This is a genomic window from Heyndrickxia coagulans DSM 1 = ATCC 7050, from assembly GCF_000290615.1.
GTDB lineage: Bacteria > Bacillota > Bacilli > Bacillales > Bacillaceae_C > Weizmannia > Weizmannia coagulans.
In genome coordinates this window covers 1-56,172 of sequence record NZ_ALAS01000258.1, presented here as the reverse complement: position 1 = coordinate 56,172, position 56,172 = coordinate 1, and the positions used below count along the sequence as shown (strand labels likewise).

The window sequence follows — 56,172 nt, the reverse complement described above, 5'->3', positions numbered from 1 at the left end:
GTGAAGCACGGTAGCCGAAAGTGTACAAAAAGAGTGTCTTGGAATACCCGATATTTAAACCTTGTCGAGAAAAACTTGACACATACAAAAGATTAAAAAATATGTACAAGCAAGTGAAATGTTAGTATAATTAAATTCGAAAAGTCACTCGCTTTTCAGAAAAATAAAAAAGGGTGGTTAGCTGATGAAGAAGTCAAAATTTTATGTGTTTATGATGCTGGCTTTTGCTCTGTCGCTCGTCCTCGGCGCATGCGGCGGCGGAAGCAAAAACAGCAGTTCAGGCTCAAGCGGCGGCTCATCCAAAACCAAGCAAGTGCTGAATATGGATGAATCGGCTGAACTTCCGACAGGGGATCCGACACTTGCAACGGATGTGGCAAGCTTTACCGTTTTCGGTAATACAATGGAAGGCCTTTATGTCGTTGGGAAAAACGATGAGCTGAAGCTCGGGATTGCGAAAGCAGAACCGACAGTCAGCAAAGACGGCAAAACGTATACGTTTAAGCTCCGCGAAGACGCGAAATGGTCCAACGGCGATCCGGTTACGGCAAAAGACTTTGTTTACTCCTGGCAAAGGGCCGTGAATCCGAAGACAGGCTCACAATATGCCTATATTTTCGGAGGTGTCATTAAAAACGCCTCAGATATCATTGCCGGCAAAAAAGATCCAAGCACTTTAGGGGTAAAAGCGGTTGATGACCACACATTGCAAGTCCAGCTTGAAAAACCGGTCCCTTACTTAAAATCATTGCTGGCTTTCGGCACGTATCTGCCGCTCAACCAAAAATTTGTTGAGTCAAAAGGCAGCAAGTTCGGGACAAATAGCGACAATATGTTGTTCAACGGCCCGTTCGTGTTGAAAGACTGGAACGGCACAGGCCTGACATGGAAATACGTGAAAAACCCGAATTACTATGACAAGAAACATGTGAAACTGAAACAGATCAATGTCCAGGTTGTGAAATCGCCAAGTACCGGGGTCAACTTGTACAATACGGGCAAAATCGACCGGACTGTTTTGAATGCTGAATACGCGAAACAATATAAAAACAACAAAGAAGCTGTGACAGTTCCGGAATCAACTGTTTTCTACTTCAAATACAATGAAGTCAGAAACGGAAAGAAAACCGCTCTGGCAAACAAAAATATCCGGATGGCGCTTTCAATGGCTTATGATAGAAAAGCATTTGTTAATACAGTGCTATCTAACGGGTCTTTCCCTGCAAACGGCTTAGTACCAAAAGACTTTGCAAAAGATCCGAAAAATGGCAAAGATTTCCGTACGGAATCCGGTTCTTACCTCCAGTATAATCCTGCAGAGGCAAAGAAATATTGGGAAAAGGGCTTGAAAGAATTAGGTACAAAATCATTGTCATTTGAAATTTTATCTGATGATACCGATACGGCTAAATCAACACTGGAATTCATGCAGAACCAGCTTGAAAAGAACTTGCCTGGTTTAAAAGTGACATTGAAAAATGTACCATTCAAAAACCGCCTGCAGTTGGATACTAACCAGGACTACGATATTCAAGTTTCAGCATGGGGACCGGACTATAAAGACCCGATGACATTCCTCGACTTGTTTGTCACAAACGGGGATAACAACAATTCCGGCTACTCGAATAAAGAATACGATAAGCTGATTGATGAAGCGAAGAACAAATACGGCAATGATCCGGAAAAACGTTGGCAAATCATGCTGCAAGCTGAAAAAATCCTGATGGACGATGCGGCAATCGGGCCGATTTATCAACGTGCTACATTACGCCTTGTTAAACCGTATGTAAAAGGAATCGAATACCATATATTCGGGCCGGATTACACATTTAAAGATGCATATGTGCAAAAGTAAGAAAACTGCATGACTTCAATTAAAAAGGTAAAAGAGAGTATTTTCTTTCCGAAATACTCTCTTTTCACCGTTAAGCGGATTTTTATGTGAAAAATTTAAACATTCCTTTTCTTTGGGAGGTGTCACGTGTGACGAAGTATATTGTGCAAAGGATTATTTATTTGTGCATTACCTTATTTATTATTGCTTCTTTTACGTTTTTCCTGATGAAATTTTTGCCGGGGACCCCGTTCCGGAACCAGCAAAAATTATCACCGGAACAGGTCCATATCCTGAACCAGAAATATGGGCTGAATGAATCTTTGCCTGTCCAGTATAAAAACTATATGGTGAATTTGCTGAAAGGGGATCTCGGTGTTTCTTTCCAGTTTGACAACCAGCCGGTTACGCAGCTGATTGTGGAAAGGATGGGACCGTCCTTGCAGTTAGGGATTCAGGCCATGATTGTCGGCACGTTAATTGGCATATTACTAGGCGTACTGGCGGCAATGTTTCAAAACACATGGATTGACTACGGAAGCACATTTCTTTCGGTCCTCGGTATATCCATTCCCTCGTTTGTATTTGCCGCAGTCCTGCAATATGTGATAGGCGCGAAACTGCAATGGCTGCCGGTTGCAGCTTGGGATGGGTTCGCCTCTTCCATATTGCCCACCATTGCGCTCGCTATTTTTCCGGTTGCAACAGCTGCACGGTTTATGAGAACGGAGCTGATTGAAGTGTTCGGTTCCGATTACATTACGCTGGCGAGAGCAAAAGGGAATTCTTACGGGCAAATCGCCTTTAAGCACGCGATCCGGAACGCGCTGATTCCGCTTATTACGGTGCTTGGGCCGCTTGCCGTTAACTTGATGACCGGATCGATGGTTGTGGAACAAATTTTTGCTGTTCCCGGGATTGGCGAACAATTTGTTAAATCCATTCAAATGAATGATTACCCGATTATTATGGGGACAACCCTCTTTTTTTCATTCCTGTTAGTCCTGATTACATTAGTTGTCGACATTTTATACGGTATCATTGATCCGAGAATTCGATTGGCCGGGGGGAATAAATCATGAACAACAACATAGAGGCATTGCCGAAAGAATTATTTGAACCCGCAGCGCCGGATCGCGACCAAAGTGAATTGATTGCCAAACCGCAACTGTCCTTTATGCAGGATGCATGGATGCGCATCCGCAAAAACAAAGGCGCAGTTGTCAGTTTGTTTATTATCATTATTTTAATTCTGATGGCGATCATCGGGCCGCATCTTTCCAAATCGGGCCCGTATGAACAAAATTCATCAAGGGCAAATTTGCCACCAAGAATTCCTGTGATTGAGAAGCTCGGCATTTTTGACGGGTCCCAGACGGTTGGCGGGCAAAAAGTGAACATGTACGAACAAAACCATATTAAAACGTATTACTGGTTCGGCACGGATGCTCTCGGCCGCGACTTGTTTGCAAGGGCATGGCAGGGGACGAGAATTTCCTTATATATCGCCTTCCTTGCGGCGTTGATCGATATGATCATCGGCGTTTCTTACGGCCTCATATCCGGATATAAAGGCGGGCAGGTCGATAACGTGATGCAGCGGATTATTGAAGTTTTGTCCGGCATCCCGAACTTGATTGTCGTTATCTTAATGCTGCTGATTTTCAAACCGGGGATCCTTTCCATCACGATTGCCATGGTGATCACCGGCTGGCTGAATATGGCGCGGGTCGTCCGCGGCCAGGTGTTAAAGCTGAAAAATATGGAGTACGTATTGGCAGCAAAGACACTTGGCGCTTCGAACATGCGGATTTTATTTAAACATCTGCTCCCGAATTTAACCGGGGTGATTATTATCAATACAATGTTCACCATTCCAAGTGCGATTTTCTTCGAAGCCTTTTTAAGTTTCATCGGGATCGGGCTCCAGTCCCCGGCTGCATCGCTTGGGACATTGATTGAAGACGGTTATAAGACATTCCAGTTCCTGCCGTATTTGATGGCAGTGCCGGGCACGATTATTTGTCTGCTGCTCGTCGCCTTCAACCTGCTGGCAGACGGTTTGCGTGATGCATTTGACCCGAAAATGCGCGATTAAGAAATGAGGTGAAGCCGAATGGAAAAGATTTTGCAAGTGAAAGACCTGAATATATCCTTTCACACTTTTGCCGGTGAAGTAAAAGCGATCCGCGGTGTGAGTTTTGATTTATATAAAGGGGAAACATTGGCCATCGTAGGGGAATCCGGTTCAGGAAAATCGGTGACGACGAAATCGATTATGCGGCTGTTGCCTCCGAACAATTCGGAAATCAAGTCGGGGCAAATCCTGTTCGGCGACGTCGACATTGCCAAAGCGTCAGAAAGAAAGATGCAGTCGATCCGCGGGAAAGAGATTTCGATGATTTTCCAGGATCCGATGACTTCTTTAAATCCGACCATGACAATCGGGAAGCAGATTATGGAGCCGCTTTTGAAACACCAGAAAATGCATAAAAATGAAGCGAAAAAACGCGCAATCGAACTGTTAAAACTGGTCGGCATCCCGAATGCGGAGATCCGTATCAAACAGTATCCCCACCAGTTTTCCGGCGGGATGCGGCAAAGGGTCGTCATTGCCATTGCCTTGGCGTGCAACCCGAAAATTTTAATTGCGGATGAACCGACAACGGCGCTTGATGTTACGATTCAGGCGCAAATTCTGGAACTGATGAAAAAACTGCAGTCCAAAATTGATACCTCCATTATTTTTATTACGCACGATTTGGGCGTGGTTGCCAATGTGGCAGACCGTGTTGCCGTCATGTACGGCGGGAAAATTGTCGAAATCGGAACAGTGGATGAAATTTTTTATAATCCAAAACATCCGTATACATGGGGGCTGATTAGTTCGATGCCGAGCCTCGATGTCAAGGATGAAGAACTGTACGCGATACCGGGCACCCCTCCGGATTTATTGAACCCGCCAAAAGGGGATGCCTTTGCGCCGCGCAATCCGTACGCACTTAAAATCGATTTGGAGCAGGAGCCGCCGATGTTTAAAGTGTCGGATACGCATTATGCCGCAACATGGCTTCTGCATCCGGACGCCCCAAAAGTGGAGCCGCCGGAAGCCGTGAAAAAGCGGATGTACAAGTTTAAAGGGAACGTGCGCCCGGTACCGGCTGAGGAGGGGAAGTAAAATGGCAGTGAAAGAAAAACTGATCGAAGTCAAACATTTAAAACAATATTTCAATGTTGGAAGGGCAAATGAAGTCCGTGCTGTCGATGATCTCACATTTGATATTTACAAAGGCGAAACCCTCGGGCTTGTCGGCGAATCCGGCTGCGGCAAATCGACAACCGGGCGGACGATTATCCGCCTTTACAATGCAACGGCAGGGGAAGTTTTGTATGGCGGCAAAAATGTCCATGACAAAATGTCCCATAAAGAGCTGAAACAGTTCCGCCGGAAAATGCAAATGATTTTCCAGGATCCGTATGCTTCGCTCAATCCGCGCTTGAAAGTGGCCGATGTCATTGCGGAAGGAATTGATATCCACGGGCTTGCAAAATCAAATGAAGAACGGATGCACCGGGTTTATGAACTGCTGGAAACGGTCGGCTTAAGCAAAGAACACGCCAACCGTTATCCGCACGAATTCTCGGGCGGGCAGCGGCAGCGGATCGGGATCGCCAGGGCACTTGCGGTCGATCCTGAATTTATTATTGCTGACGAACCGATTTCAGCGCTGGACGTCTCAATTCAGGCGCAAGTTGTGAACCTGTTGAAAAAACTGCAGAAAGAACATCATTTAACGTATCTGTTCATTGCCCACGATTTGTCGATGGTGAAATATATCAGCGACCGGATCGGCGTCATGTATTTCGGCAAGCTTGTGGAACTGGCCGATGCCGATGATTTGTATAACCATCCGCTTCATCCGTACACGCAGTCCTTGCTATCCGCCATCCCGCTTCCGGACCCTGACTATGAACGGACACGGCAACGGAAAATTTACGACCCGTCCGTCCATCAATATAAGGAAGGCGAAGAAGTAAAAATGCGCGAAGTGGCGCCGCACCATTTTGTCTACTGTTCGGAAAGGGAACTCGAGCAGTACAAAAAAGCTTATAATGGCTGACCATTCTCAAGTGGGAAGAAGAACGCATGCCGGTTGAAGTGCGTTCTTCTTTTCGCTTTTTTATAAAAAAATGAAGAATAAGGGTTTAAATAGAGAGAATTGGGGAAAAAGAAGACTATTAAACCGGGGAAAAATACAACAAACTATTTTTCAAAAAAATATATTCAATAACGCGGATATAGTGTATAATACATAATAGAGATTGTTTGATTAAACTTATTTTAATGTGAGAATCAAATGGGAATCCAAATATAAAAATTTAGGAGTGTGAATGCTAGATGGTCACATTATACACTTCACCAAGTTGCACATCATGCAGAAAAGCACGGAACTGGCTTGAAGAAAACCATATTGAGTATAAAGAACGCAACATTTTTTCTGAACCGCTTTCACTGGATGAAATTAAAGGGATATTGCGGATGACGGAAGACGGGACGGACGAAATTATTTCCACCCGTTCGAAAACATTCCAAAAATTAAACGTTGATCTGGATGCCCTGCCGCTGCAGGAATTATACACTTTGATCCAGCAAAACCCCGGTTTATTAAGACGGCCGATTATCGTGGACGAAAAACGGCTGCAGGTCGGCTATAATGAAGATGAAATCCGCCGCTTCCTGCCGCGGAAAGTGCGGACATTCCAGCTCAGGGAAGCACAAAGGCTTGTGAATTGACAACTTTTATCATTTCTTTTGCCGGATGCCTTTCATACGAATCCTAAACCGGCAAATCACCTCCCAGGTTCCGGCCCGGGAGGTTTTCTTCACCTTTTTGTCATAAAATTGTCAAATAATGAATATGTATTTAGAAAATTTTGTCTTGAATTTCTGCAGCAAATCGGATACAATACAAAAAAGATGCAAATGATCTTTTTTTGCCGGATGTTTAAGAAATGGGCCGGCGTGGAATTTTAAAAAGGAAAGTTTTTTTATTTCCATTTGCCAGTATTTTATCATAAAATAAAAGTACAAGGTTACCTATACCTGAATGGGGGAACATGTCCCTTCACTACACCTGCAAGAAGGGAGAGCTGATGTATGGAAATCGAAAGAATCAATGAGAACACGGTGAAGTTTTATATTTCGTACGTTGATATAGAGAAACGCGGGTTTAATCGTGAAGAAATCTGGTATGATCGGGAAAGAAGCGAAGAATTGTTCTGGGAAATGATGGATGAGATTCACACGGATGACGATGTATTTGACCCGGAAGGCCCGCTTTGGATACAGGTGCAGGCGCTCGAAAAAGGGCTAGAAGTGCTTGTCACAAAAGCGCAGTTGTCGAAAGACGGACAGCGTTTTGAGCTGCCGATTCCGGACGAAAAGCTGAAAGAACTGCCAATCGGCGACCAGCTTGAAGAATTCTTCAGTGAGAACTTCCAAACGCCGATGCAGCAGGTTTTCACGGACGGCGATCCGCTCGAACAGGTCTTGTATTTCAAGGACTTTGAAGATTTGCTGGCGCTGGCCAAAAACGTTCGGATGGAAGACGTCAGCACGAAGCTGTACGCCTTTGAAGGCAAATATTATCTGTATGTCCGCTTCCCGGAAGAGGAAACGGAAGAAGCCAATGACTTTAAGTTAAGCCAGCTGCTGGAGTATTCCGACCTTTCCTCTGTCACAAGCCACCGTCTCCTGGAATACGGAAAGCTGATCATTAACAGCAATGTATTTGCGAAATTAAACTCGTACTTTTAATCGATAAAAAATCGGTGCCGCAAACGCATCGATTTTTTTGTTTATCCGGAAAAATGCCGTCCGGGCAAACAGGATTTTTCGCCCCGAGCGGTGAATGTATTCAATACGGCTGTGCATTGCGTTTATACAGCGGTTGCCATAAGGGCCCGGAGATGCAGGCCGGCCAATATGGGGCTTGCAGAGAGGCCGGCAACTGCATACGGCCGAATGCCGCCGGCCCAACAAAAGCGGGGATGGTGTTTAAAACGGGCCCCGATACGTTAAAAAAGGAGAGGATGCTGTTGCTTTCTGCGCTGAACGAGCGGGGGGAGCTGATCATGCTGACGGAACGCTTTACAAGATTGAATCTCCAGCAGTTAAAAAACTCCCATACGTTTTACTGCCGGGATTGCCGTGAACCCCTCATTTTAAAAATTGGCAGCCATGTCACCCCCCATTTTTCCCATTACCGCCATTCCACTTGTGCCACATTTTCCGAACCGGAAAGCCCGATGCATTTGCAAGGCAAGAAAGACCTGTTTTTATGGTTGAGGGGGCAGGGCCTCGATGTTTCCCTCGAACAATATTTTCCTTCTATCCGGCAAAGGGCGGATCTTGTGGTGCGCAAATACCGGCAGCTTTTTGCCATTGAATACCAGTGTTCCCCGATCCCGTTCGGGCGGCTGATGGAGAGGACGGCAGGGTACAGGCGCCTCGGCATTTTGCCTGTTTGGATACTGGGCGGCATGCCTTTCCGGTCCCCAGGGAAAGAGGCGGAAAGAGTGTACCGTTGCAGTGATTTTCAATTGTCTTTTTTGCGCCATACCCGGCACCACTTTTATTTATTCAGCTACGCTCCCGGCAAAAGAAAGGTCTGCCTCTTGTCCCACATGATGCCCGTATCTGCCAAAACATTCCGCGCATGTTACGCGGAAAAGCCGTTGTCTGCCTTTTCTTTTCCGTTTACAGATGATCAGTTTTCACTTGTTTCCGCCCCTGTTCCGCTCCCTGAATGGTTTGCGGAAAGGCGGCGCTGGATCGGCCTGAAGATCCAGTTTGGAAAAGCCTTTCAAGACCCGTTTTTGCGGCACGTTTATGAAGCGGGAATGCACCCTGTGTCCCTGCCGCCGTTTATCGGCCTGCCGCTTTTGCACATGGCCGCCTGTAAACAGCACCCGGTCGAGTGGCAATTTTATGTATGGCTGGATGCCCTTTTCGCATTGCGGACAAATGCGGCGGTTTCACTGGATGAACTGCTGCGGCTGTTTACGGTGAGGATGGAAAAAAAGGAAATTGAATTCAGAAAATCACCGTATGTGCGCGAAAGGAACGCGGCAAAGGCGATGATTTATGAGTATGCGCAGCTGCTCGTACAATTGGGGCTCTGGTCAAAAGGAAAAGCAGGTTACCATATGAATAAAAATGTTTTTGCGCCAAAAAATACAGAAGAACTTGAACATATGGAGCGCCATCTGTCGTCAGCATTGCGGGCGGATGTTTCAAATGGGAAAGCGGAACAGTAGCGGGATTGGGGGAGTTACGCTAAAATGAAAAAAGAAGGAATTTTTTGAGAAGAATGGAGGAAAATTGATGGAAAACGGGAAAAAAGTACACGCGTTGCCAAGCCGGAACGAGGTCCCTGACGAATTAACTTGGAGGCTTGAGGATATTTTTCCGAGTGACGATGACTGGAATAAAGAATATGAAGCAGTAAAAGAAAAGCTGTCCGGTGCCGCTTCTTATCAGGGGAAACTTGGCGAAAGCGCGGAACAGCTTTATCATGCGCTAAAGTTCCAGGATGAAGTGACGGAAAGGTTCGGCAAGCTGTATACATACGCGCATATGCGTTATGACCAGGACACAACGAATGCCTTTTACCAGGGGATGGACAGCAAAGCGAAAAGCCTTGCCGCCCAGGTTGGGAGCGCGTTTGCGTTTGTGGTGCCGGAAATTCTGTCGATTGAGGAAGCGAAACTGAACCAATTCCTGGAAGCTTATGTGCCGCTTCAGCTGTACCGGCATGCATTGGAAGAAATTAATGAAATGCGCCCGCATATTTTATCTAAGGAAGAAGAAGCATTGCTCGCACAGGTTTCGGAAGTGCTGAATACTTCCAGCACCACTTTCGGCATGCTCAACAATGCAGACCTTGAGTTCCCGACAGTAATCGATGAAAACGGCAATGAAGTGCAGATCACGCACGGCCGCTTTACACGCCTGCTGGAAAGCAAAGACCGCCGCGTGCGCAAAGAGGCATTCCAAAAATTGTACGCGACCTACAAAAAATTCACCAACACGTTTGCGAGCACGCTCAGCGGCCAGGTGAAAAAGAACAATGTTGTAGCGCAAATCCGCCATTACCATTCGGCGCGTGAAGCTGCCCTTGCGGCAAACCACATTCCGGAAAAAGTGTACGACCAGCTCGTGGAGACGGTGAACCGAAATCTCGGTTTGCTGCAGCGGTATGTTGCTTTGCGCAAAAAAGTGCTGCAGCTTGATGAAGTGCATATGTACGATCTGTATACGCCGCTTGTCCAGGACGCCGATATGGAAGTGACATATGAAAAGGCGAAAGAGATCGTGCTTGACGGACTCCATCCGCTCGGCGGGGAATACCAGGGCATTTTACAGCAGGCGTTTGAAAACCGCTGGATTGACGTGGTGGAAAACAAAGGCAAGCGGAGCGGGGCCTATTCTTCGGGCGCTTACGGGACCAATCCGTACATTTTGCTGAACTGGCAGGACAATATTGACAATGTGTTCACCCTCGCGCATGAGCTCGGCCACAGCGTCCACAGCTATTACACGCGGAAGAACCAGCCGTATCCGTACGGGGATTATTCCATTTTTGTGGCGGAAGTGGCTTCCACGTGCAATGAGGCGCTGTTGAACGATTATTTGTTAAAAACGATCAAAGACGAGAAACAGCGGATTTACTTATTGAATCATTATCTGGAAGGTTTCCGCGGGACGGTCTTCCGCCAGACGATGTTTGCCGAATTTGAGCATCTGATCCATCAAAAAGCGCAACATGGCGAAGCGCTGACAGCGGAACTTTTGACAGATGAGTATTATAAGCTGAACCAAAAATACTTTGGCACGGATATCGCCATCGATCAGGAAATCGGGCTTGAGTGGGCACGCATTCCGCATTTTTATTACGATTATTATGTATATCAGTATGCGACCGGCTTCAGCGCCGCGACCGCGTTAAGCAAACAAATCCTCGAAGAAGGGGAACCGGCTGTCAAACGCTACATCGGCTATTTAAGCGCCGGCAGCTCGGAATATCCGATTGAAGTATTGAAAAAAGCAGGCGTCGATATGGCGTCGCCCCAGCCGGTCGAAGATGCGTTAAAAGTATTTGAAGAAAAATTAACGGAAATGGAAAACTTGCTCGGATAAAGAAACAGCGGCGGAATTTTTCCGCCGCTGTTTGACGTATGGGGCCTTTTTTCGAAAGAAGCCAGCGGAAATTTTGCACTGTTTCCGCCGTATGTTTTGAAAAAAGTTGGCGAGTATGGAAAATTTATTTGCCGGCATTCTAAGAACGGGGCTGCCTTTCATATGATAGGCGGGTGGCGGTACAGTTTCTGCGCCGGATGGTGTGCTTTGAAAAAGTGAGGATATGGAAAATTTGCTTGCTGGATAAAAGAATGGCGGCGCCATTACGATTATGGGTCGATTAAATGGCGGCAGCACTGTTTCCGCCGCCGCATGGCTGTAGGGGACCGGAAATAAATGAAAATGGGACACTTTTTATAGATGTAGGCCCGCAGCGCTGTTTTTTAAGCCACTACAAGTGGCGCCTGTTGTTAAATCCTTTAAAACGGTTGCGGCGGTTAACATGCAAAAGCAGCGCGAAGATGGCCGCGAACAAAAGCGGGGACGTGAGAAAAAGGGGGAGAAGCTTCATCAGCCCGAGCAGATTCAGGCAGAACAAAGCGAAGAAACCGGCGGCAAGGGCCGTAAGTTTGCATTTTTTCATATCCAGTCTCCTTTCATCAAGTTTATACAGGTTCAGTGCTATTTTATGAACAGGCTGCCGCGGTATGCAAAATTTAAATTTGACAGATATGTGAACACTTTAACAAGTACTTGCATTCCGTATAGGGGGGTGCTATTATATAGATGTGAAGTTGATCACAAGCAAACATACCCCTTTGTTTGACCGTGAAAAATTTCTCCCATCCCCTTTGTTCGTGTTGAAAGAGGCCTTGCAAACGCAAGGCCTCTTTCCTATTTTTACATATAAAAATCCCCTGCCAGAGACAAGGGTCAGTTGATATATTTCCAGAATGAGCCGTGCTTTCCTTCGATTTTCCGAACCTTTTGCTGAAGAACGAGCTTTTTCAATTCTTTTTCGGCTTCATGGACCGGCATATCGTACACCACCGCAATTTCCTTTGATGCCACAAACCCGAAATACTTCAGAAATTCCTCCAATGGGGGAAGCGGCAATGGGGAAGGATCTTTGCCCAGCATCTCCTGAAGGACTTGTACGTAAATATCATAGGAATAAAGTCCGGAAATTTTTAATCCTTCATCTTCAATATGTTCATTAAAGAAAACAAGCGACGGGCTTTCAGTTACTTCCATTTCCGAAGTAATTTTCAAATCGCACTGAAAAGCCTTCGCTGCGCTTTCGGAATGGATGTCTTGCAAAAATTCGTCCACATCGAGGGAAGCGCCTTTTGCACAATCCACTAAAATTTGGATATCCGATATGTTTCGTTTTTCAAGAAAGACGAGTTCCTGCACTTTCCGCAAAAAGCGCAACCCCTGTTTTTTTCCTTGCAGTTCGGCCGCTTTTATTGCAATCGACACGATATAAGGCGACGTAATCGGGTTTTCGATCCATAAACTGCCGTCGCAGGACATGCCAGTGCGGCTCGCCGTTTTTTCCCAGTAATCCGCAACGGCTTCCCGTTTTTTCGGAATGTCGTTCAGATTGGATAATTTTCCGATCAGTACATGGCGGAGGCGGAAATAGACGCCGTACTCGAGGCGCAACTTTTTTAAAACCGGTTCCAGCGCCCAGCATTCCGGGCAAAGCGGATCGATAAAAACATAGATTTCCAGCGGCTTTTTTGAAAAACAGCTGGAATGTTTCATCAAATCAATCATATTTTTCAATTTGCGTCACCTGGCACATCATCCGAAGTATTGACCATATGCTGTGCGGTCAGGACAAGCCTTTGAAAAAAGAAGTCGCGGAATTCGCCGTCAATCCCTGTTTCGTCCATTGCGGCGCTCATGCAGGACAGCCATGCCTTTGCACGTTTAGGCGTGATTTCATGAGGAAGGTGCCGTGCCCGCAGCATCGGATGCCCGTGCTCTTCCGTGTACAACGGGGGGCCGCCCAAAAACTGCGTTAAAAACTGCTTCTGCTTCCTGGCAACTTCCGTTAAATCATCAGGAAAAATCGGGATTAAATCCGGATGTTTAGCGACCCGCTTGTAAAATGCATCAACAAGCTGGCCAAGTTTTTCTCCCCCAATGATCTCATATGGCACAGTTTTCTTTTCCACCATAGAATAACTGCTCCTTTATCTCGTTTTTATCTTGCGTATATTTGAAATCGACGGAAAGGTTTGCTCATTAAAATTTTTGTCGACATATCTGCCATTTGTTTTTTATTTTATCAAGGGGGCCGCAATAACTCAAACAATCCGCTTTATTGGCAAACTTTCATAACTTCCTAAGACTTGTGGAAACAGGCGTTAGTTATAATATTCATTTGGAAAACCTGCGCGATCGGCTTGATGAAAGACAAATCATAAGGCTGTATACGTGGTAATGTCCTTCACCGGGTCGATGAAGGACAAAACATGCGCCGCCAAACATTGAAATGTCCTTCATAAGGCAGGTGAAAGACAAAAAAGTGGAGCCTTGACCGGGCAATGCCCCTCATCAGCTTCAGAAATTTCCCCGTAAAAAAATGCCGCACAGGGCGGCGGGTTTCAATCGTTATGCCAAATGATTCATAATCGATGAGACGTATTGCTGTGTTTCTTTGAATGGCGGAATACCGCCGTACCGGTCGACATTGCCGGGGCCTGCATTATAGGCGGCCAATGCAAGCCGGGCATTGTTATCGTATTTTCCCAGCAAAGATTTTAAATACTTTGTGCCGGCGTCCACGTTTTGTTCCGGGTCAAGTACATTGCTTACACCGAGCGAGGCCGCTGTTTCCGGCATCAGCTGCATCAAGCCTGCTGCGCCAGCCGGACTGACTGCATCCGGACGATAACCGGATTCCTGTTTGATGACAGCTTGAATGAGCTTTTCCGGGACACCGTATTTTGCGGATGCTTGCTGGATCGCCTGGCTGATTTTCGCCGGGATTCCGCCACTGACGGAAGCGGCTGTTGTCTGCGTGCTTTCTGAAGCTGAGCTTTGGGCAGAAGCCGAAAGGGCCGCGGTCCCTGTCTGCGCCGCAGCTGGCGTTTCCTTACCCGACAGCGTGCCGAATCCCGTTGAGGCGGGCAATGCGTCAAGCGCCGGATTTTCCCCCGTTAAAGAAGAAAATGGATTGAACGCCAGGTTGAAAGCTGCTGCCAGGGCCGATAACGATCCGGACGCGTCTTTACCGCTTCCGCCAGAAGCCGTTGCATTTTCCATAAAGCTTGACAGCATCTCCTGAAAAAGAGAGGTGCTGTTGCCCGTTTGAGCAGCATTGCTGCCGGGAGAAAGCGACTGCAGCGCCTCCAGTTCCATCAAAAACGCGATTTGGCTGATTGTACTCATCTCTCATTGCTCCTTTTTGCCTCATAGAAGCGGAGAACCTTGTTTTTTGCCGGATGGTGCGGGATGCCGTATGTTTCCAGCAATTTTAAAAATTGTTTTGTGCCTGTTTCCAGTTCACTTACTTCATATTCTATCTCAAAATCTTCCTTGTTTAAATAAAAATTATGGTCAAACACGAGCAGCCCGCCTTCATATGCAATTTCAGCCCGCTTCGTTACAAGCTTTCCAAAATACACCAATTTACTTGGTGCCACCTGCAGTTCCATTAATTTTTCCATGACTTCGCCTTCCGGAAACCAGCCCTCGTTTTTGAGCTTTTGAAAAACTTTTTCGCCGATCATCTGGCTTGTTTCCAGCAGCCCGGTTTTTTCCGGCGTTTTCAGGGTGAGCTGGAAGCGTCCTGTCTTTTTCCGGACACGCAGGGCCGATTTTCTACGCTTTAAAGCAAAATCAGGCGTATCAAAATAAAAGTTTTTCTGCTGTTTAAAATCATGTTCCGCGATGCCAAAAGCCCGGGCAAGGCGGCAGAAATCACAGCGGGTGACCATATTTTTACATTCAATTTCAATTTCTTTGCTCATGATAAGCCCTCACTTCCATCATCATTATACTAAAGCGAATCCTTTCCTTAAAGTGTCTATTCTCTGTGGAGATATGGTAAAATAAAATGGGATTGAAACTTGTTCTCCGATGGGAAGGAGAGGGAGGGAAAACGGATTGCGAAAGATTATTGAACTGGGGCAGCCTGAATGGAAAGACGGGATTCTCGAACTGTATGCTGAGCGCCCGGATGTTTCCATCTGGAGCCTGAAGCCGGCAGGGCAAATGATCGTCGATTCGGATGCCTGTGCCTTTATCTATCTGGCTGAAGACGACGGCTGTGAGGATTATACATATTTATATTTGCCTGTTCCGGTTTGGAAAGAGATTCGGACTGCGGCATTTGAACATAAAAAAGTGGTTGCTGTTTCAAAAGATGGAAAATTGGAGCTTACAGGGCTTGATGAGGAACTTCATTTTTTGCTCGATAATATCCGGGGCAACAGCAATTACGGAAAAAAGATGCTGGATAAGGTAGAGGCCGTTTTTGCATTGGAATGAGATCCGAAGAGGTGATCAGGCAGTGGATTGGGAGGAATTTTTAACCCCGTATAAACAGGCTGTTGATGAATTAAAAGTGAAGTTAAAGGGGATGCGCACCCAATTTGAAAAAGAGCATACCCATTGCCCGATTGAGTTTGTAACAGGGCGTGTAAAGCCGGTAGCAAGCATTATAGAAAAAGCAAACATAAAAGGCATCCCGCTTAGCCGGCTGGAGGCGGAAATGCAGGATATCGCCGGGCTCAGAATGATGTGCCAGTTTGTGGATGATATTAAACTGGTTGTCGGGCTTCTCAGGCGCCGAAACGATTTCCGGATTGTCGAAGAAAAAGACTATATTTCGAATAAAAAACCGAGCGGCTACCGGTCTTATCATGTCATTATTGAATATCCGGTGCAGACGATCCGCGGGGAAAAGAAAATTCTTGCGGAGATCCAGATCCGGACGCTGGCGATGAATTTTTGGGCAACGATTGAACATTCTTTAAACTATAAGTATAAAGGCAGATTTCCCGAAGAAATTAATATACGGCTGAAGCGGGCTGCCGAAGCCGCTTTCCGCCTTGATGAAGAAATGTCCGAGATCCGTGAAGAAATTCAGGAAGCCCAAATGTATTTTTCAAAAAACAAAGAGCGCGCGGAACAAAAAAAGCCATGAAACCGGTGGCAAAAAAGAAGGGGAGGGGAAGCAGCTTGAAATTTGCCATCACTTCTAAAGGGGATACGGAATCCAATATATGGATGCATAAAATCCGTTCTTATTTGCAGGATTTCGGGCTTGTTTACGATGAAGCACAACCGGATATCGTCATCTCGGTCGGCGGGGACGGCACGCTTTTGTATGCTTTTCACCGCTACAGTTCCCGGCTTGACCGGACGGCTTTTGTCGGGGTGCATACCGGCCATCTCGGTTTTTATGCCGACTGGGTGCCGGATGAAATTGAGGAGCTGGTCGATGCGATCGCCCATAAAACTTACACTACGGTGGACTACCCGCTTCTTGAAGCGATGATTGCGTATGAGCACGGCGGCCACGAAACGCGTTACCTTGCGTTAAATGAGTCAACGGTCAAATGCGTGGACGGCACCTTTGTCATCGATGTTGAGATCAATGGCCGGCATTTTGAGCGTTTCCGCGGCGACGGATTATGCCTTGCCACACCAAGTGGCAGTACGGCTTATAATAAGGCGCTCGGCGGGGCTATTGTCCACCCTTCCCTGCAATCGATCCAGCTCACCGAGATGGCATCCATTAACAATAAAGTGTTCCGGACAATCGGCTCGCCGCTTATTTTGCCGGGGCACCATACTTGTGTGTTGCGCCCGGTCCGGCAGAAAGATTTTTTGGTAACAGTTGACCATTTAACGCTGCTCCATAAGGAAGTCCGGTCCATCCAGTACCGTGTGGCAAAAGAAAAGATCCGATTTGCCCGTTTCAGGCCTTTTCCTTTCTGGAAGAGGGTGCATGATTCTTTTATTTCGGATTAGGTGAAAACATGTTGACATTATCGTGGACAATTACAGAAGCTGAGGCACATCAGGAACTGAAAGAATTTTTAAAAGCGCGCCATATCTCGAAACGGGCGCTTGCGGATATTAAATTCCGCGGCGGGCTGATCCTTGTGAACGGCCGCGAAGTAACGGTCCGTTATCGATTGCAGCCGAATGATACGGCCGCAATTGTTTTTCCAAAAGAAACCCCGAGCCCCAATCTTACGCCCGAAAATATTCCGTTTGGCCTTATTTATGAAGATGAAAGCGTGCTTGTTGCGGATAAGCCGGCGTTTATGAATACGATCCCTTCCCGCGAGCACCCGTCCGCAAGCCTTGCAAATGCAGTGCTCGGCCATTACCGGAAAAAAGGGACCGAATCCGCAATCCATGTTGTGACCCGGCTTGACCGGAACACATCTGGGCTTGTCCTGGTTGCAAAAAACCGTTATATCCACCATTTATGCAGCCTGATGCAGCAGAAACATGAAATTTTCCGGACGTATGAGGCGCTCGCGGAAGGGGTTTTTACTGAAAAAAGCGGCACGATTGAAGCCCCGATCGGGAGAAAAGAGACGAGCATTATAGAACGCGAAGTCCGGGATGGCGGCCAGTTTGCGCGCACCCGTTATGAAGTTGTCCGGCAATTTCCGGCATATGCACATGTGCGTCTCCGGCTTGACACCGGCAGGACGCACCAGATCCGTGTCCATCTTTCTTATATTGGCCACCCGCTTCTCGGTGACGGCCTGTACGGCGGAAACACGAGCCGCTTCACCCGTCAGGCGCTCCATTGCAGTGAGCTTTCATTTCAGCACCCGGTTTCAGGGAAAGAAATGCATTTTCTTTCTAAACCGCCCTTTTTGGATCTCCTTTAAATGGTACCCGGAAGATTTTCATGCTTCCGCTTATGCCCTTATGGATGTTTTTAAAATTCAGGCGAACGTCCTGAATTTTTCTCCCACATATGGCATCGAAGAAGGGACGGAGACGGTTTCAATTTCCGGATACCGGAGTGCCGTCAGTTTGCCGCCGAATACGCAGCCGGTATCAATGTTGACCGTGTGGCCGCTAAATCGCGGTTCTTTCACCGGCGTATGCCCGTACACAATCCAGCCTTCCCCCTCGTCATTTTTCGCCCAGTCGCGGCGCACTGGTGTCCCGTCCGGATTGGTTTCCCCGGTAATATCACCGTAAAGCACAAAAGTCTGCACCGGTTTGTTCATCTTACCAATATCCTTGCGCCGGATGCCGGCATGGGCGATGACAAGCTTGCCGCCGTCCAGAACAAGATAAAGCGGGGACTTCTCATACAATTCCATAAATTGTTTGCTATGCCGTTCCCGCTCTTTTACGGGGAGCGCCTCCAGTTCCGCCACCGTTGTTTCAAGGCCGTGCTTCTGCTGGACATTTCTCCCCAAAAAATAACGGTACAGCTTGTTGCAGTGGTTGCCGGGGACGTACAGGCCAAGCTTCTTTTTCCACAATCGATAGACAGTATCGGCCACTTCCAAAGATGCCGGCCCACGGTCTGTCAGATCGCCGACAAAACCAAGCAGCCGGCCCGCCGGATGAACGGGAATGCCGTTTTCCCATTGATAGTCCATTTTTTCCGTGAGCTTCCTGAATTCCGCCATGCAGCCGTGTATATCCCCAATGATATCGATTTTCACGACATTCGCTCCTTGTATAAAAAGTTTAAATCCAAAGTGGATGTCAATTTCCAGTTCATTCTGCTCATTGACAAGTGAGTATAAGATTTTATATTCCGGGCGAGCCCGGAATACAAGTTCGGACTTGGACGCTTCGCGATGTTCCCGGATAATGGTCTTAGGATCGTTTGGGTCAATGCTTAGCGCTCCTTCCATCTCTATTTTATGTTGTCCGGCGCGCCTGAACAAATGCCGGCAGCTGAAAAAAGTTTGATTTTCCCTGGAGCCCCGGCACGTTCATCGCGAAACAAATCAAACGCAAGTGCTTTTCAAACCCGAAAAGTTCATGTAGAATTGGTATCAGGTACTAAAAATCGCATATAAATTGTGAATAAAGGAGTTAACACGATGCATTTATCTTTGGAAAATAAAACATTTGTTGTGATGGGAGTTGCAAATAAGCGCAGTATTGCCTGGGGAATTGCCCAATCGCTTGATGCAGCAGGCGCAAGGATTATTTTTACCTATGCGCTCGACCGGAATGAAAAAAGCATCCGCGAACTTGCTGAAACGCTGAACCGAAAGGATTATCTGATCCTTCAATGTGACGTGGAAAGCGACGAGCAAATCCAGTCATGCTTTCAAACGATCAAAAATGAAGCCGGCACGATTGACGGCATTGCCCACTGTGTTGCGTTTGCCCGCAGGGAAGAATTAAAAGGCGACTACACAAACGTGACGCGTGAAGGATTTTTACTGGCCCATAATATCAGTTCCTATTCGCTGTCGGCCGTTGCCAAAGCGGTGAAAGAACTGGAACTCATGCCAAACGGGGGCAGCATTGTCACCCTTACCTACCTCGGCGGTGAACGCGTCATGGAAAATTACAATGTGATGGGCGTTGCGAAAGCTTCCCTCGATGCAAGCGTCCGCTATTTGGCATATGACCTCGGGAAGCTCAACATCCGCGTCAACTCGATCTCGGCCGGCCCGATCCGCACACTGTCGGCAAAAGGGGTCAGCGACTTCAACAGCATTTTGAAAGTGATGGAAGAAAGGGCGCCGCTTCACCGTGGTGTTGATACGAGTGAAGTCGGTGATACCGCGCTGTTTCTCTTTAGTGACCTGTCGCGCGCGATCACGGGCGAAAATATCCATGTGGATGCCGGCTATCATATTATGGGCTAACGTGAGATGAAAACAGTTTGTCCGGAGCGTAAGTGAAAAAAGCCGGGAAGTGAAATCTTCCTGGCTTTTTTGGCATGGCATCAGTCTCTGTAATCTTTTTTATGGCCTTTTTTGTTGTCATCATGATATTGGTCGTTATCTTCAATTTCTGCAGCAGAGAATGTGTAGCTGACGACATTTTGAGGCGTCAGTGTAATGGTTCCAAGCAGTGTAGGTGCAGCCCCCGGAATCGTTGTATCTGGAGCAAAAGTACCGAGTTCAATGGTTAAGAAGTATTCGTTTTTCCCTTTGGACGGATCGGTATCCACGGCGTGAACCGTAGTTGTCACGTTTTCAAAAAGCAGGGTAACAAGCCCTCCGGCTGCAAGAATGGCGATGCCGGAAACCACGCTTTCATCCGTTTTTTGAGAGATGAGTGTTGTACCGGAAGAATTTCTTCTCCAGATTCTGAAGGTTGCCGGAATGGTTAACGGAATGACGATCCCTGTTCCTGCTCCTGTAACGGCTCCAATTAAGGCTGCAAGTGTTACACCAAGCGGCAGGTCTGCCGGCGACCATTCGACAGTTGCGAGCAATGAAACGCGGTCATCATAATCATCTACTTTTACATCTACTTCCGCAATGGCGTTTGCCATGTTAAAGACGCCTGTCACAGGTACAGGTACGGACGGCGACTGATCCACATCGAATTCCGAAAGAAGACCCCGTTCTTCCTCGTCTTGCCGTTTGTGGCGGCGATGATCATCATAGCAGCTGCCGTTTGAGTCATAATAAGACATTTAAATGCCTCCCTTCGTTTTGTTAATATATTCTACTCATCCGCATATTTTTGGAATAGACGGATGGTAGCTTATAAAAGCACATTTTTTTGCTTTATCAATTTGTGCCAATATGCTGTGGAAACCTCTGTTCCGTTCCTTGTCCCCAAAACATACGATAAGGCAGAAATATCAAATGATTGGGAGATTCCAAGCCCCTAGGCACATTTCTTATTTCCGCGCATAGTTATAAAGCGAGCCAGAAATCAGAGGAGGGATTTTGGAAACATGGAGGAGAGCCAGTACAGCAGCCAAAAACCGCTTCTTTATATTATCCAGCCGAAAAATGTTCCGCTCGCGATCAAAATGCAGAAAGTGTACAGAAATGTGGTTAGCGAAAAACCTGAACATGCCGTCCATGGGACGATCGCGGAACCAATGCCTGCCGGCGGCGATACAGGGCATGCCGAAGAGAAAAACAATACAGCGGCACAGGAGGAAAAAGCAGAACAGGGACAGCCCATACCAAATAAAACGTCAGAACAGGAAAAAACAGAAGGAGCTGCGGAACGCGGGGGAGCCGTAATTGTTCCGGCCATGGCAAAGGCGGCAAATAGTTTGGAACACGAGGGAGCGTCGAATGCCGCGGAACAGCAACAGGCGGCAAATGCTGCGGAACCCGCCGGAGCGGTGGAAGCGGAAACGGCTTTTGAAACGGACGGCGCTGGCACAACCGGCACTTTGCCGGAACAAGAAACCGTCCAACCGCCATCGAGGAAACGGTTTAAAGAAATGACAGTCCATGAAAAAATTGACTATTTAATCCATAAGCCGCGGTTTCTGCCGGAAATCCCCGTCACGATCCAAACGAACAGCACCGCCTATCGTGCCGTGATCCTTGAACGGATGGAAGACCAATTGTCCGTCATGCCTTTTTCTTCCATGGAAACGGTCTGGATCAATCTGGATGAGATCACGGACATTAAATTGCTGGTCCAGTAAAGCCCCGGAAAAAAAGTCGATAAGCGGCAACTTATCGACTTTCATACATTACAAATTGACAAATGTATCTTCGAGACATTGAATGGCAATGAAGTCGGTTAAATCAAGCGTGATGCACGTATCGGTTACTTCAAAATGGACCCTTGAATGGCCGTCGTGATGTTCGCAGACACATTTTAAAACCCGTACAACAGCACAGCATCCTTCCACATTTTCGACTCTTAAAAATTTCGATTTTTCGCAGAAGTCGTCGCAGCTGTCAAAGTGGTGATTTTTGTAAAATGGTTCAAAAGCACAACCGTCTTTTGTATATAGAATGAATGGACGTGTGTTGACATGTGAATGTTTTTCCCTGTTGGCACCGAGCACGGGATTCAAGCAGTTGGTCGGGCAGCTGCTGTCTTCCACCGCAGCATCCTGCAAATCGTTGATGAATTGTACGACATCACAAACACAAGTACGGGAATATTCATGGGATTTACTGCTCATTCATTTTTCAACTCCTTCAATGGTTTAGTTTCAGTACACTATAGAATATTGTCTCAGTGCTTTTTTTGTTACGAATGTCCCCGCGTTTTTGCAAAAATAGGCAAACAACTTGCATGGGGCATTTTGCATCCGGATCCTTCCGGGGAAGGAGGCAGGAAATGGTTTCCTATTGGCTTGATTTCGTTCTGCTTGCACTGGCCAGTTTCAGGCTGACGCGCTTATTGGTTTATGATAAAATTACGGCCTTTTTACGAAAACCGTTCCATAAAGAAATAACGGAAATAGCGCCTGATGGCACAGTAGAGGAATATATTGAAATTAAAGGAACAGGGATCAGAAAATGGATTGGCGAATTATTAAGTTGCCACTGGTGCACCGGCGTCTGGTCCGCCGCCATCCTGTACGGGGGTTGGGTGCTTTTTCCGCAAATCGGGTTGCCTGTTGTCATGATCCTTGCAATCGCCGGCCTGGCAAGCTTCCTCGAGACCGTCCTTTCGCGGATCATGGACGAATGAAGTGAACAACCATAAAAATGCCGCATACGATAAAAAAGGAAGCGCGAATCTTGAGGAAAGGATGGTAAGATTATGGGCAAACCACGCATCAAAATTCCGGTCACCCCTTCATCCGTCCCGGCGTATAAAAACAACCAGAAAAAAGTCAAAAAAGGCGGATGCGGCTGCGGTGGCAAAAAAACGCGATAAAGCTAAGGCGGAAGGCAGGATTGCACTTCCGCCTTTGTTTTCCCCATTTTCCAGGATGTGGCAAGAATTTCTAATTATAAAATCTGCGCTTGCGCGAAAAATAGAGAGGTAAAAGTTGAAAGTGCAGAGGGATGAGTATGAAAAAAATCATGTATGTTTTAGCTTCAGTATGTTTGCTCTCCGGCTGCGGTTTTAACGGGCCGGAACACAAGGACAGCAAAATGGCGCTTGTGAAAAAAACACAACCGTCGCCGGTGAGGCTCAGCAACACCGGGAATAAGGCCATTTCAGGGCAATTGAAAAAAGATGTCCTCGGCTTTGACAGCATTTACGATGTGGCCATCATTGAAGGGCCGAAAGAAACGTTGGTTGCCTATAAAGTCAGGCATCTGCACCGTTTTAAAATGAAGAAAATCGAAAAACAGCTCAACGCCTTTTTAAAGAAACGCTACCCCGGGCGCAAATTTATCACTTCCAGCGACTATAAAATTTTCCTGGAAACCGTCCGCCTGAAGGAAGATATGGACAAGCACAAAATTTCAGCCGGCAAGGCAAAAAAACGTTTTAAAGACATCATCAAGCTGAAACAGGAATTAACATAGGAAAAGGGCTGAGACAATGGCAAACAAAAATCAAAACAAAACACCCGTACAAAAAGCGTATGATCAGTTCGAAAAAAAGCATGAGATGAAAAGGCCGGTGTTAAAAAACTGCATCCGTGCATTTTGGGTAGGCGGCTGTTTTTGTCTGGTTGGGCAGGCCCTTACTTACTTCTATATATACATGTTTAATTTCACCGAAAAAACGGCCGGCAACCCGACAACCGCCACAATGGTGTTTTTATCCATGCTGTTGACCGGCTTCGGCATTTATGACCATATCGGGCAGTACGCCGGTGCAGGGAGCGCGGTGCCGGTAACGGGCTTTGGCAATTCCGTCGTTTCCGCTGCGATTGAACACCGGACGGAAGGCTATGTGCTTGGCGTCGGCGGGAATATGTTCAAACTGGCCGGCACCGTCATTGTATTTGGTGTGTTTTCCGCGTTTGTTGTCGTCCTGATTCGGACCGTGGTCATGATGTGGGGGGGATCGTAATGGCCGCAAAATCGCAAACATGGACTTTCACGAACCGTCCGGCCATTCTTTCAACCGGTGTTGTCGGGGGCCCGTTTGAAAAAAAGGGGCGGATAGCAGACGATTTCGACCGGTTTTTTGAAGATTTATGGATCGGCGAGGATTCGTATGAAAAAGCCCAGCGCAAACTGATCGAGGAAGCGGCTGGCATTGCCCTGAAAAAGCGAAACCTTAAGGAAACCGATATTCAGTTTTTTCTCGCCGGTGACTTGATTAACCAAATCACGCCGACAAGTTTTGCGGCAAGGACAAATGCGATTCCTTACCTGGGCCTTTTCAGCGCCTGCGCCACTTCGATGGAAAGCCTGGCGCTTGCCGCTTTCATCATTAATCACGGCGGGGCGGAAAAAGTGCTGGCAGGGGCTTCGAGCCACAATGCAACAACAGAGAAGCAATTCCGCTATCCGACCGAATACGGCGGGCAGAAACCGCCGACTGCACAATGGACAGTGACAGGGGCGGGATTCGCGGTGGTCGGTACGGAAGAAAACGGGCCGGCGCCGCGGATTACATCGGCCACGATCGGAAAAGTACTGGACCTTGGCATTTCCGATCCGTTTAATATGGGCGCTGCAATGGCGCCGGCAGCGGTCGATACGATTGAACAGCATCTCCGGGAAACCGGCCGTGATCCATCTTACTATGACTTGATTGTGACCGGCGATTTGGCGAAAATCGGCCGTTCCATCGCGCTCGATCTTTTCAAACAGAAGAATCTTGACATTCGCAGCGAACAGTTCCAGGATTGCGGCCTGATGGTATATGACAAGTCCCAGCCCGTCCATGCCGGGGCAAGCGGTGCCGGATGTTCAGCGATTGTCCTGTATGGCCATTTGCTAAACGAAATGAAAAAAGGCCGATACCAAAAAATTTTGCTCGTCGCAACCGGCGCACTATTGTCGCCTTTGTCTTATCAGCAGGGCGAAACCATTCCGTGCATCGCGCACGCCTGCGCCATCGAGTATTTGTAAGAAAGGAAGGATGCGTAATGCTTGCAATGTTTTTCTGGGCCTTTGTGGTTGGCGGGCTGATTTGTGTGATTGGCCAGTTGCTGTTTGATGTCGCAAAATTATCGCCGGGACATACGATGAGTGTCCTCGTGACGGTCGGCGCGGTTTTATCAGGCCTCGGCCTTTATGAACCGCTTGTAAATTTTGCCGGTGCCGGGGCAACCATTCCCATTACAAGTTTTGGCAATTCGCTTGCAACCGGCGCCATGCAGGAAGTGCAAAGGCACGGCATTGTCGGGGTATTGACTGGCATGTTTGAAGTCACATCTTCCGGCATTTCGGCTGCGATTATTTTCGGATTTATCGGCTCACTCCTCTTTAAGCCAAAAGGATAATCATGCCGTCCCTGACACACGCCTATACCGAATGCCTGCACCTTACATATTGTATAGTGTAATACAAGAAGTGAGGTGAAAAACATGTTTGGATACGGTTATGGCGGCGGCTGCGGTTATGGCAGTTACGGCGGTGGTTACGGCTACGGCAGCACGTTTGTATTGATCGTTGTTTTGTTCATTCTGTTAATTATTGTCGGTGCAAGCTTCTGCTGACAAGTTGCGGGGAGGATTCCCCGCTTTTTTTATGGCTGGTATTGAAAGGCAAAACATTGGGCCGGAAAACGGCAAACTGTTTTCGTCCCCGGATGAAGGACAAAACACGAGGCTGGGAAGCGGTGAACTGTTCTTCATAGGGACGATGAAGACAAAACACAGAGCTGAGAAACGCCAAACTTTCCTTCATCGGGGTGATGAAAGACAAAACACCAGCCGGTAAATCCTGCTTGTACACCCAACACAATTGATGCTAAATGCTTTTCGCTTGAAAATCCACTTTTGCACTGTCATTCCGGCTGCTTTTTTCATACGATAAAACAGCTTGAAGAGAGGAGCGACGAAGGTGGACCATCAGTTTTTCAAGAATATCGAAAAAAAGACAGGCGTCAATATGAATGACATTTTCCAGCTTGCAAATTCCTTGCAGAACGCGAACTTTAAAGATGAAAATACCGTCCGCGGCATCATCCAGCGCGTCTCGCAAATTGCAAACAAACGGGTACCGAAAGAGCTGGAAGACAAAATTGTTGAATCGATTGTTAAAGACGGGAAAAAACTGGATTTTAACACGATCAACAAAATGATGAACAACGGAAAGTAATCAAAGCGGGCTTGCAAATCAGATGCAAGTCCGCATTTTTCTGTTTAAAATGAAAGAAGAAAGGGAAAAGAATATAGAAACAATTTAGAGGGGTGACTGCCATGAGTTTGATCGCTCCAATTCCCGATTATCAGGCAAGCCAGTACCGACTTTATGACGGAATGTCCCTGCGTCGGCTTGAAGTGGAAAAAGCAGGTGCCGTTTCGAGGGCTTATCCTGTTAAGCGGCAAAACGGCGTCACGGGTGGAACAGAATACCATTTTAAAGCAAATGAACAACCGGCAAGAAAACCGGCAAAAAGCCGGATCATCGCAAACATTACCGGCCTGGGGCAATATATTGATCTTTCGGTTTGAATCTTTTCCCGCTGGAGTGCGAATTTTTACTCCGGAAAAGCAGCAAGATTGAAAAAGCGATTATAAAATAAACAAAATATTGCCGCTTGGTTGCCTGCTGAAAAATTGCATCATCATGCAAATTGGTTTATATCACCTAAATATTGAAAAAAAGCGGCGAGACACAACTTCTCGCCGCTTTTTCACGGATTTGGGGCTTTTTCTCCAGCCCGGGGTTCCGGATGTTATTTGATCGGTTTCTCCATTGTTTTATGCGGAATGCCGGCATCGAGAAATTCACCGGAAACAACACGGTATCCGAGTTTTTCGTAAAAAGGAATCGCGTGTGTCTGTGCGTTTAATTTGCATTTTTGCACGCCTTGTTCTGCGGCATAATGTTCAATTGCCAGCATCAGTTCCCGGCCGGCCCCTTTGCCGCGCACGGACGGAAGGATGCAGATGCGTTCCACTTTCCCGTACCCGTCCACCATCCGAAAACGCCCGGCGCCTGCGGGTCTCCCTTCATCATCGTACAGCAGAAAATGCGTGCAGTCCTGTTCCAATGCGTCAATTTCTTCTTCAACCGGGACGTGCTGCTCTTCTACAAATACTTTTTTCCGGATTTGAAAAGCCGTCTCCAGTTGTTCTTCATTTTTTACAGTTAATACGTCCACATTTGTTAGTCCTTTCCGAGATGATAGGTCTCATAAACAGTCCATATCCCGTTTTCAAGCTGATATAAAAGATGGAACCGGTTTACCTTTTCTTCGTGGTCAATGCCAACCATTTCCAGCTGGCGGAACACATCGGCATGTTCTTCTTTAGACAACTCCTGCCCGATGGTAATATGCGGCACAAACGGGTACGGAGGCGGACCGCCCGGCAGACGGTCTCTGAAATCTGCGAAAAGCCCTTCCAATTCCGGCGCCGGTTCAACTTTAAAATAAATTGTATTGCTGACGGGTTCAAAAGATTTCACTTTTGTCACTTTCAGCAAAAATGGGTTGTATTTTTTGGCAATTTCTTTCAGTTCCCCGCGAAAAACTTCCGCCTCTTCTTCGGATGCCTCAAACGCCGCTTTGAGCGTAATATGCGGCGGGATCAGCGCGTACTTCGGGTCGTAACGTTTCCGGTAGGAGTTGGCAAGGTCCTGCAGTTTTTTTGACGGAAAGACAACAAGCGCATACTTCATAAAATGTCTCCTTTTTCTGGATATTAAGCCGTTATGATACAATTTTATCAGAAAAATGGCCGAAAATTAATCTTTTTTAAACAGGTATCTGAGTGCACGCGGCAAATCTTTTTGCCAGTACTTCCAGGAGTGGACGCCGTCAAATTCGTCATAAAATCCGGGGACCCCTTTTTCTTCCAGGATTTGATGCAGGGTTCGGTTCGGCGTGATAAAATTCTGGATCTTGCCGTCGGTCGTTTTTACTTCCGTCTCCTCTTTTCCGACAATATGGTAAATGTCCATCAGCTTTGGATCCGTACATTGTTTAGCAGCTTCCATCACTTTTTCATTCACGAGCGGCGACATTAATGCGGCTTTTCCAAATGTATGAGGGTACTTGAATGCCGCCATGAGCGAGACGGTTGCCGCCAGTGAGTCTCCTGCCAGCGCCCGGCCCGATGCCATTTGTGCAGTCGGAAACTCACGGTCAAGGAAAGGGGCAAGTTCATGCGCCAAGAACCGGATATAAGCGGCATGTTGCTCGCCGTCAGGATGGTATTTCCGGCGCCTGTCTGGGATATCCGCATAAGGGATCCCGACAATAATCAAGTCTTCAATTTCGCCTTTTGCAAGCAGTTCATCCGCGGCACGTGCAATCCGGCCGAGCTGGAAGAAGTCTTTTCCGTCCTGGCATATGCATACGTCATATTGATAAAGCGGGGAAAAACGCGCCGGCAAGTATACCCAGAGATTGAGTGTTTCCCCGAGCTCCCTGCTTTCAAACGGGATATCTTTAATCGTGCCTCTTTCAATTTCCATACGATGAAAACCTCCTTCTCAAGATGGGGATGCCCCGCCGTCCCGGAAAAAATTTACACAACCCGCTGCCTGTAAATTCAGTTTACCAGCCCATACGAAAAACATCCAGAATCCAGCAACGCGGCCGCACCGGATCAGGAAAACGGTTAAATTTTGGACAAGCGCAGGGGCACAATTCCAAGTTTGAATGCCGAAAAAAAGTGTGCAGTACCCGGCTGCATGTTGGGGATGACCCTGCCGAAGCCGGGAACGCAAAAAATGGAAACGGCAATCCGGCGCGCATGTTTTTCCGGAAGCGGACGCATATTAAAAGAAAGGAGGCGATCCGTGTGAAATGGAATGAACAAGCTGCACCAAACAACCACCAGGCTTCCGCTGATTTGCTTGCGGCACAAAGCGATGAAACAGAATTTCAATACGAAGAACTTTCAGACGGCGGCGAGCGGAATAAAGTGATACAAGAACAGAAAAAACGCCGTACGCTCTTATAATAGAGGTGGGGTTCCATGAAAATCAAAATCGGGCAAGTATATAAAGAAAAGCAGCATGAAACACTTGCCATGGTGGTCGCAGTCCAAAACGAAAGCATCATGCTCGGCACTGGCAATCTCGTATCGCCAAAAACGATTGAAGACCGCTATGTCCTTGTCCGGGATGCCGAATAACGGTGCCCCGGACTATTTTTTGCAGCAACCTTAAAAATAAAGCATGCAATTGCATATCCGGCCAACAGATCAAATGAGAATATCAGAATCGGGATAAAGATCGCGCCAGCGCCTTCGTCCGGGAGATAGTAGGCAAACAACCGGGATATCAGTTGGTTGATCAAATACGCCAATACGAGAGTCAGGCAAAATTTCACCACCGCTTTAATGGTTCTCACTCCCTTCGTTTCATTTTGATTGTAGCCAAAAATAAAAAAACCGGCAAAAGCCGGTTTTTAAGGGGGTATTGCTAGACAACAAAAAGGGGGGATTGTCTAGTTGGTATAGGGTTTTGTAACTTGTCCTTGCTACAGGTATAATCGTACGGGTTTTTTCCTAAAAGATCATGAAAGAAAAATAAGTTTTTGATGAGAATTGTCGATTTTTGTTGAAATCCTACTCCTTGTCTTGAGGGGCAGCATCGTTGCTGTCCCCGGCCTGTGCCTTGTATTTTTCCACGATCTGCGCGATTTCTCCTTTATCCCCTTTTGCGTTGATCATTTCAAACCATTCGTTTAACCCTTCAGAAGTTCTTTTACCATCGTTTTTCATGGCTTTCCTTCTTTCCTCTTTTCCAAATATTTTTTGATTTCGGGCCTGCAAAACATGGCTGCGATGGCAGGCGGCACTACAAACATAAAAAATACAAAGTATAATGTGTTAATCACATGGAGATAAAACCAGGTTTCCATATCGTCACCCCCGGGTTTGCTTCTATGTATATTTTTTCGCCCGGCCTCTTTCTTATACCGTATAAATTGGTTTTAACCTGTAAATCCTATAAGGAAAAAGAAGGGAGACACCGCAAATGTTCAAGCGCCTGTTAGATTTGTTCAAACTGGACACAGCAGGGGATTGGGAAGATTGGGATCTGGACGATGAAAATTTGGAAGACGGCTGGGATGAAGAGGACGACGAGGAGATATAAAGCAGGTTTACGGGCCGGGGCATCTGATTGCGCCGGCTTTATTGCGAAAAAAAACCGGCACAATGCCGGTTTTTAAGGGGAGTTTTTTCTAGACATTAAGGGGGGTATCTAGAAACTTAAGGGTTTGTTGCTTTTTCCTTGCTACAGCTACAATATAACCCTCTTACACTAAAAAGCCATGAAGAAAAAATGAGAAAAAAATGAGAAAAAATTTGTCACAATTTATGCGGGTACCGATCATAAACACTTAACTCAATTGAAGAAAACGGTATACTAGAATGAGAGATATTTACCTTTCCGTTATGAACGGAGAGGCTCATTAAACCAATTCTATTGAGGGGGAATCACCATGCTTTTTGGCGGAGTGGAAGCAGGCGGTACAAAATTTGTTTGCGCAACGGGAGATGAAACCGGGAAAATTCAGGAAAGAGTTGAGCTCCCGACGCGCGATCCGGAAGAAACGGTGAAAGATGTAATCGGATTTTTTTCAAAGTTTGAGACAAAAGCAATCGGCATTGCCTCATTTGGGCCGATTGACGTCAATCCGGAAAGCGATACATATGGATACATTACAACAACACCGAAAACGGCCTGGCAAAATTATCCCATTAAACAAACGATAGAGAAAGCATTGGGCGTTCCGGCTGGCTTTACGACAGATGTGAACGGGGCTGCGCTCGGGGAGTCGGTGCTTGGCGCGGCGAAAGGGCTGGACAGCTGCCTGTACATTACAGTCGGTACCGGTATCGGAGCTGGAGCCGTTGTAAAAGGCAATCTTCTTGAAGGATGGTCGCACCCGGAAATGGGGCATATATTGGTGCGCCGCCATCCGGATGACCATTATGAAGGGGCATGCCCTTACCATCATGACTGCCTCGAAGGACTCGCAGCCGGTCCGGCAATCGAAGCGCGGTGGGGGCAGAAAGGAAAAGAGCTCTCAGACCGCCCGGAAGTCTGGGAAATGGAAGCAGATTATCTGGCACAGGCGCTCATGCAATACGTTTTAATTGTTTCGCCGAAAAAAATCATCATGGGCGGCGGGGTAATGCACCAACAGCAATTGTTCCCGCTGATCTACAAAAGGCTGGATGAGCTGATCAACGGTTATATCAAGCTGCCTGAACCGCTGTCCGAATATATTACGTCCCCGGGCCTTGGCAACGACGCCGGCATTACAGGGGCGATTTTGCTCGGAAAACAGGCATATGAAACAAGCAAATGATAATACAAAATTTAGCTGAGTGGCGGCCGCTTCTCCAATTTTTCGAATGGAATGGGCGATGAACGAGCAGGAAGTGCTTGACGCAATCAAAGGAAAATAGGTATGCCCCTGTCTCGTTTTCACAATTTAGGCGCTCCCGGCGGTAAGATGGTTAGATTGTCTCACTTGCAGGCGGCACGGCTCTGGCAGTCCAATCCAATGTGGCGAGCGAAGAAGATGTGCAACATTTGATGGATACCGCTGTGAAAGAGTATGGAACGCTCGATATTCTTGTCAACAATGCGGGGATCATGAATAAATATGGTGCCGGCGGGGGATCTGACAGACGCCCTGTGGGAAAGGGTGATTGCTGTCAACACAACCGGGCCGATGCGTACGATCCGCAAATCACTCCCGATCTTTATTGAAAAAGGAAACGGCGTCATTATCAATGTCACTTCTGTCGGCGGGCTGAACGGGTCGCGGGCCGGCGCCGCTTATACGGCATCCAAACACGCGGTGATCGGGTTGACGAAAAATGTCGGATTTCAATACACACTGAAAGGGATCCGCTGCAATGCGATTGCGCCAGGCGGGGTGGAAACGAATATCGGCACAACAATGAGCGAACCGAATGCTTTCGGGCTTGAGCGGGCCATCTCCGGGTCGGCAAACAACCCGAGGACCGGAAAACCGGAAGAAATTGCAACTGTCGCCCTGTTCCTTGCTTCAGACGATGCTTCCTTCGTAAATGGCGCAGTGATTACGGCAGATGCCGGGTGGACGGCTTATTAACCTTAAAAAAGGCGGCGGAAAATATAGACAACCCGCTGCTTTTTTTGAAATTACGAGTCGCCAAATGTAAAAAGCCAGCTATATAAAAATGAACTTCATTTTTTTACAGCAAAACCAGCTAACATTGCTGCGGGCAATACATAAAAAGTAGGAAGGTTTAGGTTAAATTATATACATAATGAATTTCAGTTTGCATCAAGCCCGGGCACCAATTTGCATGGCGATGACTTTTTGTAGCAGGCAACAGAGCGGTAATTTTTTCTTTATATCACTGAAACTGTATAAAAATCATCCATCCAATGGACGGCAGTAAGTCCATTTTTAACATATGTGGATCATCAGGGGAAAATTCCTGCAGTTTTTTGAAACTTTTCCGGCCGGTTTGCGTAAGTACGAACAAAGGAGGGGAAACCATGTCCTTGGTGTTGGAACATGTGACGAAAAAATTTGGCACGTTTACCGCGGTAAACGATTTGTCGTTAATAATCCCGGAAAAGGAGCTGTTCGGTTTCTTAGGGGCAAACGGAGCCGGGAAAACGACGACTTTCCGGATGATCCTTGGTTTATTAAAGCCAAATGAAGGAAACATCACCTGGAACGGGCGCAAAATGGATTACACATTGAGCTCGGAAATCGGGTATTTGCCGGAAGAACGCGGGCTGTATCCAAAATTAAAAGTAAAAGACCAGCTTGTTTATCTTGCACGGCTGCGCGGGATGGGCAAACAGGATGCGGTGAAAGAACTGAAATACTGGCTCGGCCGTTTCCGTGTTGAAGAATATTTGGATAAACGGGTGGAAGAGCTGTCAAAAGGAAACCAGCAGAAGATCCAGTTTATCGCTGCTGTCCTACATAAGCCGAAGCTGCTGATTTTAGATGAGCCTTTCAGCGGCCTTGACCCGGTCAATGTGGAAACGTTAAAAACAGCGGTCGCAGAACTGCGGGATCAGGGCGCGACCATTGTGTTTTCAAGCCACCGGATGGAACATGTTGAAGAACTTTGCGAGCATTTGTGCATTATGCATCATGGCAGCCCGGTTGTGCACGGTGAACTGAGAGAGGTCAAACGTGCATTCGGGAAACAAAATGTTGTGATCCATGCTGATTTTGATCTGGAATTTTTACGTGCCTTTCCGGGTGTCGTACGATTTAAGAAAACGGCGCTCGGGGCGGAGCTGCAAATTGACCGGATGGAAGCGGCGCAAAAAATTTTGGATGAAATCAACGGAAAAGGTTTCATCCGCAAGTTTGCGCTTGAAGAACCATCTCTTAACGATATTTTCATAGAAAAGGTGGGGGCTTCCTATGAATAGGTTCGGCATTTTAATCGGCCATGCCTATATGACAAAACTAAGAACCAAATCCTTCGTGATCACGACGGCCATTTTGCTCGTCGCTGTCCTTCTGATGGGGAACATAAACCGGATGATTGATATGTTTGCCGGCAGCAAGCAAAAAAAGGTTGCGGTTCTGGATAAGACGAACAACCTGTACGGGCCGCTTAAGCAGCAATTAAAAACCGTTGATAAAGATATCTGGCTTGTGCAGGCCGAAAAAAGCGAAAGTGCGTTGCGGAAAGAAGTATTAAATGAAAAATATCAAGGGTATGTTGTTTTATCGCTTGACGCAGCCGGCATGCCGAAAGCGGTCTATAAAGCCCCTAATCTTGCCGATACCGGGACCACGGACAGTCTTGAGCAGGCGCTACAGGCTGTAAAAAGCAATATGGCGGCAGGAAAATTGAAACTTTCGCCTGCCGGGCTCTCGCTTTTAAACAGCCCCGTATCCTTTAAAAGTGTCAATCTGGAGCGGGATGCAAAATCCGAAGCAGAACTGGCGCAGGCGAGGGGGCTTGTCTATATTTTGCTGTTTGCGATTTATTTTGCGGTCATTTTTTACGCCAGTGCGGTCGGGATGGAAGTGGCAACTGAAAAAGCTTCACGCGTGATGGAAATCTTAATTTCGAGCGTGCCGCCTGTGCAGCAGATGTTTGCGAAAATCATCAGCGGCGCCCTGCTCGGTTTGACACAGATGGCGGTGCTCCTTGCCGCCGCTTACGCCACTATCAAACAAAATATCAATCACTTGACGGGCGGCTTTTTTTCTGTGTTTGGATTTTCGGATATAAAGGTTTCAACGATTGTGTATGCCGTGGTGTTTTTCCTGCTCGGGTATTTGCTGTATGCCACGTTAGCGGCTTTTCTCGGCTCGCTTGTCAGCCGGATTGAAGATGCCCAGCAGATGATGATGCCGATGACGTTTCTTGTGATGATCGGTTTTTTCCTTGCGATGGCAGGGCTTGGAAACCCTTCTGCCGGCTATATTACCGTTCTTTCGTACATTCCGTTTTTTACGCCGATGCTGATGTTTTTGCGGGTCGGCATGCTCGACTTGCCAGTATGGGCAGGGCTTTCGGGCGTGGCGGTTATGGTTGTCACGATTGTTTTCATGGCGATAGCAGGTGCGCGCATCTACCGCGGCGGCGTGCTGCTTTACGGCAAAAGCAATTCGTTGAAAACCATTCTGAAGGCGCTGCAAATGTCAAAAGAAGCCTAATCCTGCCAGTTTGAATCCTCCCCTCGTTGGGTAAACTGAATGTAACAGAAAGTCCGTCAGAGGGGAGCGTTTTATTTTGAAATCAAAAAGAGTCGTCTTTGGTACCATTGTGCTTTTTCTTGTCGTCATGGTGCTTGCCGGTTACTTTATTTGGTTCAGCAAATAAAGCTGTATTACATAGATTTACGATGAAGGTCCGGGGGCTGCCCCGGATTTTTTATGCCCTGGTGGCAAAGCTGCGCAAGGCGGATTGTCTGGAAAATGTTTATAAACATATTTTGCTTGATACGCACCGGTACGGACAGGCGCTTCTGCTTGCACAAGGCCCAGTCCGGATGTTTCGCGGCATCGGCTGCCGGCTGAAATATCCTTCCAACTGAATAAAAGCGGATTTTCCATTTGTAGGAAATCCGCTTTATTGAAACGTTAGATACTCTTTTTCATCCCGCATCTCCGGCATTCACGCAGGAACACGCCATGTTTGACCGATGACTTAAAGTGGCTGTAACCGCAATTGTCACAGCGCCCTGGGTGGACGTCGGGCATCTCTTTATAATCATAAACAATGCTTGTATCATAACCTTTTGTTTCATAATCTTTTTCTTCACTCATCTGCCATCACCCCGTTTGAGTCTTTCTCGTAAAACAGCATACCATAATTTAAAAAAATGTGTGAAAGGAACAGACGAAAAAGCCTTCCTCACCGAACAGCGGGACGAACAAGTGGAAAAGTGAAAAGGAAATATCGCCCAATTGTGTCCCGTTTCAGAATTGCAGGCTTTTCAAAAACGCAAAATTGTCTTATCTGATTGAAAAAGGCGTATAATAAAAAAGAACTTAATGGAAAGGAAGATTTAAATGGCAAAAGACATTACACGGGAAATGGCGGAGCGGTTTTCCCGACAAATCCGCGAACTGCCGCAAAACAAAGTGATTCAAAATGCAATGATGAAAAACGGGATAAAGGCCGCGGCAATCAACAATGATGCTGTTGTTTCTATGAATCACGTATTCTCCCACGAAATTGAAACGGGGAAAGTATCAAACCAGAAACAAAGCGGGCGCTGCTGGATGTTTGCCGCCTTAAACACGTTTACGCATAAGTTGAATGCCAAATTCAGATTGAAAGACTTTGAGCTTTCACAAAACTATACGTTTTTCTGGGACAAATTTGAAAAAGCCAATTACTTCCTGGAAACGATGATGGAAACCGCAGACGAACCTGTGGAAGGACGGCTCATTTCCTGGCTACTTGAAACCCCGCAGCAGGACGGCGGACAGTGGGATATGCTCGTCGCGCTCATTAAAAAATACGGCGTTGTGCCGAAACAGGTCATGCCGGAAACGTATAACAGCAGCAACTCACGCGAACTTAATTCGCTTTTGAATGCCAAACTCCGCGAAAACGCGGTGAAACTGAGAAAATTGCACGCAGCAGGGCAGCCGGAAGAAGAATTGCGGCAAGCGAAAGAAGGTATGCTTGCAGAAGTTTACAAATTGCTTGCCTTTGCACTCGGTGAGCCGCCGAAGACCTTTGATTTTGAATTCCGCGATACCGACAAATTGTTCCATCGCGAGCAAAATATCACCCCGCAGGCATTTTTTGAGAAATACGTCGGGTTTGACCTCGACAATTACATTAGCATTATCAATGCGCCGACAAGCGACAAACCGTACGGCAAAACGTATACGGTGCAGTATTTGGGCAATGTGGTTGGCGGCAAACCGGTCAAATATTTAAATGTCGATATCGAAACCTTTAAATCGCTGGCCGTAAAACAGCTGAAGGATAACCGCAGCGTCTGGTTCGGCTGTGATGTTGCGGCATCATCAGACCGGAATGAAGGCATCATGGATACCGGCCTTTTTGATTTGGAAAAAGCTTTCGGATTCTCGTTCGGAATGACCAAAGCAGAACGCCTCGATTATAAAGACAGTGTGATGACACATGCAATGGTACTGACCGGTGTCAACCTCGTTGACGGCAAACCGGACAGATGGAAAGTGGAAAACAGCTGGGGTGAAAAAGTGGGCAAAGACGGTTATTTTGTCATGAGTGACGCCTGGATGGATGAATATACGTACCAAATCGTCATTGACAAAAAATATTTGCCGGAGGAATTGCAAAAAGCATGGGAACAAGATCCGATCGCCCTGAAACCTTGGGATCCGATGGGGTCTCTTGCCTGGATGTATTAAACAAAAGGCGCGGTTGATGTAGCCGCGCCTTTTAAGTATGCAAATGCCCACTTGGCGTTTTAAAAATGCAAAACATTCCCCCAAAAAAAGATCCGGCCCTGAAATTTTTTACCGTGATTGTAAATATATTGGTATTTTGTGCGGTACCCTGTAAAATGGAAGAAAGAAAGGAGTTGCAAATATGAAATATAAGAATACTTGGGATCTGGATGCCGTTATTCCGGGCGGCACAAAATCGCCGGAATTGCAGGAAAAACTGCGCGGGCTGAAAGAAGAAATCGGGCAATACAAAAGCCGACTCGACGGATGGGCATTTTCGAAAGACCCGTCTCCGGAGCCGTTTAAAGCCATCCTGAAAAAACAGGAAGAGATCGAAAAAGGGCTCAGCCAATCTGCGACATTTGTGCAAATGTGGCATGATGCCTATATGGATGATGACTATGCAAATGTCGTGATGGGCCAAATCATGGATTTGTACAGCGAGATGCAAAAGCTCGGGACCACTTTTCAGAAAAAACTGGTGGCCATTTCGGACGAAGACTGGAAAAAGTTTTTACAGGACAAGGAATTGAGCGAAGTCTCCTTTGCCCTCAATGAAACGCGCGATGAAGGAAAACGGCTCTTGTCGGAAGAAGAGGAAAAGCTGATTGCCGATCTCAACCAGGACGGGCTGGCCGGCTGGAGCAGATTGTATGACACAGCTGTTTCCGTTATGACAATCCCGTTTACGGACAAAGAAGGCAAGACGGTATCCTTATCCGTCGGCCAGGCGATGAACCGGATGTATGCCGACCCGGATCCGGAAGTGCGCAAACAGCTGTTCGAAAACTGGGAAGCGGCATGGGAAAAATATGCGCCGGTTTTTGCCGATACGCTCAACCACCTGGACGGGTACCGGATTACGCTGCAAAAAGCCCATGGCAGGAAGTCTTTTCTCGAAGAGCCGCTTGAATACAACCGGATGTCTGAAGACACGCTTCATGCGATGTGGAAAGCCGTTTCTGAAAACAAGCAGCCGTTTGTCGACTTTCTCAACCAAAAAGCAAAAATTTTCGGGATGGAAAAACTCGGCTGGCAGGATGTTGATGCGCCGGTTGCACTCGGCGATATGAAACCGGCCCGATTTACATATGATGAAGCGTGCGATTTTGTCATCCAACATTTTGCTTCTTTCGGGCCGAAACTGTCTGCATTTGCGAAACACGCCCTTGAAAACCGCTGGGTAGAGGCGGAAGACCGGCCGAATAAACGCCCGGGCGGATATTGTACCAGTCTGCCGGAGTTTGAAGAGTCGCGGATTTTTATGACATTTACCGGCTCCACAAATGATGCAAGCACGTTGGCGCACGAACTTGGCCACGCCTTCCACAGCCATGTCATGCGCGATTTGCCGCGTTTGAACCGCGAATACGCGATGAACGTGGCCGAAACGGCGAGCACCTTTGCAGAAACGATCATCGGCAATGCGACTGTCGCCAATGCAAAGTCAAAGGAAGAAAAAGTTTCTTTATTAAATGCAAAGCTTGAAAATGCAACGGCTATGTTTTTAAACATCCATGCCCGCTTCCTGTTTGAAAAAAGTTTTTACGAAGAGCGTTCAAAAGGCATTGTGTCCGAACAAAGGCTCAATGAACTGATGGAAAAGGCACAAAAAGAAGCGTATGCCGGCAGCTTGTCCGGCTACCACCCGCATTTCTGGTGCAGCAAGCTCCACTTCTTTATTGACGATGTGCCGTTCTACAACTTTCCGTACACATTCGGTTATTTATTCAGCCTTGGCATTTACACCGAATTTTTGAAGAATCCAGATGGCTTTGAAGACAAATATATTGCCCTTTTGCGCGATACCGGCCGGATGAAGGTGGAAGATCTTGCCAAAAAACATCTTGGCGTTGATCTGACAAAACCGGACTTCTGGGCAGCCGGCATTAACCTTATGGCAGAAGATGCCCGCGAATTTATCCGGCTTTCGGACGAATTGCTCGGCAAGTAAAGGCGCACGCCAAAAAAGCCGCACAGTTGGCAAAACTGTGCGGCTTTTCAATACGGGGCATGATGAATGTATTCAAAAATGCGGAGAGGATTTTTAAATATACAAATGAAAAGCGGAAGAACACAAAAATATTTTTGCTGCCGCCGCACGGGAATTGACGTGTGCCAAAAAGATATCGGCTATTTCAGTAAAACCGGGAGACATGATACAGAAATCAACCGGGTTCTCAGCACCATTAAAAAATAAAAAGCATCCGTCTGCGACCGGGAAAAACATGTTTTTTCTAAAATCAGATGGGTACGATAAAAAAAGGGAGGTGTTAACCATGGCTGTAATAATCGGTGTAGAAGAGGCTTTGACAAATGTCCAGGAAGCGCTGCGCGATAAAGGATATGAAGTGAAAACCATTAAGAACGAACAAGATGTACAAGGTTGTGACTGCTGTGTTGTAACCGGCAGCGAGATGAACGCAATGGGGATCAATGACACGATGACAAAGGCGCCTGTCATTGATGCAAAAGGCATGTCTGCTGAAGATATTGTAAAAGAAGTGGCGAGCAGAATGTAAAAAGCGCCCATTTCCCGGCACTTTTTATTTTTTATTGTTTTGCGATCCGCCCGTCACATTGTTGACTGCATTTGAAGTTGCATCCACAGCGTTCATCGCCACATCTTCTGTCGTTTCCAGCCCTTTATGGAGCGGCACCTGCCGTATTTTTTACATCTTCCGCAATATTATTTTTGTTTTGCTGGCTGTTGTTCTTTTGGTTGTTATTCTTCTGGTTCCCCACAAAATCACCTTCTCGTACAGCCAATAGCATATGTATCCGGGAAAGTTTTATACGGCCGCCTGCCCAAATGATGGTTCTGCAACGGAACTGGAGAAACATAACGGGACGAAAAAAGCGCCAAGAACATAGCTGCTATTTGACATTTTGTATGATCCAAGAAGAGGCAAGAAGCGTGCAGGGCCTTCCCCCATTTTCCATGAAACGCCTTTTCATTCGTTGACGAAATATTTCATGTATTGGTAAAATAGTAAAAGACAGCGCTTACAAGTATATCACGAAGATGGGGAGGAAACCGAGTGAAGGCGGTCACAGAAGGGGCATTATTATGGCAGCCGTCTGGGGAGCGGATTGAAAAAGCAGGGGTTACCCGTTACCGTAAATGGCTGGAAAAAGAATACGGCTTGGCATTTCAGCGCCACCAGGATCTTTGGAAATGGTCCGTGGATCAGCTGGAAACGTTTTGGCAAAGCATTTGGGAATACTGCGGTGTCATTTCCCATACGCCGTATGAACAAGTCCTGAAATCAAGGACAATGCCCGGTGCCGAATGGTTCGCCGGGTCCACGCTGAACTACGCCGAGCACGTTTTCCGCAACAGCAGAAAGCACAAGCCTGCGCTCATTTTCCAATCGGAAACCGTCCGGCAAAGGGAAGTCAGCTGGCAGGAACTGAAGGAAAAAACAGCAAAAACGGCACAGTACCTGAAAAATCTTGGCATCCAAAAAGGAGACCGGGTAGTGGCCTATATGCCAAGCATGCCGGAAACGGTGATTGCTTTCCTGGCATGTGCCTCCATTGGCGCGGTCTGGTCGTCGTGTTCCCTGGACTTCGGCAACGAGAGCGTCATTGAGCGGTTTAAACAAATCGAACCGGCTGTTTTATTTGCTGTTGACGGCTATTCCTATAACGGCAGGATTTTTGACAAACGAAAAAACATCACGGAACTGCAGGCGTCACTTCCAACATTAAAGAAAACCATCGTGGTGCCTTATATGGATTTTGGAGAGATAAAACCGGACAGCAGCACGGTCTCCTTTAAGGAAGTGCTGAAAGAAGAAGCTAAACTCGCGTTTGAACCTGTACCGTTTGATCACCCGCTGTGGATTTTATTTTCATCCGGCACAACCGGCCTGCCGAAACCGATCGTCCAAGGACAGGGCGGCATCCTTTTGGAACACTTGAAAATTTTAAAAGTCGAACAAGGGGTGGAGCCGGATGATGTGTATTTTTGGTTCACCACAACCGGTTGGATGATGTGGAATCTTTTAATCGGCAACCTGCTGGCCGGGGCGACGGTCGTCCTGTACGATGGCAGCCCGGCATATCCGGATATGGATGCATTATGGGATTTGGCGGAAAAAACCGGCATGACCCACTTCGGCACAAGTGCGGGGTACATTAGTGGATGCATGAAATCCGGCGTCAAGCCGAAGGAAAAACATGATTTATCCCGTCTGAAAGCAATTTTGTCAACGGGATCCCCGCTTACGGCAGAAGGTTTCATTTGGTGTTACGAAAATGTCAAAGCGGATTTATGGGTGGTTTCGACAAGCGGGGGGACGGACCTTTGCACCGCATTTGTCGGCGGGTCGCCTGTTTTGCCGGTCTATGCCGGCGAAATCCAGACGCGCGGGCTGGGCGCAAATATTCAGGCATTTGACGAGGAAGGCAAGCCGGTTGTGAATGAAGTCGGGGAACTGGCGATTTGTGATCCGATGCCGTCAATGCCGCTGTATTTTTGGGGGGATGAAGGCAACAAACGTTACTTCGAAAGTTATTTTGATGTCTATCCGGGGGTATGGCGGCACAGGGACTGGATCAAGATTGATGAAAAAGGCAGCTGTGTCATTTACGGCCGCTCCGATTCCACAATTAACCGCCAGGGCGTCCGCATGGGCACGAGCGAAATTTACCGGGCGGTCGAAGGCATTGATGAAATTATCGAGAGCCTTGTCATCGACCTGGAACATCTCGGCAGGCAATCATTCATGCCGCTATTTGTCGTCCTGAAGCAGGGCCGGCATATGGATGAGACATTGAAAAACCGCATCAAAACCGAAATCCGGGCGAAAGTTTCGCCGCGGTTTGTCCCGGATGAAATTTATGAAGTTGAACAAATTCCAAAAACATTGAGCGGGAAGAAACTGGAAGTCCCGATCCGTAAAATATTGCTCGGCTTCCCGGTCGATAAAGTCGTGAACAGGGGCTCAATGGCCAATCCGGAAGCACTCGACTTCTTTATTGAACTCTCCCAAACGCTAAACGGCCGGGAAAAGTGAACATAGTAAAAAACCTGGATGCCTGATGAAGCAGGCATCCAGGTTTTTTAAAGAAAAATGTGTGGGAACTTTCTCCTTCTATCCCGTTACACTATATGCTGAAGCACAATGCCGCCATAGATGAATGCCGCGCAAATAACAAGGGCAGGGTGAACTTTCCGGATATTCATGGCCCAGAAAGCGACGGCGGCGATGCCAAGTGACTGCCAGATGCCGATTTGGCTGAAAGAACTTTTCGCCATCTGCCACGTCAGCACCACCATCATAATGGTGATGACCGGCTGCACAAGCAGGGACATCCCTTTCACAACAAGAGACTGGCGGTATTTGTGCAATACTTTCAGCAACACAATCAACGCCACGGCAGACGGCAATATCGTTCCGGCAAAAGCCGCTAACAGCCCTGTCCACCCGCCGGCCCCGTAGCCGACGAATGCGGCAATTTTGGTTGCGATCGGGCCCGGGAGCGCATTGCCGAGTGCCAGCATATTGGAAAATTCGCTGTCATTCAGCCATCCGTAATGCGTAACAATTTCATGGTACATCAACGGAATGGAGGACGGCCCCCCGCCGTAGCCGAGGATATTTGCAATAAAAAAACCAAGCATTAACTGGAACCAGATCATCCCGCTTCATCCCTTTTCTTCTTTTTTTCATTTTTCCTCCTTTTTGCAACGAGACGAAAGTGGATGCTTCCGTACGCAAGAAAAATCAGAATGACAATAGCCGGGTGGAGATGGATCGTCTCAAGCAGGAGAAAGGAAATAACAAACATGGCGATTCCGAAAACCTTTCCAAGCCCCTTGACCGTTTTTTCCCCAAAGTCGTAAGCCATCTGTCCAAGCATGACGGCAACAACCGGCATGACCCCTGCAATCATTCCGGCCACAATCTTGGAATGGCTTAGTACCGATACAAGCGACAGCAACGCAATCATGGCGATGCTGCTCGGAAGAATATGGAGTAAAATGGCGAACACGGCGCCGGTTGTCTTTTTCAACTTGTACCCGAGGTAAGCGGCCATTTTTGTCGCAATCGGGCCCGGCAGCGCGTTTGCAATTGCCAATGTTTCCCCGAATTCGTCGTCATCCAGCCATTTGTACCTTGTCACTGCCTCATACCGGAAAAGTGGCATGACAGACGGGCCGCCGCCATAGCCGAGAATGCCGGTCCTAAGCATTGCCATGGCAAGCTGGGCATAAGTATTTTGCTGTTTTTCCACAATGTAACCCCCTTACAGTTTCATTCCAATCCGGCTTTTATAACGTTTGAGTAAAATCTGGCAATCGACACTCATAATGCCGGGCAGCGGATATAACCGCTCTTTAAGAAACAGTTCCATTTCCTGGTTGTCTTTAAATAAGCCGTGCATATGAAGTTTGCTGGGGCCTGACATATGATAAAGACTTGAAACCGACGGATCTTTGGCCAATGTTTCGGCCACTTCCTGTAAATGTTTCGGCTCTACTTCAACATTAAAAAAAGCGGACTGGTGAAGGCCGATTTTTTCAGGGTTCACGACGGCGGTAAAACATTCAATCACACCATCTTCAACCAGGGAATGGACGCGTGATTGAACAGCCACACGGGAAAGTTTGATTTCCTTTGCCAAATCTGTAAACGATATTCTGCCATTTCCGTTTAAAAGCTGGATAATTTGGCGGTCAATTTCATCCAGCTGAACGGCGGCACCATCATATTGCCTGGGCATAGACCCCTCTCCTTTATTTCAAAATGTAAGCCATTCTTATCTATAAGTATCTATATGTATTAATATACTGAAACTGCGAACGAAATACAATCCATTTTACAAAATGAATGACAAAATGAAAAAGCCCTTTTGAAAGGGAGAAAATGTTCACTACGGCACTCCGGCCAATCCTGTTCTGAAAGATCGTATTCCCGGAGGATCATCCAGCGGTTCCGCAGCCGCTGCAACAGCCGGGTGCACAGATTTTGCAATTGGGACAGACCCAGTACATAGTCGCGGAAGTCTGTGAATCTCCTTTTATTCGGAACGTCAAACGCTTCATTTCTTCCGGTGTTAAGATTGTGATTTTTTCCTGCGGCTCCGGTACGTTAGTAACGCCGTGGGTCGGGTTGGTGTCGAGTAAACCTTCGCTGACAAGGCAGCGGAAGAACACTCGAAGCGTTTTCAACCGTGTGTTTATCGAGCTAGGCGAAAGCCCTGCTGTTTGTTGTGCTGCCGTCTTGAACCGGTGGCCTTCGTATTTAATGACTTCCGTTTGCATGTAACGGATATAGTCGCGTATGGTATTACGGGTGATATCGGTAATGTTACGAGGAATACCGCGTTTGTCCAAAAAAACAGCAAAATATTGGTAATTCTCGCGGTATTGTTTTAACGTGCCAGGCGCGCGGCCTTCCGCAGTTTTAATCGTGTAGAAAATTTCGAACAGGTTATCGAGGTTTGTTGCCATCTTGCGATCATCTGTTTTGCGGTTATTTTTACGCATCAAAACACGCCTCCTAAATGAAGCGTGTAACATATCGGGTGACGGTAACCGTAACCGTTCGGACAAGTCACCGACTATGTCAGCGGTCATGAAAAAAGCGCCAAACCGTTGATACGTACGGATTGACGCTAGCAGGATGATTCCGACTGGTCTCGAACCAGCGACCTCCACCCTGTCAAGGTGGCGCTCTCCCAGCTGAGCTACGGAATCGTATTCATCTCTGTCGGACAATATTTAGTATATAAGGAACGGGTTGTGTTGTCAATCAGTTTTTTAAAAAAAAGAATAGAAATCCTGCCTGAAAAAAGGGGGGCTCCTTCATGCTTATTGTCATCCTTTCTTACGGGACATCGCCCTGTAGCTGGTCGGGGTGGTTTGGTAATACCTTTTGAACACTTTGCTGAAATAACTGATCTCCCGAAAGCCCAGGCTGTGCGCAATATAAGAAACTGGCAAGTCATCGTTGGCAAGCATATCTTTCGCTAGATTCATTTTTTGGCGGTTGACAAAAGAAACAAATGTTTCGCCGGTTTCCTTTTTGAAAAGTTTGCTGAAATAGTACGGGCTTAAATACACATGGCCGGCGACTTCTTCCAAAGTGACAGGCTGGTGAATGTGTTTCTGGATATATTTCAGGGCTTGCTTTATTTCTTTCTTGGACCGGGCATGTTTTTTGGCTTGGGCCGCTGGTTCTTTCGCCGGTTTTGCTTCTTCTTCATTTAAAATGGATGGCAAATAGTATGCTGACAAAGTACTTAACACTTCGGCAGAAGCAGATAACTTTTCTAAAGAAAAAACCGGAAGTTTGCTGTAGGCGGCCGCAAAATCATGGCGGTAAGACAGATCAAGCGGTTTTTGTTGCAAAAACTCTTTCACTTGATTTTCATCATCTTCCAGGCGTACCTGCCCGCTAATGATAAAACCATAAAGCGTGTTTTCCCGGCTTTTTACCGGAACCGCAAAATCCGCGAGGCCCGCATGGCACCTGTAAATACACGGCTGCCCGTTTTTCATTGTTTCAAAGCCGCCGCATTTCGCGCATTTTTGGCAGTGTTTCCGGAGATGCGGAACTTGCCGCATGATTTGGCAGACAGGCGGGAATTGATCATCATCCGAAATTTCTTTTCCGTCAATATCCACATAAACCGCTGTGAGGCCGGTCGCAGAAGAAAACATTTCCATTACTTTTTCGATCTGTTGTTTGTTTGCCATTTCACAAAACCCCCGTTTTCAAAAAAGCAATCATTTAAGCGGTTGCAAAATTTTGTTCAAAGCTGAACAAAAAAATACAAATGAATCATTTGCCATGCAAAAAGGCGGGAAAGCGCAAACATTGATTTCTAGCCTCATTATAAATGAAAGCGCAACAAAAAAATATCATTTTCCGTATTTTCAACAGAATTTGATGCCGGAATAGGCAAATTTGTGACAAAGGGTTTCTTTATACTTGTATTATAAGGAAACGCATATAAATATTTGTGAAATAAATCACATGAATGATAAGTTTGTGATTTCGGAGGGATATAATATGAAAAAAATAATGGCCATTAATGCAGGCAGTTCTTCATTAAAATTTAAAGTCTTCAATATGCCGGATGAAAGTATTTTAATTGAAGGGGTGTTTGAACGAATCGGATTCGACGCGCCTGAGGTTTCATATAAAATCAACGGTTTCCGCCAAAAAGAAAAACCGCCGATCCACGATCACCGTGACGCTGCGGATTATTTGATTGAAATTCTTTTAGAAAACCGTATTGTCGATGATTTAAATGAAATTTCAGCTGTCGGCCACCGGATCACACATGGCGGTTCTGACTTTTCGGATTCTGCCGTACTGGACCGTACAGTGATTCAAAAAATTGAAAATCTGTGCGAACTGGCACCTTTGCATAATCCGGCTGGGTTGCTCGGAATCAGGGCTTTTATGAAAAGGCTTCCGAAAGCTTGTGCCGTAGCCGTGTTCGATACCGCTTTCCATCAAACGCTTGCACCTGAAACGTATTTGTATCCGGTGCCTTTGAAATTATACAACCAATATCATATCCGGAAATACGGCTTCCATGGAACCAATCATCAGTATGTTGCCAGTGAAGCGGCCCTGCTTCTTGAAAAACCATTGAAAGATTTGAAAATCATTTCCTGCCATTTAGGGAACGGTTCCAGCATTTGCGCAATTCAAGGCGGAAAGTCTGTCAATACTTCAATGGGCTTTACCCCGCTGGCCGGATTGATGATGGGAACGCGTTCCGGTACAATAGATCCTTCCATCCTTCCATTTATCATGAAAAAAACAGGGCACACCATTGATGAAATGATGGATATGTTCAATAGAGAGTCCGGCTTGCTCGGCATTTCCGAGATTTCAAATGATTTCCGCGACGTGGAGCTGGCAGCAAAAGCCCATAATGAGCAGGCGGAATTGGCAATCAAAATGTTTGTGAATCGTGTGACAGAATGTGTCGGCGGTTATGTTGCATTGATGGGCGGGGTGGATGCCATTGTGTTCACGGCAGGGATCGGGGAACATTCTGCCTCCGTCCGGCAAGCAGTGGTGTCCAATTTAGCCTATCTTGGGGCAAAATTGGATTTCCAGTCAAACGAAGAAAACGGGCCGTATATTCATACCCCTGATTCAAAAGTGTCTTTACTGGTCATTCCGGCAAACGAAGAATTGATGATTGCACGGGATACCTGGCGCTTAAGTGAAGGGCAAGCCGCGCGTTTGCCCGAAAAACAAATCGTGAGGGTCTGAAAAAGCAGTGATTCAAAAAGGACGATGCGGGGAATCGATCGGCGCATCGTCCTTTTTTTGCCGGAAAATAGTCTGGGCCTGCTGCCTATCCCCAAACTTCCCCGGCAATCTTCACTACATGCGATAGTTTTGCCCATTGTTCTTCCTCAGTGAGCAGATTGCCTTCTTCTGTGGAGGCGAAACCGCATTGCGGGCTGAGACAAAGCTGTTCAAGCGGGACATACTTGGAAGCTTCGCCAATCCGGCGCTTCACATCGTCCGCATTTTCGAGGTCGCCGAATTTGGAAGTGACAAGGCCGAGTACAATTTGCAGGTCTTTCCTTTGCACATGGCGCAAAGGTTCGAATCCGCCGGCTCGGTCGCTGTCATATTCCAGGAAAAAGCCGTCAATATTGAGGCCGTTAAATAGCGTTTCGGCGACCGGTTCATAGCCGCCGGAAGCAATCCATGTCGAACGGAAATTGCCGCGGCAAATGTGCATCGTAACTGTCAAATCATCGGGCCGTCCGCTGACTGCTTCATTTATGGTGCGGGCATAAAGTTTTTCCAGATGGCCCGGATTCACCCCGCGGGCTTTCAACTGTTCTTTTTGTTCATCGGAGCAAAGGTATGCCCATGCTGTATCATCGAGCTGCAAATAGCGGCAGCCGGCATCGTAAAAAGCGGCAATCGCTTTTTTATAAGCTTTTCCGAGATCGTGGAAAAACAAATCTTCATCCGCCCGGTAACGCCCGTATGCAATCTTGCCGCGGAAATGCAGCATGCTCGGGCTTGGAATGGTCATTTTGGGCAAATGGTCCCCGGCAACGCTATGTAAAAATTTATAATCGTCAATCATCGGATGGCCGGAAAAATCCAGATCCCCGATGATCCGGATGGAATGCGATTTCGTCTGCTTTTCTTTAAACTGGATGCCGCTCCCGGATTCGTATCCTTCCACACCAGTAAGATTTTCGAGAAAATCAAAATGCCAGTAAGCCCGGCGAAATTCCCCGTCCGTTACCGACTGCAGGCCGATTTCTTTCTGCTTTGCCACAATCCTTTTGATTTCCTCATTTTCTATTTCACGCAGCGCTTCTTTTGTGATTTCGCCTGATTCTTGCCGGCGGCGGGCCTGTTTCAACTTTTCCGGCCTGAGCAGACTCCCGACATGATCGGCGCGGAATGGCGGTATTGCTTTTGCCAATTGTATCCTCCCCTTTCTTGTAAATATTTAGAATGATAGCAAAAAAAGGAAGAAAAGTAAACTGCTTTTTGGCAAAGGAATGTGCCAATTGAAGTTCAATTGTTTTGTGTTTCCGCACAGGGGGCATACACTGCAAGCAAAAGTTCAAGAAGGGGGCCGTGCGCCAGCCAAAAAGTTATTTACAAAAAATTCAAAAATCAAAAGCGATGAGCTCCCGTCCCTATCCCCACCCTAAAAAAATGAAACGATACGGGAATATCAGAAAACCGCAATGCTGTATGAACTGTACTTCGGAAAAAATGCAGATGATTTGGCGGGTGCGGGCAGCTTAAAAGATGCTGCGACGGAAGGCTCGCTGTATTACCTGTTCAACAAGCAGAATATCGCGGATGTGCTTGCCGCTTATATTGCCGGGCAGATTTCAGAGGATGTCCGCGCACAGACGGCAGTATTGAAAAACAAAACGGACGGCTGGCTGCAGCTTGTGGAAGAAACACAACGCCATGCCGATCAAATGGCATCGCAAATCCAGGCTGCCACGGCACAAGCAGAAAATATGAATACCGCCATTGCAGCAACGCTCCAGCAGCTGGATGATTGGCGGCAAACGTCGCTAAATCTTCAAAAAGACAACGGGCAAATGGCTGAAAGCATGGGGAAAGAAGGAACAATGGCCGTTTCCCTCGGGGACCGTCTGACAACGCTGCTTGCAACAAGCGAATCATTAAAAGAAGTATCCGAGCATAACCTGCATGCTGCGGACACCGTTTTTACAACCTTTGACGAGATTGACAAGCAGGCCGGGGACATCAAAACGAGCGGGCAGACTTTGGTAAAACGGGCCAATTCGCTTTCTGACAACCTGCTCAACAAGCTTTCGGACGATGAGAAATTCGCGAAAAATTTCGCAGGTGTACTGGCAAACAGCCGTATTGGCAACCGCCCGAATGAAGATTTGCTGAACTTTTTGTCCAACCCGGTTCAGACGAAAAACAGCGGGACGATCGTTGCAAAAGACAGCTTTGTGCCATACTATCTCGTGCTGATTTTCTTCGTTTCCGCACTGTTTACGGCTTATGTCCTTTCAACGATAGAAAAACGGCGCGCCTCCGGCAGTTCTTTTGAAGAAGAAAAGCCGTTGTATGCGGCCAATATGCCGGCGGCTTTTCTTACAGCCGGCACAGGAATTGCGGAAGGCCTGCTGATTGGCGCAATTTCAGCCGCCTATTTGCATATCGCGGAGGACAAATATTTGCCATGGTTCGGATTGTCCGTTGCCATTAGCTTTTCAATGGTGGCTGTTGCCGCCTACCTGCTGCGGCAACTGAAGATGGCCGGCATGTTTATCCTGCTGATGGTGCTTTGCTTGTATTTGTTTCTCACAGATACGCTCGGCATCCACTTTGATCCGTCCTCGGCAGCTGCAATGTGGCAGCGGGTTTCGCCTTTACAGTATATCCAGGACCTGCTTGCCGGATTTGACAGCCGCAATGTGGATTCCGTACGCTACCTGATTGTACTCGTTTCTGCCGGCCTGTTGGCAGAAATCGGCCAGCTGTTTGTTCTGAACCGCTTTACAAAAGCAGGGGAGGCGGAAGAGGACGATGTCCACCAGGCACTTTAATACGGCAATCGCGGTTTTGTTTGCCGCGCTTGCCTTCCATGCTGTGCCGGCTTTTGCATCAGACAGCCTGGAGCACAGCGGAAAACTGCAGATTGAATCCGGCCGTATCGGGGAAAACAGCGGGGGCCGGCAAGACGTGGAAACCGCGCAGGAAAAACTCGCCCCAGCCCTTTTTAAAAAGCAAACAGCCGAGGCCGTTAAAGCAAAGCAGCAGGCGGAGGCGAAAACCGGCAAACAATTGAAAAAAACTTTGTTTACGGAAAAAACCGGCACGAAACAAACGACTGCAGCCAAAGTGGCCTCATCCCTTTTTTCAAAAGACTACAAAACCGATGCTGCAGACAGGCCGGAAATAAACAACAGGCAGGAAGGCGGGCATGCAGGAATCCTCGCCGGCTCGCTTTTCGGCGCTGTCTGTCTGCTGGCAGGCGGCGCTTATGCCGTATTGCGGAAAGACAGTTGAATTTTCACATCAGCAGTTTGAAGGAGGGTGACGGGATGCCGGCCGGAACACATTTAAATGTAACCGTTGATTTTCAAAAATGGCAAAAAGGAAGGTATGATGTGCGGATTCCCGCCCATCAGCCTGTCCGCCAGCTGCTTTCCCAGCTAATGGATGCCCTTGGGCTGGACGCCGGAGAAACCCGCCCGTTTGCAGTAAAAATCCCGGCTAAAAAACTCGTCATATCGGATGACGACAGGCTTTGGGACTTCCCGGTTGCAAACGGGGATATTCTGGTTGTTTTGTAATGTTTACATATTTGTTTGAAAAGGGGAGCCGGACAGATGGAGGAAAAACTTGTAAAGTTGAATGCCGCAGAAATAAAATACAGCATGGATGGCGGCGTGTGGAAGCTCGAAATGGCAAAATCGCAGACGCGTGTGAAAGATGCCCGGCAGTTAGGCCTTTTGGAAGAAACGATGGACTTGTTTCTCCCGGTTACGGTGGAAGAGGGGGAAGATGTTTTCACTTTTTCATTCCGGACAGAAGGCCTTACCCCATGGGAGAAAGCCATTCGTTTAAGCCGCAGTGAAAAACTCCGCCTGCTACACAATTTGGCGCGGTTCCGGAAATGCTTTGATACGAGATTCATCTGCTTTTTCCATCCTCAAAATCTTGTATTTGATGAAAATCTGATGCCGTTTTGCTTGTACAGGGGGATCCGCGGTGTGCTGCCGCCGTACGAACAGGATGGGGATGAATTTTTGTACCGGTATAAATGCCTCGCAGTTGCATTGTTCTCCAAAAAATACACATATGACGAGCTGTATGCCGGTTCTTTGGAACATGTCAAAGAAACGGAATTTGAACGCCGGGTTGCCGGGATGGAGGATGCCGGGGAGCTTGCCGCATTTCTTTATGAGCAGTACCTCCTGGAAAAGAAAACAGCGGAGCGCACATTGCAAACTGTGCCGAAAAAGCAGTTCCGCCTTTTCAAACGGTTGTCCTATGCGATGATGGCAGCCTGCATCCTGCTTGCCATTCCGCTTTTGTATTTCGCATTTATGAAATTCCCGTTCCAGCAGCATCTTCTCGCGGCGCACCATGATTTTCTTTCCGAAAATTATTCGGGTGTCATCAGCGATTTAAACGACATGAATCCGGAAAAACTGCCTGCTGCCGGGAAATATGTTTTGGCCTATTCCTATGTGAAAACGGAAAACATGGATGATGAGGCGAAAACCAATGTGATGAACAACATCAGCCTGAAAAGCGATCCGGATTATCTGCTGTACTGGATATACAACGGGCGCGGCAATTTAAACAAGTCATTGGATCTCGCACTTTATATGAATGACCCGGTCCTGATCGTCTATGCTTATCTTAAAAAAGAGGAACAGGCCCAGAATGATCCCCATTTAAGCGGTGCGGAAAGGGAAGCAAAAGTGGCGCAATACGAAGAAAAAGCCCAATCCTATGCAAAAAAATACGGCATTCCGATCAATACGGGCGATGCCGCATCGGAAAACGGCACCGGCACGGCGGAAACGGATGGCGCGGCAACCGGGGCAGATGCATCCGCCCAGCCGGCAGATGCTGCCAGCAAAGAGGAACCGGCAGCAAAAGATAAAAAACAGGATTCTAAAAAGGATGCAAAGGATACCGGGAATGACAAAAAAGATTCGGCCGGAAAATGAGCGGAGGGAGAAAAATGGCACAACGGATTTTGTATGCGGCATACGGAAACGAATTGCATAAATGCCATTTGAAAGAAAAGGAACCGAAAACGGTCAAAATCGGGGATTTGCAGGAGGAACACATCCATTTTCACGGGCTCGCGGAACCGCTCCTGATCCAATGGGACGGCCGCGCATGCCGGCTGGGCGGGGAAGTGCTCGAAGCGGGCAAACCGTTGGAAATCAGGACAAAAAACGGGGCTGTCCGGTTGTACTTGGGTGTGGAAAAGGCCGGGAATTTATATGAGATTTCCGCAAAGCAGGCTGTGACTTTCGGAACGGGCGGCGGGGATGATGTCCGCCTGCTCCATATCGATGCGGATTTTGTGCTGTTGCGTGATGGCGCAAGCTTCCGGCTTCAGTTGAACAAGGGGCAAATGTTCCATAACTTTGCGCTTGCAGGCGACGGCGCCGAAATCGAGCCGGGCGACCAGTTGTTTATAGAAGGCATGCTGCTCAATATCGAGGAACATGAACTGGAAATGCTCGCTCCGCCGGATACTTTTCACACGGCCCTGGCTCCTTTGTACAGGAGCGAAAACCGGTTGCCGGATGAATATCCGGATTACCACCGCTCGCCAAGAATCATTTACAGGGAGCCGGCGGAAAAACGCAAAATTGCAAAACCGCCTGTAAAGCCGGCCAAACCGAGCGAACAACTGGCACGGGTCATTGTCCCGCCGCTTGTCATGATCGCGGCATTTGTCGTCATTTCCATTTTTCAGCGCAACGGCTTTTACCTGATTATCATGCTGTCGATGACCGTCGTTACGGTGATTTTTGCCATCACCTCTTATTTGAAAAATTTGCGGCAGTACCGTGCAAATATTAAAGAGCGGGACGAATCTTACAGGGCCTATTTAAAAGAAAAATCGCACGAACTGCATCAAGCGGCGGAAGAGCAACGCCATGCTTTGTTCTACCATTACCCGGATATTGGGAAAATCCGCGATATGGCGCTCCGGGTTGACCCGCGGATTTATGAAAAAACAATGTTTCACCATGATTTTCTGATGTTCAGGGTGGGCACAGGAGATGTCAAATCGAGTTTTCCGATTGAATTTAATCTTGAAGAATTCACCCAGGAGAAAGATGAGCTTGTGGAAGAAGCCCGTAAAATTTGGTCGCAGTATCTGACGCTTGAAAATGTGCCGGTGACCGCCACGCTTGCTGAATGTCCCGTCGGCTACATCGGGCAGCGCCATCTTGTCCTTGAACAGCTGCAGCTCTTGGCGGCGCAAATAGCCTTGTTTCACAGCTACCATGACGTCCAGTTTGTCGTCATTTTTCCGGAAGAAGAAAAAGAAAAATGGGACTGGATGCGCTGGTTGCCGCATGCCAGTTTACGTGAGATGAACGTGCGCGGTTTTGTCTATCATGAGCGGTCCCGTGACCAGGTGCTCAATTCGCTTTATCAGATTTTAAAAGACAGAAAACTAAGCATCGAAGAAAAAGGAAATAAAAATGAAAAAATATATTTCTCGCCGCATTTTGTCATTTTTATCACCGATGAAAAGCTGATTCTGGATCACACCATTATGGAATACTTGAATGAAGATCCGACCGAAATCGGGGTTTCACTTGTATTCGTTGAAGATGTTTTGCAGTCTTTGCCGGAACATGTGAAAACGGTTATTGATATCCGGGATGCACAATACGGCAATATCATGATCGAAAACGGAGAGCTCGTTAACAAACGGTTTAAGCCCGACCATTTCCCTGCAGGCTTTCATAAGGAAGATATTTCGCGGGCACTCGCACCATTAAACCACCTGCAAAACTTGAAAAATGCTATTCCAGAAAGCGTCACATTTCTTGAAATGTACGGCGTAGAAAAAGTGGAAGATCTTGCAATTGAAGCGCGCTGGGCCCGAAATGAAACATATAAAAGCCTGGCTGTGCCGCTCGGTCTGCGCGGGAAGGAAGATATTGTTCAGCTGAACCTCCACGAAAAAGCGCACGGCCCGCATGGCTTGATCGCCGGTACAACCGGTTCAGGGAAATCCGAAATTATTCAATCTTATATTCTCTCGCTTGCCGTTAACTTTCACCCGTATGAAGTCGCATTTTTGCTGATCGACTATAAAGGTGGCGGGATGGCGAACCTGTTCCGGAAACTGCCGCATCTTGCCGGCACGATTACAAACTTGGACGGCGCCCAGTCGATGCGCGCGCTTGCTTCCATTAAGGCAGAGCTTGAGAAACGCCAGCGCCTGTTTGGGGAATACAATGTGAACCATATTAACCAGTACCAAAAACTGTATAAATCGGGGGAAGCAAAAGAACCGATGCCGCATTTGTTTCTGATTTCAGACGAATTTGCCGAACTGAAATCGGAGCAGCCCGATTTTATGAAAGAACTTGTTTCAACTGCCCGCATCGGCCGGTCACTCGGCATCCATTTGATTTTGGCAACGCAAAAACCGAGCGGGGTTGTCGACGACCAAATCTGGTCCAACTCGAAATTCAAACTGGCGCTCAAAGTCCAAAACACAAGCGATTCCATGGAAATTTTAAAAACGCCGGATGCTGCAGAGATCACCTTGCCGGGCCGCGCCTACTTGCAGGTCGGCAACAATGAAGTCTATGAGTTGTTCCAAAGCGCATGGAGCGGCGCCAACTACGTCCCGGATCAGGACGACCAGGACATGTTGGACACCACGATTTATGCGATCAACGACCTTGGCCAGTACGAACCTATTTCTGCAGACTTAAGCGGACTTGCCAACCAGAAAGAAATCACCAAAGTCCCGACCGAACTCGAGGCCGTCGTCGATTGGATCCATGCCCGCGCCAAAAAACTCGGCATCGCCCAACTACCAAAACCGTGGCTGCCGCCGCTTGAAGAGCGGATCTATCTGCTGGAATTGCATGGGGTGGAGTTTAGGGAAGCTTGGAAAAATGAAAAAACAGATCTTAAGCCGGTAATTGGTTTTGCGGATTTGCCTGCAATGCAAGAGCAAAGAGTACTGCAGCTCAATATGGCGAAAGATGGGCACATTTTGATTGATTCAAGCCCGGGGTATGGAAAATCGACCTTCCTTCAAACAACGGTAATGGATCTGGCCAGAGTGAACAACCCGGGAAACTTGCATATATATTTGCTTGATTTCGGTACAAACGGCTTGCTCCCGTTAAAGGAACTTCCGCATGTTGCTGATACGATCATGATTGATGAAACGGAAAAGATCTCAAAACTGATCCGGCTTACTTCGTCGGAGATTAAAAAGCGGAAAAGGCGGCTTAGCCAGTACGGGGTTGCAAACTTGAAAATGTACGAGAAAGCAAGCAAAGAACATGTTCCTGACCTGCTTTTTGTCATAGATAATTACGATGCTGTCAGGGAAGCGGATGATTCGGATGCTTTTGAGAAAATGATTACACAAATTGCCAGGGAAGGAGCAAGTATCGGCCTGCATCTTGTTATTAGCGCCAGCCGGCAAAACGCAATGCGAATGCAAGTATTATCAAATATTAAAATACAAATTCCGTTGTATTTAATAGACCGTACAGATGTCCGTGCCATTGTAGGGAAAACAGATATTGAAATTGAGGAAATACCGGGAAGAGGGATCGTAAAGTTGGATAATCCGATATTGTTCCAAACCGCATTGCCAGCGAGCGGAACGGATACCCTTGCGATCATAGAAAATATTCAAAAAGAAGCAAAGGAAATGGACCGTTTCTGGAGCGGAAAGCGGCCTGCCCCAATTCCGGTGATGCCAGAAGTGCTTGAATTTCCGCAGTTTGCAGCAAATCCGGCTGCAAAGGAATATGCTGAAAAAGGATGGATTCCAATTGGGCTGGAGTTTGAAAATGTAACACCAATTGCGATTGACACGAATGCCAGCGGTCCCTTTCTCTTGATGAGCGACCGGCTGGATGAATTGAGCCGATTGAGAGAATCAGTCACGAAAAATTTGTCACTTATAAAAAATAAGAAGCAAATTATGGTCATTGATTCGGGTGAACAATCTTTGTCACGGATAGCTTCACAGCTCCATGCCTATATTTCGGAGCAGGAAAGCATTGATGCTAGTATAGTTTCATGGACACCCTTTAGTGAAATATAATATTAACGAAGGGATGTGTCCGGATATGGGTAACACAAGCGAAAAA

At 47.2% G+C, this 56,172-nt stretch carries 57 protein-coding genes, 1 tRNA gene and 3 pseudogenes; 40 read left to right on the top strand and 21 right to left on the bottom strand.

From position 1 onward, the window contains the following. Positions 1-184 precede the first annotated feature (184 nt). From IC21_RS14215 to pepF, 9 genes are all read left to right on the top strand, one after another. Positions 185-1,855, top strand: a complete 1,671-nt coding sequence (locus tag IC21_RS14215) for a peptide ABC transporter substrate-binding protein (protein ID WP_029141814.1) — start codon at positions 185-187, stop codon at positions 1,853-1,855. Between the two features lie 128 nt (positions 1,856-1,983). Next, positions 1,984-2,916, top strand: coding sequence for an oligopeptide ABC transporter permease (gene opp3b / locus IC21_RS14210; protein WP_029141813.1), 933 nt, complete (start codon positions 1,984-1,986; stop codon positions 2,914-2,916). Continuing rightward, positions 2,913-3,932: an oligopeptide ABC transporter permease gene (gene opp3C / locus IC21_RS14205; protein WP_029141812.1), complete on the top strand. Its 1,020-nt coding sequence runs from the start codon at positions 2,913-2,915 to the stop codon at positions 3,930-3,932. Before opp3b ends, opp3C begins: the two co-directional genes overlap by 4 nt. A gap of 18 nt (positions 3,933-3,950) precedes the next feature. Further along, a complete protein-coding gene (locus IC21_RS14200; RefSeq protein WP_029141811.1) occupies positions 3,951-5,012 on the top strand; it encodes an ABC transporter ATP-binding protein in 1,062 nt (353 codons plus the stop codon). A gap of 1 nt (position 5,013) precedes the next feature. Continuing rightward, a complete protein-coding gene (locus IC21_RS14195; protein ID WP_029141810.1) occupies positions 5,014-5,955 on the top strand; it encodes an ABC transporter ATP-binding protein in 942 nt (313 codons plus the stop codon). Positions 5,956-6,233: 278 nt separating this feature from the next. Continuing rightward, the gene (gene spxA / locus IC21_RS14190) at positions 6,234-6,629 is read left to right on the top strand and encodes a transcriptional regulator SpxA (protein ID WP_013858789.1); all 396 of its coding nucleotides are present in this window, start codon (positions 6,234-6,236) and stop codon (positions 6,627-6,629) included. Between the two features lie 363 nt (positions 6,630-6,992). Further along, positions 6,993-7,652, top strand: a complete 660-nt coding sequence (gene mecA / locus IC21_RS14180) for an adaptor protein MecA (protein ID WP_029141808.1) — start codon at positions 6,993-6,995, stop codon at positions 7,650-7,652. Between the two features lie 233 nt (positions 7,653-7,885). Then, positions 7,886-9,154 carry a competence protein CoiA gene (locus IC21_RS14175; protein WP_234969469.1) on the top strand — a complete coding sequence of 423 codons (1,269 nt, stop codon included), beginning with the start codon at positions 7,886-7,888 and terminating at the stop codon, positions 9,152-9,154. A 67-nt stretch (positions 9,155-9,221) separates the two neighbouring features. Continuing rightward, positions 9,222-11,036, top strand: coding sequence for an oligoendopeptidase F (gene pepF, locus IC21_RS14170; RefSeq protein WP_029141806.1), 1,815 nt, complete (start codon positions 9,222-9,224; stop codon positions 11,034-11,036). Between the two features lie 391 nt (positions 11,037-11,427). On the opposite strand, the gene IC21_RS14165 is transcribed toward pepF, so the two are convergent. The 5 genes from IC21_RS14165 to IC21_RS14145 all read right to left on the bottom strand — a co-directional run bounded on the left by IC21_RS14165 (position 11,428) and on the right by IC21_RS14145 (position 14,962). Further along, the gene (locus IC21_RS14165) at positions 11,428-11,619 is read right to left on the bottom strand and encodes a hypothetical protein (RefSeq protein ID WP_017553961.1); all 192 of its coding nucleotides are present in this window, start codon (positions 11,617-11,619) and stop codon (positions 11,428-11,430) included. Positions 11,620-11,909: 290 nt separating this feature from the next. Next, positions 11,910-12,767 carry a ClpXP adapter SpxH family protein gene (locus IC21_RS14160; protein WP_029141805.1) on the bottom strand — a complete coding sequence of 286 codons (858 nt, stop codon included), beginning with the start codon at positions 12,765-12,767 and terminating at the stop codon, positions 11,910-11,912. Further along, positions 12,764-13,165 (bottom strand): globin domain-containing protein, encoded by a 402-nt coding sequence (locus tag IC21_RS14155; RefSeq protein WP_029141804.1) that lies wholly within the window; start codon positions 13,163-13,165, stop codon positions 12,764-12,766. Before IC21_RS14155 ends, IC21_RS14160 begins: the two co-directional genes overlap by 4 nt. 436 nt (positions 13,166-13,601) lie before the next feature. Beyond that, the gene (locus tag IC21_RS14150) at positions 13,602-14,381 is read right to left on the bottom strand and encodes a lytic transglycosylase domain-containing protein (protein ID WP_029141803.1); all 780 of its coding nucleotides are present in this window, start codon (positions 14,379-14,381) and stop codon (positions 13,602-13,604) included. Beyond that, on the bottom strand, positions 14,378-14,962 hold the full coding sequence (locus IC21_RS14145) for a CYTH domain-containing protein (RefSeq protein WP_029141802.1): 585 nt from the start codon (positions 14,960-14,962) through the stop codon (positions 14,378-14,380). The genes IC21_RS14150 and IC21_RS14145 overlap by 4 nt, the downstream gene beginning before the upstream one ends. A 136-nt stretch (positions 14,963-15,098) precedes the next feature. Between IC21_RS14145 and IC21_RS14140 the strand changes: the two genes are divergently transcribed. The 4 genes from IC21_RS14140 to IC21_RS14125 are packed head-to-tail and all read left to right on the top strand — an operon-like array spanning position 15,099 to position 17,851. Beyond that, on the top strand, positions 15,099-15,482 hold the full coding sequence (locus IC21_RS14140; RefSeq protein ID WP_029141801.1) for a UPF0738 family protein: 384 nt from the start codon (positions 15,099-15,101) through the stop codon (positions 15,480-15,482). A gap of 22 nt (positions 15,483-15,504) precedes the next feature. After that, on the top strand, positions 15,505-16,140 hold the full coding sequence (yjbM, locus tag IC21_RS14135) for a GTP diphosphokinase (protein WP_179234333.1): 636 nt from the start codon (positions 15,505-15,507) through the stop codon (positions 16,138-16,140). Positions 16,141-16,175: 35 nt separating this feature from the next. Further along, positions 16,176-16,970 (top strand): NAD kinase, encoded by a 795-nt coding sequence (locus IC21_RS14130; RefSeq protein ID WP_019721840.1) that lies wholly within the window; start codon positions 16,176-16,178, stop codon positions 16,968-16,970. Positions 16,971-16,978: 8 nt separating this feature from the next. After that, positions 16,979-17,851 (top strand): RluA family pseudouridine synthase, encoded by an 873-nt coding sequence (locus tag IC21_RS14125; RefSeq protein ID WP_029141799.1) that lies wholly within the window; start codon positions 16,979-16,981, stop codon positions 17,849-17,851. Positions 17,852-17,908: 57 nt separating this feature from the next. Here IC21_RS14125 and prpE read toward each other — a convergent pair whose 3' ends face one another. Continuing rightward, a complete protein-coding gene (gene prpE / locus IC21_RS14120; protein ID WP_029141798.1) occupies positions 17,909-18,646 on the bottom strand; it encodes a bis(5'-nucleosyl)-tetraphosphatase PrpE in 738 nt (245 codons plus the stop codon). A 387-nt stretch (positions 18,647-19,033) separates the two neighbouring features. On the opposite strand from prpE, the gene fabI reads away from it, so the two are divergent. After that, the gene (gene fabI, locus IC21_RS14115) at positions 19,034-19,813 is read left to right on the top strand and encodes an enoyl-ACP reductase FabI (RefSeq protein WP_017553970.1); all 780 of its coding nucleotides are present in this window, start codon (positions 19,034-19,036) and stop codon (positions 19,811-19,813) included. Positions 19,814-19,893: 80 nt separating this feature from the next. Here the strand turns inward: fabI and IC21_RS14110 are convergent, their stop codons facing one another. Next, positions 19,894-20,592 (bottom strand): hypothetical protein, encoded by a 699-nt coding sequence (locus tag IC21_RS14110; RefSeq protein ID WP_029141797.1) that lies wholly within the window; start codon positions 20,590-20,592, stop codon positions 19,894-19,896. 267 nt (positions 20,593-20,859) lie between these two features. Here IC21_RS14110 and IC21_RS14105 point away from each other — a divergent pair, with 267 nt between their 5' ends. Further along, positions 20,860-21,573 (top strand): CotO family spore coat protein, encoded by a 714-nt coding sequence (locus IC21_RS14105; protein WP_029141796.1) that lies wholly within the window; start codon positions 20,860-20,862, stop codon positions 21,571-21,573. 48 nt (positions 21,574-21,621) lie between these two features. On the opposite strand, the gene IC21_RS14100 is transcribed toward IC21_RS14105, so the two are convergent. Beyond that, entirely contained in the window at positions 21,622-22,062 is a 441-nt protein-coding gene (locus IC21_RS14100) for a CotY/CotZ family spore coat protein (protein WP_029141795.1), read from the bottom strand. 158 nt (positions 22,063-22,220) lie between these two features. On the opposite strand from IC21_RS14100, the gene IC21_RS14095 reads away from it, so the two are divergent. From IC21_RS14095 to IC21_RS14060, 8 genes are all read left to right on the top strand, one after another. Beyond that, a complete protein-coding gene (locus tag IC21_RS14095; RefSeq protein ID WP_017553974.1) occupies positions 22,221-22,577 on the top strand; it encodes a DUF1360 domain-containing protein in 357 nt (118 codons plus the stop codon). A 326-nt stretch (positions 22,578-22,903) separates the two neighbouring features. Next, positions 22,904-23,368: a sporulation protein gene (locus tag IC21_RS14090; RefSeq protein ID WP_029141794.1), complete on the top strand. Its 465-nt coding sequence runs from the start codon at positions 22,904-22,906 to the stop codon at positions 23,366-23,368. Between the two features lie 16 nt (positions 23,369-23,384). Further along, positions 23,385-23,861 carry a stage V sporulation protein AC gene (gene spoVAC, locus IC21_RS14085; protein ID WP_029141793.1) on the top strand — a complete coding sequence of 159 codons (477 nt, stop codon included), beginning with the start codon at positions 23,385-23,387 and terminating at the stop codon, positions 23,859-23,861. Then, positions 23,861-24,871, top strand: a complete 1,011-nt coding sequence (gene spoVAD, locus IC21_RS14080) for a stage V sporulation protein AD (RefSeq protein ID WP_029141792.1) — start codon at positions 23,861-23,863, stop codon at positions 24,869-24,871. Before spoVAC ends, spoVAD begins: the two co-directional genes overlap by 1 nt. A gap of 17 nt (positions 24,872-24,888) precedes the next feature. Beyond that, the gene (gene spoVAE / locus IC21_RS14075) at positions 24,889-25,245 is read left to right on the top strand and encodes a stage V sporulation protein AE (protein WP_019721849.1); all 357 of its coding nucleotides are present in this window, start codon (positions 24,889-24,891) and stop codon (positions 25,243-25,245) included. An 84-nt stretch (positions 25,246-25,329) separates the two neighbouring features. Next, positions 25,330-25,461, top strand: coding sequence for a YjcZ family sporulation protein (locus IC21_RS16465; protein WP_073193836.1), 132 nt, complete (start codon positions 25,330-25,332; stop codon positions 25,459-25,461). A gap of 346 nt (positions 25,462-25,807) precedes the next feature. Further along, positions 25,808-26,065, top strand: coding sequence for a sporulation-specific transcription regulator SpoVIF (gene spoVIF, locus IC21_RS14065; protein WP_014095701.1), 258 nt, complete (start codon positions 25,808-25,810; stop codon positions 26,063-26,065). 101 nt (positions 26,066-26,166) lie between these two features. Further along, entirely contained in the window at positions 26,167-26,421 is a 255-nt protein-coding gene (locus tag IC21_RS14060) for a hypothetical protein (RefSeq protein ID WP_019721851.1), read from the top strand. Positions 26,422-26,645: 224 nt separating this feature from the next. Here the strand turns inward: IC21_RS14060 and IC21_RS14055 are convergent, their stop codons facing one another. The 3 genes from IC21_RS14055 to IC21_RS14045 all read right to left on the bottom strand — a co-directional run bounded on the left by IC21_RS14055 (position 26,646) and on the right by IC21_RS14045 (position 28,390). After that, positions 26,646-27,074 (bottom strand): GNAT family N-acetyltransferase, encoded by a 429-nt coding sequence (locus tag IC21_RS14055; protein ID WP_017554211.1) that lies wholly within the window; start codon positions 27,072-27,074, stop codon positions 26,646-26,648. 5 nt (positions 27,075-27,079) lie between these two features. Continuing rightward, entirely contained in the window at positions 27,080-27,592 is a 513-nt protein-coding gene (locus IC21_RS14050) for a 2'-5' RNA ligase family protein (protein ID WP_029141790.1), read from the bottom strand. 66 nt (positions 27,593-27,658) lie between these two features. Beyond that, the gene (locus IC21_RS14045) at positions 27,659-28,390 is read right to left on the bottom strand and encodes an alpha/beta hydrolase (protein WP_029141789.1); all 732 of its coding nucleotides are present in this window, start codon (positions 28,388-28,390) and stop codon (positions 27,659-27,661) included. Between the two features lie 329 nt (positions 28,391-28,719). Between IC21_RS14045 and IC21_RS17445 the strand changes: the two genes are divergently transcribed. Further along, the gene (locus IC21_RS17445) at positions 28,720-28,881 is read left to right on the top strand and encodes a hypothetical protein (RefSeq protein WP_234969471.1); all 162 of its coding nucleotides are present in this window, start codon (positions 28,720-28,722) and stop codon (positions 28,879-28,881) included. 15 nt (positions 28,882-28,896) lie between these two features. Further along, positions 28,897-29,055 (top strand): hypothetical protein, encoded by a 159-nt coding sequence (locus IC21_RS17050; RefSeq protein ID WP_013858822.1) that lies wholly within the window; start codon positions 28,897-28,899, stop codon positions 29,053-29,055. A gap of 435 nt (positions 29,056-29,490) precedes the next feature. Here IC21_RS17050 and IC21_RS17045 read toward each other — a convergent pair whose 3' ends face one another. Further along, the gene (locus IC21_RS17045; RefSeq protein WP_013858824.1) at positions 29,491-29,646 is read right to left on the bottom strand and encodes a hypothetical protein; all 156 of its coding nucleotides are present in this window, start codon (positions 29,644-29,646) and stop codon (positions 29,491-29,493) included. A gap of 725 nt (positions 29,647-30,371) precedes the next feature. Between IC21_RS17045 and IC21_RS14030 the strand changes: the two genes are divergently transcribed. The 4 genes and pseudogenes from IC21_RS14030 (at position 30,372) to IC21_RS14015 (ending at position 34,574) form a co-directional block, all read left to right on the top strand. After that, positions 30,372-31,244: an ROK family protein gene (locus IC21_RS14030; protein ID WP_019721859.1), complete on the top strand. Its 873-nt coding sequence runs from the start codon at positions 30,372-30,374 to the stop codon at positions 31,242-31,244. A 158-nt stretch (positions 31,245-31,402) separates the two neighbouring features. Beyond that, a pseudogene (locus IC21_RS14025) lies at positions 31,403-32,018 on the top strand (SDR family oxidoreductase); the annotation flags it as partial. Between the two features lie 413 nt (positions 32,019-32,431). Further along, positions 32,432-33,331, top strand: coding sequence for an ABC transporter ATP-binding protein (locus tag IC21_RS14020; protein ID WP_029141787.1), 900 nt, complete (start codon positions 32,432-32,434; stop codon positions 33,329-33,331). Continuing rightward, complete coding sequence (locus tag IC21_RS14015) at positions 33,324-34,574, top strand: ABC transporter permease (protein ID WP_029141786.1); 1,251 nt, start codon at positions 33,324-33,326, stop codon at positions 34,572-34,574. The genes IC21_RS14020 and IC21_RS14015 overlap by 8 nt, the downstream gene beginning before the upstream one ends. A 183-nt stretch (positions 34,575-34,757) precedes the next feature. Here IC21_RS14015 and IC21_RS16805 read toward each other — a convergent pair whose 3' ends face one another. Together IC21_RS16805 and IC21_RS14005 are read right to left on the bottom strand one after the other, a co-directional pair. Then, positions 34,758-34,973 carry a hypothetical protein gene (locus IC21_RS16805; RefSeq protein ID WP_142236774.1) on the bottom strand — a complete coding sequence of 72 codons (216 nt, stop codon included), beginning with the start codon at positions 34,971-34,973 and terminating at the stop codon, positions 34,758-34,760. A gap of 27 nt (positions 34,974-35,000) precedes the next feature. Next, positions 35,001-35,186, bottom strand: coding sequence for a DUF8096 family protein (locus IC21_RS14005; RefSeq protein WP_013858831.1), 186 nt, complete (start codon positions 35,184-35,186; stop codon positions 35,001-35,003). 246 nt (positions 35,187-35,432) lie between these two features. Here IC21_RS14005 and IC21_RS14000 point away from each other — a divergent pair, with 246 nt between their 5' ends. From IC21_RS14000 to IC21_RS13975, 4 genes are all read left to right on the top strand, one after another. Then, positions 35,433-36,773 (top strand): C1 family peptidase, encoded by a 1,341-nt coding sequence (locus IC21_RS14000; protein ID WP_019721865.1) that lies wholly within the window; start codon positions 35,433-35,435, stop codon positions 36,771-36,773. A 181-nt stretch (positions 36,774-36,954) separates the two neighbouring features. Next, complete coding sequence (locus IC21_RS13995) at positions 36,955-38,766, top strand: M3 family oligoendopeptidase (protein WP_029141784.1); 1,812 nt, start codon at positions 36,955-36,957, stop codon at positions 38,764-38,766. A gap of 325 nt (positions 38,767-39,091) precedes the next feature. Next, the gene (locus IC21_RS13985; RefSeq protein WP_014095682.1) at positions 39,092-39,334 is read left to right on the top strand and encodes a YkuS family protein; all 243 of its coding nucleotides are present in this window, start codon (positions 39,092-39,094) and stop codon (positions 39,332-39,334) included. Positions 39,335-39,853: 519 nt separating this feature from the next. Continuing rightward, a complete protein-coding gene (locus IC21_RS13975; RefSeq protein ID WP_029713777.1) occupies positions 39,854-41,836 on the top strand; it encodes an acetoacetate--CoA ligase in 1,983 nt (660 codons plus the stop codon). Between the two features lie 86 nt (positions 41,837-41,922). Here IC21_RS13975 and chrA read toward each other — a convergent pair whose 3' ends face one another. The 3 genes from chrA to chrS are packed head-to-tail and all read right to left on the bottom strand — an operon-like array spanning position 41,923 to position 43,547. Continuing rightward, positions 41,923-42,462, bottom strand: coding sequence for a chromate efflux transporter ChrA (gene chrA, locus IC21_RS13970; protein WP_029141783.1), 540 nt, complete (start codon positions 42,460-42,462; stop codon positions 41,923-41,925). Beyond that, on the bottom strand, positions 42,459-43,058 hold the full coding sequence (gene chrB / locus IC21_RS13965) for a chromate efflux transporter ChrB (RefSeq protein WP_029141782.1): 600 nt from the start codon (positions 43,056-43,058) through the stop codon (positions 42,459-42,461). Before chrB ends, chrA begins: the two co-directional genes overlap by 4 nt. A 12-nt stretch (positions 43,059-43,070) precedes the next feature. Further along, complete coding sequence (gene chrS / locus IC21_RS13960) at positions 43,071-43,547, bottom strand: chromate efflux transcriptional regulator ChrS (protein WP_017553132.1); 477 nt, start codon at positions 43,545-43,547, stop codon at positions 43,071-43,073. 136 nt (positions 43,548-43,683) lie between these two features. On the opposite strand from chrS, the pseudogene IC21_RS17580 reads away from it, so the two are divergent. Further along, positions 43,684-43,809, top strand: a pseudogene (locus IC21_RS17580) (amidase family protein); the annotation flags it as partial. A gap of 135 nt (positions 43,810-43,944) precedes the next feature. Here the strand turns inward: IC21_RS17580 and IC21_RS17440 are convergent. The 3 genes and pseudogenes from IC21_RS17440 to IC21_RS13945 all read right to left on the bottom strand — a co-directional run. Continuing rightward, positions 43,945-44,277, bottom strand: a pseudogene (locus tag IC21_RS17440) (phage integrase SAM-like domain-containing protein); the annotation flags it as partial. A 173-nt stretch (positions 44,278-44,450) separates the two neighbouring features. Beyond that, positions 44,451-44,523: transfer RNA gene (locus IC21_RS13950), tRNA-Val, on the bottom strand. 120 nt (positions 44,524-44,643) lie between these two features. Next, positions 44,644-45,525, bottom strand: coding sequence for a PocR ligand-binding domain-containing protein (locus tag IC21_RS13945; protein WP_029141781.1), 882 nt, complete (start codon positions 45,523-45,525; stop codon positions 44,644-44,646). A 316-nt stretch (positions 45,526-45,841) separates the two neighbouring features. On the opposite strand from IC21_RS13945, the gene IC21_RS13935 reads away from it, so the two are divergent. Further along, positions 45,842-47,065, top strand: coding sequence for an acetate/propionate family kinase (locus tag IC21_RS13935; protein WP_017552459.1), 1,224 nt, complete (start codon positions 45,842-45,844; stop codon positions 47,063-47,065). A gap of 85 nt (positions 47,066-47,150) precedes the next feature. Here IC21_RS13935 and IC21_RS13930 read toward each other — a convergent pair whose 3' ends face one another. Continuing rightward, positions 47,151-48,251, bottom strand: a complete 1,101-nt coding sequence (locus tag IC21_RS13930) for a 5-methyltetrahydropteroyltriglutamate--homocysteine S-methyltransferase (protein WP_029141780.1) — start codon at positions 48,249-48,251, stop codon at positions 47,151-47,153. 271 nt (positions 48,252-48,522) lie between these two features. On the opposite strand from IC21_RS13930, the gene IC21_RS13925 reads away from it, so the two are divergent. Genes IC21_RS13925 through essC form a run of 5 tightly spaced genes read left to right on the top strand, consistent with a single transcriptional unit; the run spans position 48,523 to position 56,126 of the window. After that, positions 48,523-49,875, top strand: coding sequence for a hypothetical protein (locus tag IC21_RS13925; protein WP_029141779.1), 1,353 nt, complete (start codon positions 48,523-48,525; stop codon positions 49,873-49,875). Next, a complete protein-coding gene (gene essA, locus IC21_RS13920) occupies positions 49,856-50,338 on the top strand; it encodes a type VII secretion protein EssA (RefSeq protein WP_029141778.1) in 483 nt (160 codons plus the stop codon). The genes IC21_RS13925 and essA overlap by 20 nt, the downstream gene beginning before the upstream one ends. A 35-nt stretch (positions 50,339-50,373) precedes the next feature. Then, on the top strand, positions 50,374-50,625 hold the full coding sequence (locus IC21_RS13915; protein ID WP_029141777.1) for an EsaB/YukD family protein: 252 nt from the start codon (positions 50,374-50,376) through the stop codon (positions 50,623-50,625). A 36-nt stretch (positions 50,626-50,661) separates the two neighbouring features. Next, a complete protein-coding gene (gene essB, locus IC21_RS13910; RefSeq protein WP_029141776.1) occupies positions 50,662-52,014 on the top strand; it encodes a type VII secretion protein EssB in 1,353 nt (450 codons plus the stop codon). A gap of 14 nt (positions 52,015-52,028) precedes the next feature. Then, positions 52,029-56,126, top strand: a complete 4,098-nt coding sequence (gene essC / locus IC21_RS13905; RefSeq protein ID WP_029141775.1) for a type VII secretion protein EssC — start codon at positions 52,029-52,031, stop codon at positions 56,124-56,126. Positions 56,127-56,172 lie beyond the last annotated feature (46 nt).

What these genes read in the sequence shown, in the direction of transcription:
- IC21_RS14215 (WP_029141814.1), top strand. Translation starts at nt 185, where the DNA reads ATGAAGAAGTCAAAATTTTATGTGTTTATGATGCTGGCTTTTGCTCTG.
- opp3C (WP_029141812.1), top strand. Translation starts at nt 2,913, where the DNA reads ATGAACAACAACATAGAGGCATTGCCGAAAGAATTATTTGAACCCGCA.
- IC21_RS14200 (WP_029141811.1), top strand. Translation starts at nt 3,951, where the DNA reads ATGGAAAAGATTTTGCAAGTGAAAGACCTGAATATATCCTTTCACACT.
- IC21_RS14195 (WP_029141810.1), top strand. Translation starts at nt 5,014, where the DNA reads ATGGCAGTGAAAGAAAAACTGATCGAAGTCAAACATTTAAAACAATAT.
- spxA (WP_013858789.1), top strand. Translation starts at nt 6,234, where the DNA reads ATGGTCACATTATACACTTCACCAAGTTGCACATCATGCAGAAAAGCA.
- mecA (WP_029141808.1), top strand. Translation starts at nt 6,993, where the DNA reads ATGGAAATCGAAAGAATCAATGAGAACACGGTGAAGTTTTATATTTCG.
- IC21_RS14175 (WP_234969469.1), top strand. Translation starts at nt 7,886, where the DNA reads ATGGTGTTTAAAACGGGCCCCGATACGTTAAAAAAGGAGAGGATGCTG.
- pepF (WP_029141806.1), top strand. Translation starts at nt 9,222, where the DNA reads ATGGAAAACGGGAAAAAAGTACACGCGTTGCCAAGCCGGAACGAGGTC.
- IC21_RS14165 (WP_017553961.1), bottom strand. Translation starts at nt 11,619, where the DNA reads ATGAAAAAATGCAAACTTACGGCCCTTGCCGCCGGTTTCTTCGCTTTG.
- IC21_RS14155 (WP_029141804.1), bottom strand. Translation starts at nt 13,165, where the DNA reads ATGGTGGAAAAGAAAACTGTGCCATATGAGATCATTGGGGGAGAAAAA.
- IC21_RS14150 (WP_029141803.1), bottom strand. Translation starts at nt 14,381, where the DNA reads ATGAGTACAATCAGCCAAATCGCGTTTTTGATGGAACTGGAGGCGCTG.
- IC21_RS14145 (WP_029141802.1), bottom strand. Translation starts at nt 14,962, where the DNA reads ATGAGCAAAGAAATTGAAATTGAATGTAAAAATATGGTCACCCGCTGT.
- IC21_RS14125 (WP_029141799.1), top strand. Translation starts at nt 16,979, where the DNA reads ATGTTGACATTATCGTGGACAATTACAGAAGCTGAGGCACATCAGGAA.
- fabI (WP_017553970.1), top strand. Translation starts at nt 19,034, where the DNA reads ATGCATTTATCTTTGGAAAATAAAACATTTGTTGTGATGGGAGTTGCA.
- IC21_RS14110 (WP_029141797.1), bottom strand. Translation starts at nt 20,592, where the DNA reads ATGTCTTATTATGACTCAAACGGCAGCTGCTATGATGATCATCGCCGC.
- IC21_RS14105 (WP_029141796.1), top strand. Translation starts at nt 20,860, where the DNA reads ATGGAGGAGAGCCAGTACAGCAGCCAAAAACCGCTTCTTTATATTATC.
- IC21_RS14100 (WP_029141795.1), bottom strand. Translation starts at nt 22,062, where the DNA reads ATGAGCAGTAAATCCCATGAATATTCCCGTACTTGTGTTTGTGATGTC.
- IC21_RS14095 (WP_017553974.1), top strand. Translation starts at nt 22,221, where the DNA reads ATGGTTTCCTATTGGCTTGATTTCGTTCTGCTTGCACTGGCCAGTTTC.
- IC21_RS14090 (WP_029141794.1), top strand. Translation starts at nt 22,904, where the DNA reads ATGAAAAAAATCATGTATGTTTTAGCTTCAGTATGTTTGCTCTCCGGC.
- spoVAC (WP_029141793.1), top strand. Translation starts at nt 23,385, where the DNA reads ATGGCAAACAAAAATCAAAACAAAACACCCGTACAAAAAGCGTATGAT.
- spoVAD (WP_029141792.1), top strand. Translation starts at nt 23,861, where the DNA reads ATGGCCGCAAAATCGCAAACATGGACTTTCACGAACCGTCCGGCCATT.
- spoVAE (WP_019721849.1), top strand. Translation starts at nt 24,889, where the DNA reads ATGCTTGCAATGTTTTTCTGGGCCTTTGTGGTTGGCGGGCTGATTTGT.
- IC21_RS16465 (WP_073193836.1), top strand. Translation starts at nt 25,330, where the DNA reads ATGTTTGGATACGGTTATGGCGGCGGCTGCGGTTATGGCAGTTACGGC.
- IC21_RS14060 (WP_019721851.1), top strand. Translation starts at nt 26,167, where the DNA reads ATGAGTTTGATCGCTCCAATTCCCGATTATCAGGCAAGCCAGTACCGA.
- IC21_RS14050 (WP_029141790.1), bottom strand. Translation starts at nt 27,592, where the DNA reads ATGAAGTATGCGCTTGTTGTCTTTCCGTCAAAAAAACTGCAGGACCTT.
- IC21_RS14045 (WP_029141789.1), bottom strand. Translation starts at nt 28,390, where the DNA reads ATGGAAATTGAAAGAGGCACGATTAAAGATATCCCGTTTGAAAGCAGG.
- IC21_RS17050 (WP_013858822.1), top strand. Translation starts at nt 28,897, where the DNA reads ATGAAAATCAAAATCGGGCAAGTATATAAAGAAAAGCAGCATGAAACA.
- IC21_RS17045 (WP_013858824.1), bottom strand. Translation starts at nt 29,646, where the DNA reads ATGAAAAACGATGGTAAAAGAACTTCTGAAGGGTTAAACGAATGGTTT.
- IC21_RS14030 (WP_019721859.1), top strand. Translation starts at nt 30,372, where the DNA reads ATGCTTTTTGGCGGAGTGGAAGCAGGCGGTACAAAATTTGTTTGCGCA.
- IC21_RS14020 (WP_029141787.1), top strand. Translation starts at nt 32,432, where the DNA reads ATGTCCTTGGTGTTGGAACATGTGACGAAAAAATTTGGCACGTTTACC.
- IC21_RS14015 (WP_029141786.1), top strand. Translation starts at nt 33,324, where the DNA reads ATGAATAGGTTCGGCATTTTAATCGGCCATGCCTATATGACAAAACTA.
- IC21_RS16805 (WP_142236774.1), bottom strand. Translation starts at nt 34,973, where the DNA reads ATGGAAAATCCGCTTTTATTCAGTTGGAAGGATATTTCAGCCGGCAGC.
- IC21_RS14005 (WP_013858831.1), bottom strand. Translation starts at nt 35,186, where the DNA reads ATGAGTGAAGAAAAAGATTATGAAACAAAAGGTTATGATACAAGCATT.
- IC21_RS14000 (WP_019721865.1), top strand. Translation starts at nt 35,433, where the DNA reads ATGGCAAAAGACATTACACGGGAAATGGCGGAGCGGTTTTCCCGACAA.
- IC21_RS13995 (WP_029141784.1), top strand. Translation starts at nt 36,955, where the DNA reads ATGAAATATAAGAATACTTGGGATCTGGATGCCGTTATTCCGGGCGGC.
- IC21_RS13985 (WP_014095682.1), top strand. Translation starts at nt 39,092, where the DNA reads ATGGCTGTAATAATCGGTGTAGAAGAGGCTTTGACAAATGTCCAGGAA.
- chrA (WP_029141783.1), bottom strand. Translation starts at nt 42,462, where the DNA reads ATGATCTGGTTCCAGTTAATGCTTGGTTTTTTTATTGCAAATATCCTC.
- chrS (WP_017553132.1), bottom strand. Translation starts at nt 43,547, where the DNA reads ATGCCCAGGCAATATGATGGTGCCGCCGTTCAGCTGGATGAAATTGAC.
- IC21_RS13945 (WP_029141781.1), bottom strand. Translation starts at nt 45,525, where the DNA reads ATGGCAAACAAACAACAGATCGAAAAAGTAATGGAAATGTTTTCTTCT.
- IC21_RS13935 (WP_017552459.1), top strand. Translation starts at nt 45,842, where the DNA reads ATGAAAAAAATAATGGCCATTAATGCAGGCAGTTCTTCATTAAAATTT.
- IC21_RS13925 (WP_029141779.1), top strand. Translation starts at nt 48,523, where the DNA reads ATGCTGTATGAACTGTACTTCGGAAAAAATGCAGATGATTTGGCGGGT.
- essA (WP_029141778.1), top strand. Translation starts at nt 49,856, where the DNA reads ATGTCCACCAGGCACTTTAATACGGCAATCGCGGTTTTGTTTGCCGCG.
- IC21_RS13915 (WP_029141777.1), top strand. Translation starts at nt 50,374, where the DNA reads ATGCCGGCCGGAACACATTTAAATGTAACCGTTGATTTTCAAAAATGG.
- essB (WP_029141776.1), top strand. Translation starts at nt 50,662, where the DNA reads ATGGAGGAAAAACTTGTAAAGTTGAATGCCGCAGAAATAAAATACAGC.
- essC (WP_029141775.1), top strand. Translation starts at nt 52,029, where the DNA reads ATGGCACAACGGATTTTGTATGCGGCATACGGAAACGAATTGCATAAA.